This is a genomic window from Roseobacter sp. MED193 (assembly GCF_000152965.1).
In the GTDB taxonomy this organism is placed as follows: domain Bacteria; phylum Pseudomonadota; class Alphaproteobacteria; order Rhodobacterales; family Rhodobacteraceae; genus Pseudophaeobacter.
This window is the reverse complement of sequence record NZ_AANB01000012.1, coordinates 114,876-166,719: the sequence shown is the minus strand read 5'-3', so window position 1 is coordinate 166,719 and position 51,844 is coordinate 114,876. Positions and strand designations below refer to the sequence as shown.

The window sequence follows — 51,844 nt, the reverse complement described above, 5'->3', positions numbered from 1 at the left end:
TGGGGCCTTCTCAATCAACCGACAGGAGGTTCCCATGACAGAGGAGAGAGTAACCCCGCTGCGCCAGCGGATGATCGATGACATGCGCATCCGTGGGATGGGCGAGAAGGCGCAGAAGTCCCACATCCGGGCGATCAAGGACTTCGCGGCCTTTCTTGGGCGGCCACCCGACACGGCGACACCGGAAGATCTGCGCGCGTATCAGCTGCACATGACAGACAGCGGGGTGACCCCGTCGACGTTCAACGTGCGGATCGTGGCGCTGCGGTTCTTCTTCAGCATGACCTGCGGGCGGGAGGAGATGAAGCGCTACATGCAATTCCGCACCGAACCGCGCAAGCTGCCCGTGGTTTTCAGCGTCGAGGAGGTGTCCGACATCCTGATGGCAGCACCCGGACCGGGGCTGAAGTATCGGGCCGCGCTCAGCATCTCTTACGGCGCAGGACTTCGGGCGTCCGAGGTCTGCAACCTAAAGATCAGCGATATCGACAGCGACCGGATGCTGATCCATGTCGAGTTGGGCAAGGGCCAGAAGGACCGGAAGGTGATGCTGTCACCCGGCTTGCTGGAGTTGCTAAGGGCCTGGTGGCGCGAGGCACGTCCCGAAGGCTGGCTGTTTCCCGGCAAGCCGAAGATCAACCCGATTTCGCCGCGTCAGTTAAGCCGCGCTTTCACCTCAGCCAAGCATATGGCAGGGGTCAAGAAGCCGGCGACATTGCACACGTTGCGACACAGTTTTGCCACCCACCTTTTGGAGGCAAACACCGACGTGCGGGTTATTCAGGTGCTGCTCGGCCACGCCAAGCTGACGACCACTGCGCGATACACTCATGTGGCCACCAAGACGATCCGCGACACTGTCAGCCCCTACGAGATGCTGGCCAAATTGCAGGATCAGACGGTGAAGCGAAGTCTGGAGTGACCGGGCGCCGGGGTGCCCCGGACCGAACTGGAGATTGCTGATATCTTCCGCACCCATGGTCCTGCGTGGCGGCTGGCCAATGCGGGGCATGTCAGCCTCTCCCAGTTGAAGGTGATGTCGTCGATCGAGGCCTGCCGGACTGAGGCTCTTGGCGGGCATGTGGCTGGCTGTGCCAAATGCGGCCACCATCACATCGCTTATAACTCCTGCAAGAACCGACACTGCCCGAAGTGCCAGGGACCGGCCGCGCGCGACTGGATGGAGGCACGGGCCGAAGATCTGCTGCCCGTGGAATATTTCCACGTCGTCTTCACCCTGCCAGCTGAGATCGCGCAGATCGCCTATTGGAACAAGAAGGCGATCTATGGCTTGCTGTTCAAGGCGTCGGCCAAGACCGTCATGACCATCGCGGCCGACCGCAAGCGCATGGGCGTGCGAGTGGGCATGACCAGCGTGCTGCACACATGGGGATCGGCACTGACCCATCATCCGCATATCCATATGATCGTCCCCGGCGGCGGCCTGTCGCCGGACGGCACCAAATGGGTCGCCAGCAAGCCTGGGTTCTTCTTGCATGTGCGCGTGCTGTCGCGCCTGTTCCGCCGCCTCTTTCTGGACGGGCTCGTGGCGCTGCACCAAGCCGGAGACCTGGCTTTCTATGGGGACTTGGAGCGGCTGGCGCTGACGGACGCCTTCACCACCTGGCTCACCCCTTTCCGCAAATCCGAATGGGTGGTCTATTCCAAGCCGCCCTTTGGCGGCCCAGAGGCCGTGCTTGCCTACCTGAGCCGCTATACTCACCGCGTCGCCATCTCAAACCACCGCTTGGTCAGCGCTGATGCCGACACCGTCGCCTTCCGTTGGAAAGACTACCGCCTCAAAAATGGGGACCGCCAGAAGATCATGCGCTTAGCCACGCCTGAGTTCATCCGACGCTTTTTGATCCACGTCCTTCCTGACGGGTTCCACCGGATCCGCCACTACGGCCTGCTGGCCAGCAGCGCTCGCAAAGCTAATCTCACAAAAATCCGCAAACTGCTCTGCGTCCAACCACCAGATCAGGCAGATGTCCAAGACGCTGAGCCAGACGTCACCCCGCTCACGCTGCGTGAACCATGCCCATGCTGCGGGGGACCCATGCGCATCATCGAGATCTTTCGTCGCGGGCAGAAACCGATGTCACGCGCGCCACCACGGGAGCAGGCCGCATGACCGACCGCCTGTCACAGATCATCAACCCACGCTGGCTGCTCCGTGCAGAACCGGACCAAGCCACCTGCGCCGATCAGGTATCAGCAGGTTCCCAAACCACAAATCCACCCAGCCCGGCGGGCAGCGCTTGGCGACTGGGCTGGGAAGCCCGCATCTGCAGCCTCGTGCAAAAGGCCAAACGGCCCGCTGAAACAGCCGTCGTCTCGATCGTCAGCGAACTTTACCCATAGCATCACCAAGACCCTCGCGGCTTCGACCTTGGGAGGTTTTCCAACGCGGGTCGTCCGCCCGCCAAGACGCGAACCTCACGCCGCGACCCGCATCAGAAAACCTTCACCTGAGCGGACGTTCGGTCCAAACCCGTCCAATGGCTTCTTTATCTCATAACCTATCTAAGGCGTGAAAACCGGCAAGTCCGACGGGGCGCGCATGCGCCCCGCCCTTTGGCATAGCAGGAAAATGCCGTTATTGCCCCGAGAGGGCCGCGTAGACCGCGCTCTCGAAATCCATATACCCTGGAAAGGAGACCCCATCTGCGAACGGCAGGATCTGCGTTGCCCAGTAGCCGCCGATCCCATTCTTTCGATCTATCCAATAGTAGCTGTTCGCCAGCCCGGCCCAGCCGATGGCGCCGGCCGGGCGCCCGGTGGACGCGTCTTCGGTGTTGACCATGAAGGTGTAGGACCAGTCCTTGGGTATGCCCGGAAAGAACTCTGCATCATTCGAAAGCGAGGGAATGACGCCGGGCAGCATGGTGACTTTCTGCGGTGGGACAAGTGCGCCCTGCACGGCCCATTCGACGGTTTCGGGTTTCAGGACCCGCCCGTTCGGACCGGCACCGTCGTTCAACCACATGCGGATAAACTTCATGTATTCCGGCACAGTCGCGTAGAGCCCGTGGCCGCCCATGTGGACCTCAGGGTCATCAGGTAGTGCGAAGTCGTCCATCGGGGTCAGCCCGCCATCCTCGCCCCGCGCGTGGATGGTCGCGGTCCGCTCCTTCATGTCGGGCGTCCGGGTAAAGGCGATATCCTGCATGCCGAGCTGGTCGAAGATCCTCTCTTTCATAACCTCGCCCAGGCGTTTGCCGCGGATGCCTTCGACGACCTGTCCGACCCAGTCGATGTTCGTGCCGTATTCCCACTTCGTGCCCGGATCGAATAGCAGCGGGGTTTCGATGCAGGCGCGGCTGCCGGTGACGACAGAGGGCTGGCCCTGCTCTTCGGCGAGGCGCTTATAGGTCTCGTTAAAGAAATCATAGCCAAAACCGGCCGTGTGCAGCATCAGTTGGCGGGTCGTGACATCACTTTTGGGGGCGCGCAGTCTGGGGGTGCCGTCCGCGTCGAACCCGTCGATCACCTTCAACTCACCGATGGCCGGGGCGTAGTTTTTCGCAGGCGCATCGAGGTCCAACAAACCCTCCTCGACACATTGCAGGGCTGTGGTGCCAGCGATTGCCTTGGTGGTCGAGAAGATGGCGAAGACCGTGTCCTCCGTCATTGCGTCGCCGTCCAGCCGCCGCTCTCCGGCCGCGCCGGCGTAGATATCGCCATTGCGGTCCGTTGCCATCGCGACAACCCCGGGCACACGCGACGGACCGGTGCCCAGTCCGTTCAGAACGGCGTCACACCGGATTTTCAGATCGTTTGGGTTGATGTCCTTCATTGGTTCCTCCCTTGAAGATGTGAAGAGAAGAATGCGGAACACTGATCGGCCGCGCTGTTCGCAACCGGTATGTTCTGTCCGATTTCGGAAACGAAGTCAGTGCGGGCGGACGCGTCGTGCGACCCGACCACGCGTCTGCGACGGCGTTTCTCCGAACCTTTCTCGATACCGGCCGGCCAGAGCGCCGAAGTTCGAAAAGCCCCAGTCTGCGGCGATCACGGTGACGGTCACATTGGCTGGCAAAGTTTCAAGATCCCGGCGAAAGCCGTCAAGCCGCCGCGCCACGAGGAATGCCCGAGGCGAAATACCTCGAAACTTCTGAAATCCGCCGGACAGTGTCCTTGCAGAAACGCCGACACGCTTGGCCACATCGCCGATTGAAGGTGCTTCGCGCGCTTCGGCTTCCATGATCTCCTCGGCCGCGCGAACGTAACCGGGGGCTGCACAGCGGGCCCCGGTCTCAAGGCTCAACCCAGCGGCCGATGCCCACTGTCGCAGAAGTTCGACGCAAAGCATCTCTTCGATATGCCGCACCAAGACTGCGTCGGATGAGACTTCGCCCGCGCGCGTTAAGGCACGGGTGGCATAATCGAGAAGCGCGGGCCAGGCTGAGTTGGGGCCGCCGATCTTGACACGGCTCGTCCACAGGCGGTCATCCGGCACGAAACCGAACCACCTCTCGGCCGTATCAACCATCGCCTGATGCGGGATCGTGAGGTTCAGCTGCATATGGTCGGGATCACCCTCAAGCCAATATTCGGCTCGGGAGCAATCTACGACAAAGCTTTCCCCGGCAGCGGTTGCAATAGAGCCACCATCGGTTTGATGATCCAATGCCCCGCGCAGGGTGTTAAGAACAAGGATGTTTCCGGCATCAGGATCGAAACGGTCAAGGTGAATGCCGGTGCCGTAGGCAAACCGGGTCATGGTCACACAGCCCGCCTTCGCCGAAATCATGGTCGCATCCGGCAGGGACAAGCGATCCAAAGGCCGCACCCGATATCGCATATAGACCGACCGGCAGAAGTCCTCCACTTCGTCCCAATCAGCTGAATGGGTTTTCTGCCGGTGCCTGATCGGCGCCCCTAACGAATCCAGAACAAGTGCATGTTCCAGCAAAACCCCGCTCCTCCTCGTGATTCCATTGTCAATGTAACACGATATTGGCGAGGTAGACATCCGGCATTGGTCGTAAAGAAATGAACGTGTTGGTGGGGACGCGCCGACACGGTCGCGATCTGGCGTAGGTTCTGATCGAGCGCGTTGTCCCCCCGGCGTGTGAGGCTCTACAATGCCGACATTGGTTCAAGCCGCAGCGAATGACCGCTCCCCGCCCTTTTTCATCTCAAAGAACTTCGCATCCGCAGCGCAAACTAAGCGCCCGCGGCAAATGGCAGGAATGTCCCGCAACTTACCAGTTCGTGGTTCGCGCAGCGAATGCTACTGAAGAGCCCAGTTTGACGAATGATGCAACTTGCACCAATGACCGCTTTGCTCGACCTGCCGATCACCCGCCAACATCCCACAAGGAGTGCCAAGAAGACCGCGCCATTTTGCGGCTATCATTTCCACGACTTTCGAATGGTGCAAAGCGCAGAGGGATTTGCTATGGTTCAGACCTGTCTTAGGAAGGTGTTTAAGTGATGGGACGAACCCGACATGCCGACAAAATTATCGAGGTGACCCAGTCTTCTTCTGCCGCCGCCCGGTCGCAGGTCGCAGCAAGTTGGCACCGCTCTGCCCTGAAATACGGGTTAGACCCGGATGAAACCCGCGCTCCGGAGCGGGTCGAACAAGCCGACCTCGAAAATAGACGGGCCGCGCTTGAACGGTTCATGATTGTCGCCTCTCCACGGTTGGACACACTCTTTTCGCTTGTTGGACAGTCCGGTTGTGCCGTTTTGCTGACTGACGCAGAGGGCATTGTGCTAGACCAACGGATGTCGGACGGGGACACCTCTGCGTTCGAGGCATGGGGCCTGGCAGCCGGATCGAATTGGAGTGAAGCCCATCAAGGCACGAATGGTATCGGAACCTGCCTGACCGAAAACCGCCGCGTCATTGTCGACCGCGATGAACACTTTTTTGCACGCAACACCGGCATGAGTTGCATCGACGCGCCCATCTATGGCGCAGACGGATCCCTGGTGGCAGCGCTTGACGTTTCCTCAGCCCGGGCCGATCAAACCGAAGCGTTCAACCGCTTGATCAGCGCGCAGGTCGGGCAAACCGCCCGCGCTATCGAAGAAGCCTATTTTCGCGCGGCTTATACTTCCTCTCGTATTATCGTAGCTGACGGCGATGATTGTGAAGCTGCGGTCTTGCTGGCGGTGGATCGTGATGACCTTGTTGTAGGCGCAACCCGTGCTGCGCGAAGTATCTTCGGTTTACAACGAACCGGCACGATATCTGCACGGCCTGCTGCGGACATCCTCGGGCGTGAAGATGGCCCAACCGGATTTCAGAAAGCCGAACGCGCTGCTGTGGTGCGCGCCCTCGCACGGGCTGATGGCAACGTGTCACAAGCAGCGCGGCAACTTGGTGTCGGGCGTGCCACACTGTACCGTCGTATGAAACGGCTGGGCCTGAACGAAAGTTGACCGAAGCTGTCTCACTCCTGAGACACAACCCCGCAACATTCGATTTCGCCCTGATGACCCCTCCGGAAACTTGCCCCTAGATGCCTCCAGCCTTGGTGGAGGACCGAGGCATATTGGAGGAAAATTATGAAAGATCTTACGCACACAGAGGCGGGAACATACACGTCGCCGTTCAAAACCAAATACGGGAACTTCATTGGCGGCGCATTCGTAGAGCCTGTGAACGGGCGCTACTTTGAAAACGTCACGCCGATCACTAACGAGAAAATCAACGACATCCCGCGCTCCGACGCGGCTGATGTCGAACTGGCACTGGATGCCGCCCACGCCGCCAAGGAAGCATGGGGCAAGACATCTGCGACAGATCGCGCCAATCTGCTGATGAAAGTGGCCGACGCGATTGAAGACAACCTCGACCTACTGGCGCAGGCTGAAACATGGGACAACGGCAAGCCGATCCGCGAAACCGTAAACGCCGACATCCCGCTCGCTGCGGATCACTTCCGCTATTTTGCCAGCATCCTGCGCGGCCAGGAAGGTCACATGAGCGAGATCGACGCCGACACGGTCGCCTACCACTATCACGAACCCCTCGGCGTCGTTGGCCAGATCATTCCATGGAACTTCTCGATCCTGATGGCCGCATGGAAACTGGCACCGGCATTGGCAGCAGGCAACTGCATCGTCCTGAAACCCGCTGAACAAACGCCAGCCGCCATTCTGGTGCTTGCCGAAATCATCAACCCGATCCTGCCAGCCGGTGTGTTGAACATCGTCAACGGCTATGGCGCAGAGGTCGGCGCAGCACTGGCGACATCCAAACGCATAGCCAAGATCGCGTTCACAGGGTCCACCGCGACGGGCCGCACCATCATGAAAGCGGCGACAGAAAACCTGATTCCGGTCACACTGGAACTCGGCGGGAAATCCCCCAACGTGTTCTTTTCCGACATCATGGCAGAAGATGATGCGTTCTTTGACAAAGCCATCGAAGGCTTCGTTCTGTTCGCCTTCAACCAGGGCGAGGTCTGCACCTGTCCGTCCCGTGCGCTGGTTCAGGAAGACATCTACGAGCCCTTCATGGAACGCGTTATCGAACGGGTAAAGGCCATCAAACACGGTGACCCACGTGACCCCGAAACCATGGTCGGCGCGCAAGCCAGTGTCGCCCAGCAGGAAAAGATCCTGTCCTACTTCACCATCGGTCGCGAAGAAGGCGCCGAGGTTCTGATCGGCGGCGAAGCGGCCAAATTTGACGGTGAACTGGCGGGTGGCAACTACATCCAGCCAACCATCTTCAAGGGTGACAACTCCATGCGGGTGTTCCAGGAAGAAATCTTCGGGCCGGTCGTGTCCGTGACGACGTTCAAGGACGAAGCCGAAGCTTTGGCGATTGCCAATGACACCATGTACGGGCTTGGCGCCGGCGTCTGGTCGCGTGACATGAACACCTGCTACCGCATGGGGCGCGCGATCGAAGCGGGTCGCGTTTGGGTGAACAACTATCACGCTTACCCTGCACACGCTGCATTTGGTGGCTACAAGCAGTCCGGCATCGGTCGCGAAAACCACAAAATGATGTTGGATCATTACCAGCAGACCAAGAACATGCTTGTCAGCTATAATCCAAACAAGCTGGGCTTTTTCTAGGTTTTTTTCAGCCCCCGCCTTTGTGCGGGGGCTGTCTCTACGATTATTTTGATCGTGCTGTCTCGCGCCCGAAAACAGGGTTCCGATCTTCATTTTGGCCTTTGTGATCAGGATGCTCCGCTCCTCAGACGTGAGGGTTCTGTCTGGACTATCCGTGCAGCAGCGTTTCAATCAGTCGTCTCGAAGTCAGTTCGACCCTTCACTCGAAGTCGTGTTTCACAAGGCATCGATAAGAGAAACTCACCGATTTTGAATCCCGAATGGAAATTCGGAACTTTTAGGAGAAGCCATTGGCGCACCCGCAGCGAACGACAGCAAAGTCCGCGTCTTTCCGGTTCAGGCAGCGTGCAGCGAATGTCGGCGGTGCCAATCACCGCTTCTTCGGCCACTTGTATTCGCCAGTGAGCAGGATGTGTGCCCAACCGAGCGGTGAGGTGTGTGCCAACAGTTCCGGTGGAACAGGCAATCCGGCGTCCTGGCGCTCGGCGACCGCCTCACCCAGACGGGCCGTATTCCAATATATTACGATGGCGGCCAGCAAGTTGAGCGCAGCCATGCGATAGTGCTGGCCTTCGGCGGTCCGGTCTCTGATTTCACCCTGTCGCCCGATCCGCAAGGCGTTCTTCAGTGCATGATGGGCCTCGCCCTTGTTCAATCCGATCTGCACCCGGCGCTGCATGTCGGTGTTCAGCACCCAGTCCATCATAAACAGGGTGCGCTCGACGCGGCCAACCTCGCGCAAGGCGACGGCGAGATCGTTCTGACGCGGATATGACGCCAACTTTCGCAGGATCTGGCTTGGCGCGATGGTGCCAGCAGTCATGGTCGCAGCAATCCGCAATATGTCCGGCCAATTTGAAGCGATCAGCTCCTCCCGGATTTTACCGCCAACCATACCTTTCAAGTTGGGCGGGGTACCGCCGGGATCTAAGACGTAAAACCGTTTTGATGGCAGATCCCGAATGCGCGGGATGAACCGATGCCCGAGGATCGAGGTAACGGCAAAGACATGATCGGTGAAGCCGCCCGTGTCGGCATATTGCTCCTTGATCCGCTTGCCCACGTCATTGTTCAGCAATCCATCCAATATATAAGGTGCCTCACTGACCGTGGCGGGGATGGTCTGCGAGGCGAAAGGGGCGAATTGATCAGACACATGGGTATAAACTTTCAACCCCGGTTCATTCCCGTACTTCGCATTGATCAGATTCATAGCTTCGCCCTGACGGGTGGTTGGGAAAAACTGGCCGTCGCTTGAGGCCGTCAGACCCATACCCCAGAAACGGGCCATGGGAAGATTGCCTTGGCCGTCAACTACGCTGGCTAGCGCCCGGCCATATGCCTCGCTTTCAATGTGCCAGCGGGAAATGCGCATCAGCTCCCAGAATCCGTGAGAGTTGCTGGCCTCTGCCATCTTGCTCAGCCCGAGATTCAGACCTTCGGCTAAGAGCACATTCATCAGGCCGATCTTGTCTTTCGGCGGTGCCCCGGTGCGCAAATGGGTGAAAGCATCGGTGAACCCAGTCGCCTCATCTACCTCCAGCATGATGTCGGTGATCCGCGTCTCTGGAACACGCTTGTAAAGATCGAACAAGAGATCGGCTGCGTCAGACGGTGTTTTCGTCGGCAAGCGGCTCAGGCTGAGAACACCATCTTTGATGACACCGCCTGGAATCGCGCCGTTTTTCGCAGCCTTCGATAACTGCTGAAGCCCAATCTCCATTTGCGCGTGCCGATCTGCCAACCATGCTTCGGGATCAAGCGGGACCGCTAGACGGCCATTCTCTGCCGCCACCGTCGCCGGAACCAGGACCTGTTTGAGATCTCCATAGCGCCTGGATTTTTTCAGCCAGACATCGCCTGATCGAAAGGCATCCCGCAGATGAAAACAGGCGGCGACTTCCCAAAGGCGTTTATCCCCCGTTTCTTGGCTGTCCAAATGCCGATGCCATTTGGATGTTCGACGCAGGAAATCCCTCGGTTGGTCATGCTTCGCGCCGCTCTGGATCAATGCCGTCGCCTCTATGAGAGGCGACGCAACCTTGGCACCTTCCATGTTCAAAAGGCGCAACATTCGCGGAAAGTATCGCCGGAATCTGTTGTGACCCTGAACAACATGCGCAACCGGATCGGAAGACAATGTGTCCGACAATCGCGCTGCGATAGCAACCAGATCAGGCAGGCGGTCCCAGCCCAGGCTGCCTTCGACCGCTTTCTCCAAGGATGCGCCGTCCTCTTTGGCTTCTAGCAATGCTGCACCTAAATCCCGGAAAAATCGAACGGTCTGTTGAACTGCCGATCTGGCATTCTCCACGCGGGCCGCGCAAAGCCGCTGCCCTTCGCGCCAGGTTTTCCCAACTATCCGGTCATGGGTCTCAACTATCGCGTCTGAAATTGCGGCTCGCCATTCCAGAGCACAGACAGCCAGGATGGCCAAACGACGATCGCCAGGCAGATCGCGAAGGCCATCGGCGAAATACCTTTCACCCTGACGACGGAGGCGGGTGACACGATGGTCTGGTACGCCATCAATCAAATCCGGCGGTAACTCGATGTCCTGTAAAAATCCAAGTCGGTCCAGCAATCGGTTCGCACCCGCCGAATTGTTGCCCACTTCAAACTGGCGCAACCATACGAACCGCGTTAGCCGGTCATCAATGCGTTCAGACAATAATGCGTCAAGCTGGCCGCATAGATCATCAGACAAACGTTGTGCGATCCGAGTTTCGATCCGTCGTTCAGCAGCTACCAACGCGTCTGCGCATAGGCGTTCGACTGTCGTGATCGCTGGCAGGATCGTCTGCGCCCTCCGACATTCATCGACGAATCGGCGGGCGATGTCCTCGTTGGATATGGAAATTTCTGCTTCCTCATCAAGCCAGGCCTTAAGATCACGCGCGCCGCGACCTGAAAATGCCCGATAGCCATACAAGTTACGCAGTGCCTCCATATGTTCCTGTCGGGTTTGCCGCCGCGCGGCGTATGAAAGCAACGCCTCACCGGTGAGTCCCAACTGAGCTCCTATGAAGGCAAGCACATCGTGCGGGATCAGTTCGCCTGGTGTCAGCGCTCGGCCTGGATATCTCAGCGCGCACAGTTGCAGCGCAAAACCCAGTCTGTTTTCCGGACGTCGGCGCAGATTGATATGCTCTAAATCTTCGTCCGATAAAGTGTAGTGCCGCAAAAGTGAGGGTTCATCGGAGGCCAGATCAAATAACGCTGCGCGTTGTCGTTCGGTCAGAATGTTGCGGCGAGGCATGAAATATGTACCTATTGAACAAGTGTCTGTTTATGACGATAGTCACGTCAGCAAAATCAACGACTTGCAAGGCAAAAATCTGAAGGGGTTCAAATGGGACAGCGAGCGGCGATCTATGCGCGGGTTTCGACTTCTGATCAGTCTTGCGAACGTCAGTTGCGAGAACTGACAGAATTTGCGGAACGTGGCGGTTATGAAGTGATGGGTGTTTTTAAGGAAACTGCGTCAGGCACCAAGTCAAACCGCGCGGAGCGATCAAAAATCATGGAATTGGCTCAAGCTCGGAAAATCGACGCCGTGTTGGTCACCGAGCTTTCCCGGTGGGGGCGCTCCACTCAAGACTTGCTCGATACCCTCAACAAGCTCTCGGGCTGGAAAGTTTCGGTCGTCGCAATGTCCGGTATGACTTTCGAACTGGACACACCCCACGGGCGAATGATGGCGACTATGTTGGCAGGGATCGCGCAGTTTGAACGAGACCTGATTAGCGAGCGTGTAAAATCTGGTCTTGCCGCCGCCCGCGCGCGCGGGAAGAAACTTGGGCGCCAGCCGGGGCAGCGTCCAAAATCAGACAAACTTGCGCCGGACGTTCTTGCTGCCGTTGAGGAAGGTCGTAGCTATCGCTGGATCGCGCGCGACCTCGGCGTCAGCAAGAATACTGTGCTCAGCATCGTCAAACGGCATCGCGAAAACGCTTAGAGTGTCATTTCGCCCCGTGCCGCAAACGACCCCTAGATAGGTATGTGTGAATACCTTTTCGGTTGCACCAAAGAGATGTGGCAGCCATCAACGACCACTCACTCAGGAGTTTCCATACATGAATGTCTATTACATGCCGGGGCATCTGATCCGTCGCCTCAACCAGATGTCCACCCAGGTCTTCTCCCATCATGTGCAAGTGGCGGGATATGATCTGACGCCGGTCCAGTTCGCGGCGATGGACGCTGTGCGTGCGAATCCAGGACTGGACCAGGCCGGCATCGCCGCTCTGATCGCCTATGATCGCGCGACGATTGGCGGTGTGATCGACCGGCTAGAACAGAAGGGCCTTGTCACACGGTCCATCAGCAAGCGTGATCGGCGGGCCCGTGAGGTCGCGCTTTCCGACATGGGCCACAAAGTCTATCAAGACGTGCTGCCGACCATTGTCAGGGTGCAAGGAGAAATCCTGGAAGGCCTGACTGACGATGAACAAAAGCAGTTCCTGCGTCTGGCGGAAAAGGCCCTCCGATCGGCGTCAAATTCGTATTCAAAAACATAGAACCCCCTACGCGCTGCTTTCTTCGTAAAATAACATAAACTTCATTATGCGAAAAAGAACAAATAATGAACATAGCCCCTCTTACCCTCACCGTGAGCTGAATACTAAACAACCGCCCCCCAAAATGATGTCTTCTTCCCATGAGACTGTTTCAAGCCGTCGAGATAAGCCTCGTGCGTTTCAAATTGTGCGAAGTCATCAATTCGAACCGCCAGGTTCTTGCACTCTCGCAAGTGGCGCGCTGCATGGCGATAACGTTTGACCCGTGAATTCTGCAGCGCAAAATCGATCAGGCCGCGTTTCAAAAGTGTGGCGGCCAGTGGATGGCGGTCCTCAAGGGCGTCGGACGCCGGTCCCAAAAGCTCATAGTGATGCCCATCAATCTCGGAGGCACGGTTTGTGATAAGAACTGCAGCCTGCTCAATCTCGGGCCAAGTCATCAGAAAATGGAGAGCTGTCGTGAAACTTTCAAAACCTAGCGCGTGTTCCATGGCGCGGGTCTCGGCTTCAACATCTTCGAAATCTGGCAGCCCGCCAAGCCATGCGCGCAGATGGTCTTGATTAAGGCTGCGAGCATAACACGCCCACATAAAGTCCCGCGCCGCTTCGGGTTCCCCCATCGCTCGCATCACGCTGATCCGTATTGCTTCCCACTCATAGGGTATCCATCCGCGATCTTTTCCATCTGGCGCATTAATAGCGCCCCGTGCGTCCTCAACCCGCCCTGCTTCAAGAAGACGGCGAGCTATTTCAGCGGCAACCTGTGGTGCCTTTCGCGCCAGATCACTCTGTTGGTCAATGTAGGCGTCTACATCACCTTCGACATCCGCAATCTGCTCGAGCGCCATGCGCAGCGCGTAGTTGTTCGACAGATCAATTCCCGAAGTGGTGATCCCAGCTTTAAGGTGCTGCAATCCTTCTGAACCCAAGACTGAAGCAAGACCTGATATCAAAGTTGGATAATGCCCATAATCATCATCGGCCAAGGCCTCCAGCAACTGGTCTGCCAGGACAAGCGGGTCCGGCGCGGCAACCTCGGCCAGATCGATCAGGTCTTCACAGGCTTCGTAAAAAATCGACTGCACCTTGCCCGTACTGTCATCGCAACGTTCATAGACCCCATTCGCAAGAGCTACGAACCGCCAGATCAGATCAAACGCCCCTGTTGGATCGACCGGCCCAACTTGAGAAACGATGGCGCGTCTCTGCATGTCTAAGTCAGCCGCGAAGGCATTGCGGCCCTGCCAGTCAACAAACGAACGCGATCTCGCAATGGTGCTAAGCCGCTTGCGGATCTCCCGAGCGACATTCCCGGAGCCGGCTTCTTTTGCCAGCTCCAGCCTCAGTCGCCGCTTAGCGCCAGCATTACCTTTGGTGACCTCAAGAAGAAGGTCGGCCAACCGCTCAGCGCCGAGCGCTGCAAGGTTCTTTGCATTCAATGTTGTTTTCGAAGCCATACCGGAAATTTAGATCAACAAGCAGCTGGAATGCCAGCCCCCTCCCCAAGTTTAACACCATCGCAGATTTGGGAAGACCTGCCCTTCGCTGCATAGCGCATGAACTGACACAGTGCGGGACGAAGCAGCATTTCGCTGCGGCTGCACGAATGTCAGCTCTCAGAATTTTCTCACGACATGGAAGCCCTATCGTATCCGTCCGGTACGACCGCTCTGACGGAGGTGGACCGCTGCCGATAATGTCCATGATCGATAATGGACATCTTGAGGCACACTATGGCGGGCAAGAAAGGCCAGAAGAAACGGTTCTGGTCTGACGAGGAAAAGCGGTCGATCTGCAATCAGACCCAGGTTCCCGGCGTTTCGGTCGCGCAGGTGGCGCGGCGGTATTCGATGAATTCAAACCTGATCTTCACCTGGCTGCGGGACCCGCGCTATGCGCCTGGACCGAAGGAGGAGAGCTGCGGACCGGACGGTGGCGACGTTTTCCTGCCGGTGGAGGTTTCTGGCCCAACCCTTGAGGACCGGACGGATGCGGCGCGTGTGGAGACGGTCGGCTTGTACAATGGGACCGTTCTGGCCAATCGCATCGACATCACGCTCTCGGACGGTCGGCGTATCGTCGTCGAAGGACCGACGGCGTTGTCAGCCGTGGTCAGGCTGGTTCAGGGACTGATAACTTGATCCCGGTGCCCAGCAACACGCGGGTCTGGCTGGCTGCCGGGGTCACGGACATGCGGCGCGGCTTCAACACGCTCGCCGCGCAGACGGAAAAGGTGCTGGCGGAGGATCCGTATTCGGGCCACCTGTTCGTGTTCCGCGGGCGCCGGGGAGACCTGTTGAAAATCATCTGGTGGGACGTGCAGGGCGCCTGTCTGTTCTCGAAACGCCTGGAACGCGGGCGCTTCGTCTGGCCTGCCGCCAAGGAGGGCAAAATCAGCCTCAGCCCGTCGCAATTGTCGATGCTCCTGGAGGGGATTGACTGGCGCATGCCGCAGAAGACGTGGCGACCTCTCACAACCGGTAATTTGCCAGAGAATCCAGCGCCATAAGCTTCACTTGCGCGCGGCGAAACGGTACTCTTCCGGTAATGCTGGAGATGCCTCAAACCCTGCCTTCCGATCCCGACGAGCTCAGTGCCCTCACGGCACAGCTACGCGATCTGGACAGGGCCCAGGCGTTGAAGATCGAGAAGCTCGAACATCAACTGGCCGGTCATCGCAAAGCGCGGTTCGGCTCCAAGTCGGAAAGCCTGGACCAACTGGCATTCGACCTTCACGAGGACGCCGATATCGCCGCGGCCGCTGCGACCCAGCAGGAGGAAGACGGTCAGGACGGTGAAGGCAAGCGCAGGCATAGCCGTGCCCCACTGCCCGACCATCTGGAACGGCAGTCCGAGGTGCTGTCCCCGGGCGAGACATGCGCCGACTGCGGCGGGACCTTGCGGGCTCTTGGCGAGGATGTGACACAAGAACTGGAATACATTCCGGGGCGGTTCGTGGTCCGCGAAATTGTGCGTCCGCGCATGGCCTGCAACTGCTGCGAAGCCTTTGCGCAAGTTCCACTGCCGAGCCGGCCGATCGAGCGCGGGCGTGCAGGTCCAGGGCTGCTGGCGCATGTGTTGGTCGGCAAGTACTGCGATCACCTTCCATTATACCGGCAGTCCGAGATTTACGCCCGCGAGAAGGTCGATCTGCACCGGTCGACGCTGACCGATTGGGTCGGGCGGTCGACGGCGCTCCTGGCACCCCTGGCCGATTACATTGGCAAGCAGGTAAGGGCGGGACCCGCTCTCTTCGCCGACGATACCCCGGTCAAGATGCAGATCGGGGGCAAGACCGGCAAAGCCCAGACCGCGCGGATGTGGAGCTATGTCCGCGATGAACGGCCCTGGTGCGGACAGGCTCCGCCCTGTGCCTGGTACCAGTTCAGCGTGGATCGCAAAGGCAAACATCCCGCCGCACATCTCGCGGCGTACAAGGGCACCGTACATGCCGACGGGTTCACCGGCTTCAACGGGTTGTTTGGCGAGGGTCTGGCCAGCGAGCAAGCCTGCATGGTGCATGTGCGGCGCAAGTTTGTGGATGTCTTTGAACGAAACGGCTCCACTATCGCGAAGGAAACCATCGAACGGATCTCCAGGCTCTATGCCGTCGAAAAAGATGCACGGTACAAGCCGCCCGAAGAACGTGTCGCCCTGCGACAGACCAAGGCCAAGCCCATCTTCGACGACCTGGAGACCTGGCTAAAGAGCCAACTGCCGAAAATCTCGGGGAAAACCAAACTGGCCGAGGCCATCCGGTATGCACTCAGCCGCATGCCCAAGGCACGGGCCTATCTGGAAAACGGCCAGTTGGAATTGGACAACAACATCTGCGAGCGGTCAATCAGGCCGCTGACTCTCGGGCGGAAGAATTATCTGTTCATGGGGTCCGAAGGCGGCGGCAAGGCCGCGGCGATTGCCTACACTCTCATCGAGACAGCCCGCATGAACCGCGTCGATCCGGAAGCTTGGCTGACTTGGGTGCTAACCCACATCGCCGATCACAAGATCAACCGCATCGACGAACTTGCGCCCTGGAATTGGCAGCCAAGTTGATTGTCAACGGCGGTCACGCCGGACGGATACGCCTCACCCTCCATCTCTGACACTAACAATGGCAGTCACAACTCCCGCATGTAAGTCGCCAGTGGCGGAACAGGCGGGGAGTAGATACGCGCATCTTGACGGTCGCCGTGATGCTTTTTTGTCCCGCATCCGGATCGCGCAGCCGCGCGTCTGCAGCCACTTCAATCGGTTCGTGACGTTAGACGGGAACACGATGAAGCGGATGACTGCTTACGCGAAATCCGACTTCACAAGGCATGATCTTGCAGCCGAAGAATGTCCCGCGCCGTCTGGCTCAGCCCGCGCGCGCGGGCCGGGGTTTCGGCGTAGCCATTGGCATGGGCGAGGTCGTTGCGGAGCTCTTCGATCCGGTCGTATTGGCCGCGCAGTTGCCGTTCCGTGCCCGGTAGGAGGTTTTCGCGCAAGAGGATGGTGAACTTGTCGCTGAGCTGGGTCGTCTCGAGGGCGTCGACGAAGGCGTCGGTTCGGCGCAGGTAGGCCATCCGGTCCCGGAGCTTGGCCTGTCGGTTGCTGCTCAGATGGTGCATCCAGCCGTCGCCGCCGTTCCAGTGCAGCTCAATCGCCTGTGCCCAGGCCATCTCGAGCCCGGTGATCAGCCCGAACAGTGCCATCCGCACGGGTAGTTTCTGCAAGTCGGAGACACAGACCAGCCCGGAGATCCGGTCCCTGTTGCGGACCAGCAGGGTTGGTGCACGGTCGGCACCGAGGATGAAGTCAAGGATACTGGCCTGCACGTCGATGAACATCTCGTCGCTCAGAGGGGCGACACCAAGGTCGATTGTATGGTCCGGCGCTGCACGGTTGAACCACTGTGCGGCGTGATACAACCCCACGATCTCCCCGGCATCGTCCGCGACCGGCACATAGCTGAAATCGTCGATGTTGCGTTTGGCCACGTCGGCGGCGGTGTCGCCCATCGCGCAGGTCTGGATCTGCGAGCGCGGCACCATGATGAGGCGGACCGGCAGGCTCTGCTGCACGTGTTCCACCACCCGCGCGGTCGGGTATTCCGGCTCGTCCCACACCAGGCTCACGCAGGCGCCTCCCCATCGGTCGAAGGGCCGCGCGCATAGCTTCGGGGCTCCACGATCGGGCGGAGGCGCTCGGCCTCACCTTCCGAGCCACGATAGTAGGGATTGGGCGCGGCGAGCCCGTCAAAAGCTGGATCGTCGAGGTAGTTGGCCCGCCGGGTGATCACCGGGTCATCGCCGCTAAGCACGAGAAGCTGCTCGTTGCGGTCCATGTCGCGCAACTCCCAGAGGTCGTCGAACCCGGTGATGTTCATCGCGTCCTTGCGCATGTGCGTGTTCCACAGCCCGAACATCTGGAGCGCATGGGTGTTGTTGAGGATCGTCCGCCATTCCGACGGGTAATGCGCGGTGATTTGGGAGAGGTCCTGCCAGAAGCTCCAGACTTTGACGCCGTAGCCGCGCATCAGCGTCACCGCAGAGAGAAACTCGTCCATCCGCCCGAGCTGCGCCGCCTCATCCATCAAAAAGAGCGTGGGTGTCTCGGGAAGCCGACGACGTTGGCTCAGGGTCGAGATCAGCGTCGTCATCCAGAGCCTGAGCAGCCGCCCCTGCGAGGCTAGCTTTTCCGGCGGCAGCACCATGTAGATGGTCATGGGCTCGCCTTCGAGCACGTCCGACAGGTGGAAGGTGGATTTCTGGGTAACCTCCAACGCCTTGCCCTGCAGGAACTCGACCGCGGCGAGCGCGGTGCTGACGACGCTTGCCCGCACCTTGGGCTCGGCTGGAAAGGCGCCGCTGGCTGCGGATTGCACGAAAGGGTGTTTCGAGCGGGCCATGTCCTTGACGGTGAGGCCGAGATCCTTGTCGGACTGGCTGAGCGTATAGACGAGCTCGGCGAAGTTGGTGAGCGCCTTGGGGGATTCCGCCATTATGTAGGCAAGCAGCGCACCTACCATGCGGCGGGCCGAGTTTTCCCAGAACGGATCGCGCAGTTGCGGAATATCCGGCACCAACGCGCGCGCGATCTGACGGGCGGTGTCGCCGAGGAATTCTCTGGCCTTTTCTTCGTCAGCCGGCAGCCCCTTGCCCGTGCGTTGCGCCGTGTTGGCCGGGATGAGCCCCGCCCGCATGAGGTCGAGCGGGTCGAGCCGATCGGTTTCGCCGGTGCCGCAAACGTCGAACGGATCGAGCAGAACGACCCGTTGTCCCATCGCCCGACGTGCGGCCGCGGTCACGTGGTAGTTCTCGCCCTTCGGGTCGATTACCACGGCCTGCCCGGGGTAGCGCAGGAGGGTGGGGATCACGGCGCTGACGCCCTTGCCGGCACCGGTGGGCGCGATGGTCATCAGGTGGCCTTCGCCGGACTGAAGGATTGGATCCCAGTCCTCCGGATAGGTCGGCCGCGGCCGCGGGCCGTAGCTGAAGCCGTAGGGCAGCGGCTCTGGATGAACGTCTTCCAAAGACCAGCCAAGTAGGATACCATTCCCCGTCAACGAAGCCGGCAATCTGGGAGCGGCGACAATGGATTTTCGCAAAGAACCTCCTGTATCAACACAGTCTTGGGTCTCGGCCTTGTGAGTGTTCCGCGCCGCAGCCCAGCACCAGGTCAGGACAGATAAACAGCATAATGGTAGAAACCCTTTTGTTTCGTGTCCAGAGGTTCCGGGTTTCGCGTTCTGGTGACGAAATCGGATTCCAGTTCAGCAGAGGTTGCTCGACTCTGCAAAACGTCCCGTCGGCCAATTGCTTCCAGTTCATTGGGCGAAACCAATTGACAGGGCTGCGCCGGGTCTTTTTACTTGTGGCGGGAAGTGTGCGCGAAATCGAAACGAACCATTGATAAGTATGAAGTCAGATTCCGTTACTCAAAGAGAATTGTCAGACCGCTTGGACAGAGCCTTTTCCGAAGCCTCTGGCAAGGCACCAACAGGCCCATATGTCTTCGTGCTTCAATCTCCGGCGTTATCGGGCAAATCGGAAGCCGTCGCACGATATCTTCAACGTCGGATCCAGCATGGGCCGGAAGGCCGAGAAACGGCTGGACATCATTGGGTAGCCCTAAGAACTCACCATGAAACGCAACGCGAGCTAAATCTATCCAAGGCGCGGGCGCGGCCAACGAAGTACGTTCCGGATTTTTTTTGGTTTTGCACCGGCGCCAGAAGGCATCGCAGTTTCAGCCGCGACGAGAACGCTCGGATAGACAGCCCGCTTTGGGATCTGGCCGAGCAGGTCGCTGACAAGGAGGTCCGGAAGAAACTGAGCCCAGGGGCTCGGGCAGTCGACTTCTTGGAAAACATACAGGATCGTTTCAGCTTGAAAGGACTGATGATTAACGCTGGCAACGCCATCCTCGGAACGAGCATGGAAGCCTTTGCTCCCGGAATGGCGGAGGCTCAGCCCTTTATCCAGAGGAGCATCGATACAGTTGCGGAACAGATGAGCCAGGTGTGGGCGGAGACAAACGGTGAAGATATTCGCCGGACACTTCGGTCAATTGATAGAGCCCTTGGCGACGCGTTCTTTGATAATCTCCGGGATTTTTCTCAGTCCATTTCCGGGAAACCCACATTCCTCGTTTTGGATGATTTCGATGAGATGTCGGAGATGGCGCAAGCCATCATACTAAAAAACATGTCGACCGATGGGTTTGAGCGCCTGATCGTAATCCTCACTTTGCAAGAGGGCACTGCACAGGCGAATTCGCTTGCCGAGGAACTGGGCCGAGGAGATCTGGCGAGAAACACAGTGCTCTTGACCCTCTCGGCGCCGACAGGGGTGGAACTGCTTTCGCAGCTCCAGGAGGACTTTGGTGCGGCAGTATCGCGCGAGCTAGTCGATCATCTGTCCAACAGGTCGGGTGGATCCAATCCGGTTATCATCCGGGAGATCATTCAGGCGCTGCTTGGTTGGTACGGCGGCAGACCCTATCTCGTGATCGACGGGCAGGCGGACGAGCGAACGCTCACATTTACGTCCAACGTCACATTGGAAGACATCAACTCCGAGTTCTTTTCGGTCGGGAGCAAGAGCAGTGACGAACTCAGCGACATCCTGGGGAATATCTGGGGAGACGCTATCAGGCGGCTCGACGACCTAGACCAGTTCATCCTGGCCGCGATCGCATTTGGGGGCAATGAGGTTTCGGAGGATTTCATCGTTGCCGCGTTGCAGCAGGATACCGGTTTCACGTCTACGGCCGTAACTGAGGTGGCCCATTGGCGGGAGCGCGTAAGGGATCTCGCCGCGCGCCTCTCGTTCTTGGTGAGCGACGCTGAGAACATCTTCCGGTTTGACGGGGCATATACGCGCTTTGCGATCCTAAAGGTAACCGAGAGGATCTGGGCCCCCCGCCGCGCGGTACTTCTGGCCGCCGCCGTCGTCGATGCCTTTCGCCTGGGCCACGCTTTGCAGCAGTCTGCGGCGTTCGGCTCAACTTGCGCCGAACTCGTGTTGTCGGTGGCAGATGGAAACCAGCCATTGTGTCGGATGCGGGTGTCCGGTAGCTCCCTCCACGCGTTCGGCGAGAGCTCGCTCGAGCGTGTCGAGTCGCTGCGGTCGGGGCTTGCAAGCATCGTCATTAGTTCTTTGCCTGACGACCGGCAAACTGAGGCCGACATCTCGGAGCGAGCAGACAAAATCCTCAGCGCTGCGGCCGAGCATTTCTACGTCCAAAGCTTGAGCGGTCGCGATCGGAGCGCCCAGGACCGCCTGAGGTTCCTGGCCTCTGCCCTCAGGGCCAGCGGATATCCCGATTTCCCCCATGCCCGAGCGCGCGCCTCCGTGCTGCAGCTGCGACTGGCACTGAACAGGCGGCCGCTGACATCTGGCGGATTGCAGAATGTGATCAAGCTGTCCGAGATTGAACGGAAGGCTGCGCGCGAGCACCTTGACGAGATGAAGCCGGAAGAGAATTGGCGTCTGGCACTTCTGGCCATCGAGATGGACATCCTTCATGCGGAAGCGGTACTGGGCGCAATAAAGTCTGGGCAGGCAAAAAGCGGCACCTCAAACCGAGACCGGGAGGAGGCAAGGCAACAGGTATTCAGGAGCCTTCGAGAGGCAGTTGAGCGTCTCAGCCGCGATCCCGGTACCGAGGCCGATCGGAACGGGGAGAAGAACAGACTCCTTGACAGGCTCCTGTCCGGAGAGATTGACAAGATGGCCTACCTGGACCTGCTGAGTGAGGTTGAGAAAAGCGAGTCGACAACCAACTTCGCCTGGCCGAAGGGCGCGAAGGCCGAGGTCGACTTCCAACTGGTGCGTGCCCGCGAGCGGCTCGTGTTCCTGCTCGAATTCCACGCCTCGCCCGACGACGACAGATCCCAACTCGAGGAAACCCGCGCGGAGTTGTCCCGGTCTCTTGAGGATTACGTAAAAATGGGGCCTCAACCGCATCTTCAGGCCCGATTTGCCTGGGCGACGCGAAAGCTTGGCTTGATTCTGCGCGACCAAGCTTGTGACACTCAGGGCGACCTGGGCACAGCTTCTCCCGAGACCATCAACATTAGCGAACGCGCGGTCCAATTCCTGTCAATCTCCTACGATCAAAGCAAAGCGCCCAATGTAGCCATGGAGCTTCTTCGTGCGATCGAGTTTCATGTAGGGCTAGTCGGTGACACCCGATCTCTAACGCGGCTCCGAGACCGGCTACTGGACCTTGGCCGCGAGCTTGTGACTGCGCCACTGGCGAGCCGAACGATTGTAGGGGTCGCCGAAATTGAGAGCCGGATTTGCGCCAGACTGGGGGACGGGGCGGATGTCAGCCCACCGTCTCTTTGGGCGGGTTATGTTGCGGGGGACACTGAGGCGCTCTTCGTCGAAACAGCGTTCACAGATTTCGCCAGAATCCCGAGTCGCAACGATCGCTACTGGGTGCTGTCCCGGCTCTTTTCCGAGCCCGAACTGGCAGAAACGAACGTTCTGGAACGACTCCTGGCCTCCGGGCGCGATATCGGCGGTCTGAGTATTGCAGCAATCGTAGATACGCTCGACGTTTTTGAGCAGCAGCGTTTTGAAGCGGTGCCAGATAAGACGCCGCTTACGGACCAGGCCTCGTCGGAGCTGTTGCGCGCCCTCGACCAGATAGGTCCCAAGATTCAGACCGTTGCCCCGCCCACGCGGGTCGCCCTCGATATGCTCCGCTTTCGCGTACTTGCTCAAAAGGCAATAGTGGCGATTTCGCACTCGAACGACAGCGCTAGCGTTTTCGAGGCGAACAAGTCGGTCGAAACCCTTGCCCGATCCATAGGCGATCTCGCCCAGGCCCTGCGCGACGAAAAGTCCGCAAAGAAGCTGATTGGCTACGCCAAGCAGATTGGCGACGCGTTTCTCGCCCGGGCGGCATCTATGGAGGACCGCGCCTTCCACTTTGCCCTGCGGGATGCGGCCCTGGCCTGGTATCAGTTAGCCACGACCACACTCCAGACTTGTCCAGATCTGAAAATCTCGGTTTCCATCCTCCGCAGCCATGCGGGCTTTCACCGGGATCACGGCAACTTTTCCGAAGCAAGGCTGCTGAACAACGCCTGCGCACGGCTGGAGCGATACCGGAAATGGGGAAACGACCTCGGTGGAACGGTGTACGCTGCCACGGACGCCATATTGACAGCTTCGGCAGAGAGCCAAGAGCGCGGCGCGAGACTGTTGCTACTTGCGGTCCTAAAGGCGGAAATCGTCGATCCGCAGATCATCGCCCGGATGCCCGCTTTTGAGGCCGAGCGCCGACAGCTGCGGACTCGACTTGCGGCGGTGCTTTGGCAGTCCCTGCGCAGTCGACAACCGAAACAGGTTTCTGCCTCCATGTCCCTTGCCCCACCAATCGATGCCGTCCGGAAATTCGCCGAGCCATCGAGCGCGCCCGACACCGGTGAGCGGCCCGGGCGAGCGAATTCACTGGTTGGAGACATCCTCTCCTTCTGGGCCGCCGAACCTCCACCCGCGCCCACGCCCGGCACGCTCGTGGTGGCCAGGATATCCGCCGTGCTGCCTAATGGCATCGAACTCCTCGACCTGCGCGGGCAACGGTTCCGGATCGACGATAACCTTCTCCCTTCCTCTTACTACCAGTTCTTAAAATACGCAGTCGGACGAGATGGAAGCGATCTCGCCGCGTCGTTGCGCAAAAAAAAGCTCGCCGCCATGCTTCCGATAATCGTGCTCGCGGGAGACGGCGAGGCGGGACTTGGTGACGGGGTCCTGCCCGCCACGGCGCGCGGCCTTGCCTATCTCGGCGACCTCATCGGTTGCCTGCTACCCGGGCTATCACGCGGCCTCGTGGTCGGCGGCTCGAACAGCGTGGTCGCGCTTCGGCTCGCCCAGCCCGATTTCGAGCCCTTCCGGGTTGGCGGATGGACGCTCCACAAGCAGATCGCCGCCGAACTTCTTTGTGTCAAACGGCTGATCCTCGCGCCTGCACCATACGTCCCGCAGGCGCCGAATTCGATGTATGACCGCCATGCGCTGCTGCAACAGGAATTGGCCGACTTCGCCCGCGCCACGTGGTCTGCCTTGTCTCTGGTTTCGCTCCGTCAGGATCTTTCCGAAGCCACTTTCGAAATCGCTATCGACGCCCCCGTTTCGCCGCAGACCGAACGTACGACGCGGTCTCTGTTAAGGAAGGCATTTCCAGATGTTCACCTCATTCGTTTCCTCGGAGGCGCACTGGAGGAAGAAGCCTTCAGTGACATTACCGGAGACACGGCGACAGATACCGGCCAAGCCACCGGAGAAACCACCTCGCCAAACGCACAATCTGGTGCGGTGTTATGACAAGACCCGAGCAGAAAAAACTGATCGCCGCAGTCCAATCGCTTCAAGCATGGCAAGCACATATTCAAGACCGCGGGAGCTTGCGACTACAGGTTTCGTTGTCCTGTCTCCTGCGATCGCGATACCGCCCGTTCAGCATCTCGGTGCGCGAATTTCAAAAACAGGTTTCCAATGGGGTCCTACTCAGACGCGACGACACGGCACCGGACGAGGCCGTTGATACCTCGGCCCAGCCAACACGTGCGCATTTCCGCCTTGTGACAAACCAACATGCCTTTTCGGTCACCAGCGCCCTTGATCCGATTGATGGCATGGGCATGCTGCATGCGCGCGACTATCTGTGGACGCGAAAACCCATCACTTTCGGAATGGCAGTCTCTGCTGCGCCTATCAAAGTCGCTCCGATTATCACCTTGCATTTGCTTCCTTGGACCCGACTGCCCACAGATTGGCAGGACTGGGTCCGTAGCCTTGAGACTGAGGGGCTGCTTGTGCCGTTCAACCCCAAGACCAAAGAATTGGACACCGGGTCTAGGCATGTCTGGCACAGCGGACCATTTGTTTTCGAGGTCCAGCTGCTCGCCGCCGAGGGAGAGGAACCCGCAAATGCCGTCGTGAACTGGGTCGGGCGGCGCAAAAACGGTAAGAACCTGCCTTCTCGTGGCAGCAAAGCGGTGCTGCATCTCGACGCTGACAGTCTGCGCCTGGAAACCTCCCTTCCTCTTGTGCTTCCACCGACACTCCTGGGCTCAAACGTCTTTCCACGCACCCGGTCACCGCGTCACTTCAAGTCCTTGGGTCTCGACAAAGCGCGTGACTTGCGAAGACCAGAAGAGACCGAGATCGAAGACTTGTCGCCACTTCCGGAAGACACCCGTTTCAGCAACGACGACATCGCGCCCTTGATGCAGAACGGGGTGGTCGCCCTTGATTTCGCAACCGGGCGCAACCGCTTTAGCCTGTTCGCAAGGCCCACCGTCAGCCCCTTGACCGGACGCCCATATCTCGCAGTTGTCGGGGCAAAACGCACCCCAAAGAAAACAGGGACGGGCCATAGAAATGCCGAAACCGCAACGTTGCGCAACGATTGCCTCAGACCGGTCAGCGCGTTCGCGCTCGAACTGAAGAAACCGGCGCTAGAACGGCTTTGGAAGGGCGCGGCCCCACCCCCGACCCCGCAGGCCGTATTCTCCGACCTCGATCATGGCTTCAATCTTCTGAATTTCGCCAGCGAGCCTGTCGATGGTGGCGGCATCAAGCTCAATTCCACCCAATTCTACCTGATCGTGCGTCCAGAACAAGGGCAACCGCGTGAGCCGATACCCGGTGTTCGGGTCCACATCGCGACCCATATTCAACCGAACGACTGGCCGCTGCGCGTGTGCTTTCAGGCCGACCTTATCCCCGTCAACCGCATCGAACCGCTTTTTCCCGACGAGTTGCTGATCGAGCGATCTAATGACAGCACACGACGGACCCTGGACGCCCATTACCATTTCAGCAGCCATTTTGCCCAGTTGCTGAATATCCGGGACGCGGGAACCTTCCACTATTCGCCGCGTCCCTCCTGGCGCGCCCCTGTCAATGTCCTAGGGGTGCAGGACCGGACGCGGCGGGTGTTTCCTAACGTTCCCGAACGCATCGCCCAGGTTCTGGGGTCCGTGCGTCCACGTGTCTTGCTGCGATTGAATGCGCCGCCCGGACGCGGGCTGTTTCTCGACGGCAGCGCCGTGGGGCTGGTGGACGATCAGGGAAACGTGTCGCCCTTTCGCATCGAGGTCATCAGCGGACAGCACGTGCTTCTGCGGGCCGTGCGGCGCCCTGTCGGCCCAGACAAAGAGCCCCCGATTGACCAATACGAATGCCCGTTTTCGCCCGGGGACAAGGCATGGATATTCCGGCGCCATGCCGTCGATCGCGCTGATCTGGAACAACAGATCCGGGACCTTCGCGCAGGAAAATACTTCGTCGCTTCACAGGAAGTCTTCGCACGCGTCGTATCGCAACCCGACGCCCTGTCAGGCGCATTCGAGCCCAATGCCCCGGTCGAACAGCTCATGGCGCGCAACACGCGGAAAAGGGCCTGCGCGAACCCACTCAATGCGCGTCAGAAGGAGGCGGTCTCGAAAGCCGCGCGCACGCCTCACGCTTTCTTCATCAAGGGGCCACCCGGCACCGGCAAGACTGAGGTCATCCGCGAACTCGTCGAGATCCTCGCGGCCCGGGGCGAGCGGATCCTGCTGACATCGGCACAAAACAAGCCACTGGCCGATGCAACCGAACGCTGCATGAACTCCTACGGCGTGGTTCCGACGCGGATCACGGGCCGACGGCCGGACTTGAACCCGTCCGAGGCAAGCTGCCTCTGGGCTTCGCTTGTGGAAAGGCTGACTGCGGCCTTCGACAAAGACGATGGTTTCGGCGACAGGCTAGACGCTGAAGAACACCGGTTACACGCGCTCTGGCAAAGCCGGATTGCGCTCGGCGGTCTGGACGCCGCCGCACGCGACGCGAGGATTGAGGACCTCGTCCGACAGCTTCTTTCCAGCGTCAATTTGTATGTCATCAATATCGACGCACTGGCTGGGCGGATTGGCTCGCTGCGTGCCAGACTGGAACGAGCGACCGCTGGCCCCAGGCCGGACGACGAGCCGGACGGCGGGCCGATCCACGCCGGCATCACGTCGGTCGCCGCAACGCAATCGGCCAGGAACTCCCCGACGATCACGCCCGACTTCGAGGCCGAGTTCGATACGCTGATCATCGACGAGGCCAGCCGGGTGAACGACAGCGCCTTCGTCACCGCCGCCCTGCGCTGCCGGCGCTGGATTCTCGTCGGAGATGAACGTCAGCTCCCACCGTTTCTCGCCGACACCGACGCCTCGTTCTTTCATGCACTATGCGCGCTCTATCTAGTCGAGGGCCGGATGATTGGTGCCCTAGCGCAAAAAGGCATACAGAAGCATCAGGTTCCGACGCTGGACGCCTATCTCACAGATACGGCCACATCCGACACCGAATTGAGGGACGCGGTCGAGCGGGTCGGCAACCTCTGGCTCATGAAGGACGACCGGCGTCCGATTCAGTCGGATCAGGTGCAGGACATCGCCGCGGCGCTGCTGTGGCAGGGCGCATTTGCTGGCAGGACAGCCACCGCGAATCCTGAAGAAGAGGACGCCCAGCCAAGACAGAGCACCATCGGCAAGAAGTTCGACAAGATCATCCAGGGCCAGGCAAGGCATCACGCGCAACCTCGCCGACCTTCCTTGCAAGCCCCGCAGACCGAGTGGCAGGCCTATCAAGACATGCTTGCCTCCTATTTTGACGCGGTCATTGACGGGGTGCAGAACAATTTTGACAAGTTTTTCGTCCGAAGCTTCTTCGAGCGTGGCTACGCGACAGGAAACACTACCGAAGACGACAATGGGCAGGCGGAGGGATTTCGCGCGACGCTCGTCGAACAGTTCCGGATGGTGCCGGAAATCGCGAACCTCGTAAGTGAACGGGTCTACGATGGCGAATACGTCACCCCGGAAACGCCACCAGTATGCCCCCTGCATCTGCCGAGTTTCCCTCATCAGGTGCATTTCGTGGATCTGTCTCTACTCGGCCGAATAAGCCCTGCCACGCAAATCGGCACCAGTTGGGCCAACCCGGACGAAGCCGAACATGTCATCGAGATCATCCGGAAGATCAGTGCGGAACTCCCCGGGGGAACCACGGTGTCGGTCATGGTCCTGTCGCTGTTCGCGGCACAAACCGAGTTCATTCGCGCCCGCGCGACGGAGGTGTTCGGCTCGAGCGGTGCCGCGCCCGCCCTGAAAGGCATATCGCGGCTGGACTTCGGCAACGTCGACGCCGTTCAGGGCGGCGAGGCGGATATCGTGGTTATGAGCTTCGTCCGGGTCGCCACGGGCGGAATGCCCGAACCGGGCATGGCACTGTTCCTTCAGGACATGCGGCGTCTCAACGTGGCGATCACGCGGGCAAGACGAAAGATCATCTTCGTCGGTCATGGAACGACGATCGAGAACCTGAGCGGCACCGCGAAGGCGGCGGATTTCCTGGCATGGATGGCCTCGGCGGAAAGCGGCACCGTCCGCGACATGCCGTTGCGCCTGCCCTACGAGCAACTGGTCGCCGGGCGGCGCGCGTTGCGCCGTTTCGCCGGCTCAGATCGCACATTGGCGCAGGACGCTGAGGCGGATGGAATACCAGACGAAGAGGCGGCGGATGAGTGATGATTTCAGTGTAAGGTGGGTCCGCGTGACGGGCCGCGAAGGCACTATGATGCCTCGGCTGACGTTCTCCGGGCTCCTGGTGCCATACCTGCATTTCACCGACATGACCTTGGTCTGGTCCGATCCTTCGCAAATCGGTTTTCAGAATCTTTTCCTACGGGATGCCGTGATCCAAGGTGCATTCTCGACCATTTCCGCCACGCGCCTCGAAAAGATCACAGGGGTTCCGGCCCAGTTCTGGCGCCCCTCGCTCCTTGCACTCGAAAGCGCGGGCCTGCTCGCCGTGGTGGACGATGAACCGCAGGACGCCACAGCCGGCGGCGTCACGTATCGCCTTGTCGATGGAGCAAAGGCCGATCCTGCCGCTCTTGACGAATGGGACCATATCTCGACCCGGATTCGGGTCATACGGGATGTGCTGGTGTTTCCCGAAACCGGCGAGCTGATGGTCTCGACTGGCAACCCGAACCATCCGGTCGACCGATTCATGGCATTCTTCCTACAAACGGATCCCAAGAAGACCTTCGACTGGTTCAGTTCGGTTCTGCCCCGTGTCGATTCCGCTGAATCATTGAAGAGCTACCTCACCGCGCTTGGCGCGGCATCGCCCCCCGTCGGGGTTCCAGAGCAAGTCACCAATCTAGATTTTCGAATCACTGGGGGCCGCCCGCGGGTCGCTCCGGTCCGGGCAGTTTCCGGCATTTTTGACACCACGCGCACCGACCTGCAGCCGTTCCTCACGCGGGTCCTGCAGGAGAACGAAAAGGGGCTCTGGTTCCTGCCGCCCGGAGCGATGACAATCCCGGAAGGGGCCCAGAGTATCGAGAACTTGCACGGCCTCCCGGCCATGTTGAGACGCAGACTCGATCAGTGCCAGTCCGACGAGGTCATCTCGGCGGCGCGGCGCCGTGCTCCAAAAGCTTTCCCGCAGTTGAGTGCGCTCGCGCTCACCGATCCATACTGTTGGACCATAGACGGCACAACCACTTCGCCCTACGTACTGGAGGTCCACTTCTCCGAGGTGCGAATCCGAATTGGCATCCCAAATTCAACGGCGGAAGCAATCGACGCGGTCCCTGCCAGTGCAGAGGCAGTTCAATAATCCGTCTCCACATACACCCCCGAACAATCGTAGCCGACCGCCGCGGCCGTCCCACCGTTGTTCATGGAATTGCGCGGGCTGAGGAGCTGGGTGGCGACGGGGATATCGGTGTCGAGCGTGAACTCGACCACCGCGCCGCTGACCTCCTCGACCATCCGGACCCCGATCTCGCTGCTGTTCGGAGCGGCGAGGAGCGTGAGGGTCAGGACGCTTGTCGTGCTCGCGACCGGGAAACTCGCGCCCAGATCGGTGAGCGTGGGCGCGCCAGAAGCATCGTTCTGGACCAGTTGCCAGTTCGTGTGGGTGCCGCGCTGGAAGCCGATGCCGATGCAGTTCACCACGGCCGAGAGCGTCAGGGTCGTGGTCAGCGCTGCCGTCGATCCGTAGAGGCCGAAGAAGCCCATGCCGGTCGCCTGCAGCGTCACCAGCGAGAGCCGGTTCACATAGGTGAAGCCGCCGAGCCCTTCGGCGTTGCCGCGCCAGCAGCCCCAACCCGCCGAGCGTTCTTCGGCCGCCGCATCGGCGCTGGCGGCGCTGGCCACGCGCCAGCGGCGCATCGAGGTCGAGAGTTTGGTGGTGGCGAGCGTCGGCGTGGCGACCGTGCCGACGGCGGTGCGCGGCATGCCGTTGGTGTTGACGGTCGTGCCGGAGGACGGCGCCCAGGTCGCGATGCGGTTCACCCCGAAATGCGGCTGCAGCGGGAAGAACCGGCCCGAGGGGCGCTGGATGTCGAGCCATCCCCGCCCGGCGCGATAGCTGGCACAGAGCGCCAACTCACCGAATGGCCACAGCGCAGAAACTGTGTCAAATTCGGGCTAGGCAATATTGGGTGAACACGTACTGCACACGACACCCTTCAACCTCTTGAAATCCTGCCGCAATCGCCGCCATCCATCACCGGACAGACGCAAAAACCATCCTCGAATGACCGCTCCGCAACTATTGTCGGACCTTGGTGCAAAGCGCAGCATCCGGAAAAATGGGCTCTTGTTCCTGTTTCGCTGCATTGTGCACGAAGGTCCGGTTTCAGTTTTGGGTGAGTTAATTACGCCCTTGCTGACTACCGCGCGAGGCTAGGCCAGCCTGTTTGCCCTAAAGGTCGAATGCAGATGGCCCTTGAACCACTTGCTCCGTCCACAGAAGACAACTACGCTTCAAAACAGCCGGAGGATTGGTCCACTGGCTTTTGGTTTCAAGTCCAGTTTCAACAACAAATGGAGGATTATCGCTATGGATAATCGGTTCGCTTACATGCGCAAATACCTTGGGTTTTCCCAAAAGGATGCATCCAACATTTTTTCCACTCGGCTCGATACGATCAAGAAATGGGACAGCGGCAAACTGCTAGTGCCGGGTCCGGTTTTGGAAGAACTTTATGATTATATACGGTTCTCAAATGATATGGTTGTCGAGTTTTGCGACGAGCGCCAAGCGGAAGATGAAGACGAGGGGATCGACGAAATCTACCTGCGCACCTTCACAGTTGAAGGTCTTGCCGAGCAAGGCTTGCCGCCCTCCCTTGGTTGGCAAGATCAAGTCATTGGTGCAATTATCGGTCGCCTTGCTTCCATCCATGTCTACGGCGCGGATACGCTGCCAGAGCATCATGACCCCGACTATCATTGGTATGAGTATTGGGGCTTTGAGCCAGTAAAGAAGCCAACAGAATTTTTCACCATCCAGGACGAAGCATTGTTCGCGAATGAACTTGCAAAAGCTGTTGAAGGTAACTTTTGGCAAGTGGATTTTGACCCAGACGAAAACTACTATTTGATTGGATTCCGAACAAAGTCAGTGTCCAAAGTTACACGCCATATTTGGATCAGAGCTGTTCGCGCTGGTCGAGGTTCGGAACTTGTAGAACGTTTCGCTGGTGAACCACTACGATATTGCGATTCATTTGGCGAAGGTGCCCCATACATCGAAGGACCAAACAAGGCCAAAATCCCTGTCGGTTTTGCGTCCGGCCATGACGATGACACCGTTGATCCGCATACATTAGCGGAGACACTTTTTGCGGCCCTCGCAACATCCTACCCAACCGAAGGCGCTATGCGTGAGGCATGCCGCGACCGATACGCGGCATTGGTCGGTGCTGACGAGGGCTACACAGCCGATTTTATGAACGATTGGGACGTGAAAGACACTCGCTTTGTTTCTCACAACTTTATCGCTGCCCTGTTTTTTGAAACCCAAAAACAGACCGGCTTGACGTTGCACCCCGAAGCTATGGTTGAACTATGCTCGATACTCGCCAAGTCGGAACCGTCGATACGCAGCATGGATCACGAAGTTGTTGTGATCGACATGGGCGAAATGGTGTTCACCATCACGCTTGATCTACGCGACGTTCTTTCCCAATCGGGTGATGGCAGAGACTTTCACACCGAAGCAAGCAAAGCCCTTGATGTTATCCAAGCGTCAATCGGAAACGATGGTCTGACCCGCATAGAGCCGTTCAGCACCATCGAAATCGAATTTACTTCGGACGACGCAGAAGGATAGGACACCTACCTTTATCTTCCCCGAAATAATCCTCGGGGGAGCGCCACTGGCGCGGGGGCCGATAGCCCCCTTCGTAGCTTGTCTTAGGGATCGGTGTTGGTACAATAAAGCATTATTGACCGATTGAGAGTGGATTGAATCTTGCCGTTGAACCCGCCAGAAACACCCAATGTATTAACAGAGGTCGCATTGAAACAGCGCCTTGAGACGGGTTCGAAACTCATCATTACATGCAACGTATCGCCAACGCGCAAAGCATCATCATGGTTTGGAGTTTGGACGATGCACGCAGAACATTCCGATGGGACTACGCAAATGTTGGTCACGGCGCGCTCCAGGATGGCAGGTGAAATTTCCATTCGTGAGTTCAAAACCGTGACGGGAATCGTGTCTTTTCTGACCGACTGCGGTTTCACCAAAATTTCCTTCCCCGTGATTGAGGGCGACACCGTGAGACTACCGCTGGATACTTAAACCCAGGCAGACATAGCGCCATTTTGCTGCGGCTACCCCACTGACCGCGAGGGGGGCATCGTGGCATCACCGATCAACATCGAGGGCGGAAAGTTCCTATTGCATCGTAGATACAGTAGAGCACTTTTTCTCCTAGATAATAAGCTGCACCATTCCAGCAACGCTTGCAGCGACCACTCCGTCCTGAATGATCTTTTGTTTCGCTTCTGTTGAAAGAGCGTCACCCTTCAACATGGACTTAGCATTGGTCGCAAGTGCCACCATCGCAGCGACGCCCATACTGTGAACAATGTCCACGTCTGCCTCGTGCCCGAGCTTCTGCAACGCCGAGGACGTATCAGCTGTAAGGTCAGCATTGCTGAATTCAGACGAAGACCAATCTGGCGACGATCCAGCTACCTCACTGGTCACAAGCACGTCGATGTTTTCGTATTTTTCGTTGTGTTCACGTACATAAGACGCGTAATTCGTCGCCTTGAGTTGAACCTCGGAAACGTCGCCGGTCTCGACATTAATAATCCGGACATCTGCGCCGGCATGGTTCGTGTCGCCGAAAAGCTCGACGATGTACTCGTCGCCATCCAGGTTCTCTTGCCGCTGAAACGCGAGTTCGTGGTAGATTCCCTTTACGTTGTTTTTGAGCCCGGAAATTTGCTCAACGGATAGAGATTGCACGTATTCAGACAGCTCAAGTTCACTGGCATCAGCAAGACTGTTATTCGATCGACGTAGCGCTTGAAGGACCAACTCCTCATCTTCCGTAAACGAAGGCGAGGTGTCAGACATCAATTTCAATATCGTGGCGGATACGACACCTGTAACAACAGGGGCAGCAGCTGTGGATTTTCTTCTGATCGACGGGTTTTGAACGTGAGCCATTGGTAAGGCATCGAGTAACTCGACCAGATCTACTTTACGATCTTCAAGCCGCATCAACGGAAGATCCGGCCAGTCGCTGACTTTGGCGATGCAGACATCCAACTGTTCGAGGAGGTCATGTTTTAAGTTCTGCTGCAAGGTTTCAGCAGTGAGAGGGTCCAAAACGGCATTTTGATTGGCCCGTTCACGAAAAGCCGTTGCCAACATCAAACACGTTTCGACAAAGCGCATTTCTTGCGGGTCCAAGGACTTTTTCTTGCGTCTTACACCGGTCCATTTCCCGACAAGCTTGCGAGACCCGAAATATGCGGCCGCCCCTCCAGCGGCCGCTACGCCCAAGACAATCCACCCGCCAGTTACAACGCTTCCACCAATCCACGCCAACGCGGCACTGTTGAAAGCCGCGCCTGAAAGTGAAGATATGGCCGTTCCCGTACTGGCCGTGCCAAGAATGGATGCGATGGAAAATAGACTTGCTGTCGTACCTGCCGCAGCCAACTTCCCAGAAAGTGCTGTAACGATCCTTGCCGACGTGCCGCGCTTCTCAATTAATAGCGCATCGACGAGGTCTTCCAAAGAGATCGCTCCTTTTTCAAAGAAGTTCTCCGGCGTATATTTGGTATGCCTCAGTTCAAATTCCGCGAACTTAACAGCCGCGTGATCTTTGACCGCTTTACCCCCTTTTGCGGCGAGTTTGCCTGTCTGCCGCCCGACAGGCTTGGCAATTGCCCAACCAGCTTTCCCAGCGACCTTAGCCAAAAACAGCGCCGAACGACCGGTCGCGCTTGCCGCCCGCGCTGATAGCGGAGGCCTTTTCTGGTTTCCATTATCCAATTTTACGCGCTCCAAGTGGTCTTTTAAATCGGGTACGGGATAGCCTATCGCTTATGGTTAGCCCGGTGAAACCGCATCGCGACGCCCGACACTTTCGCAGGGGTACGCAAAAGCCCCCCTATAATGATAAAAAGCAGCAAGGTGCGCTTGTCACCTGCCTACTCCGCCGCGCGACCTAGAACTTCTTCGGCCCATTGGTTCAGGCTTTTGCCAGATAGCTCTGCCGCGAGTGCCGCCTTGCGGTGCACCTCGGGATCGACCCGGAACATCACTTGACCAGAGAACGCCTTTTGCGGTTCCTTACCGACCTTTGCGCAGGTCTCAACGTAGTCTTCAACTGCCTCCTGAAAGGCATCCCGCAACGCTTCAACCGTGTCAGCATGAAATCCGACACCATCGCTGATACCGGCAAGGCGGCCAGTGAAAATGCCATCTTCATCATCATACTCGATGCGGGCTGAGTAGCCTTTGTAGGTCATGGTATTGGTCATGGCGTTACTCCGATCCGTTCCAAGAATGCGCGGGCGGCGCGCACCTGATAGCGTTTGGCTTCCTTGGCGGGATGCGGACGATGAAACGTCTCGACCTCGCCGTCCTTTTCGAACCGCACTCGTGAACCGCGTCCTTCGATGACCTGCGCACCAGCTGCGACAAGTAATCTCTCAACAGCGGACCATTCGACTGTTCCCGACACTGGGTCGGCAAAGACAACGGCCAGAGTCTTGCGGTGTTTGCTATTCATGGGTCTATATAGGTCATGCTTGCATATATTGCAAGCAAGTTGCTCACTAGGGTGTGTGCCGGTTTCTCATGATGCGCCGCACCAAACGTCAAAACAACAGAATCTGTAGTATACTCCGTCGCACTATCAGCCAAAATCAAGCCATTGATCTCGCATGGATTTACGAGATCGCGTTGGTGCAAATTTAAGAAAACTAAGGCGGCTTCAATCCCTTAGCCAAGAAGCCCTGTCACTTAAGGCAGGACTTGAACGAGGCTATGTTGGCCGACTGGAACGTTCACAATATTATACCTCAATGGCGACCGTGCAAAAGCTTGCTTTTGCTCTCGAAGTTGACCCCATCGAGTTAATCGAGCCAGTTCTGATAACCCGCGGTAAAAAGTCAGGAACCGCCGATCATGAAACCTCAGATGATCAAAAGGTGTCTGGAGGCTCACAGCTGCTTGCTGTGCCGTTTCAAGAGGGATTTGAGAAGCGGCAAGACGATCTTACCCTCGTATTGATCGACTATAGATGGAACGACGGATCAACTGTTCGCCGCTGGCTTGTCGATCCGAAGAAGGTCAAACAATCGGCCATTGTCGTGAAACCTTGCATACTGCTTTGACAAAGGCAGATACCTGCTCAGTAGGAAAACCAGTCTGAATGACCCATATTGCCTCCGTAGTCGCCATATTCGACCATGATATCGCGCGAGTAGAAGTTTCCAAAACCACGCCCAACGGGCAACAAAATAGTTTGCCCGCTTTCGGAGACAAATGAGCTCGGCCAACGCGTGTGCGAGCCGTAGACACGTGCGATATATCGGCAGGTTCGGTTTTCACGGTCACAAGACCGAATACTCCAGTCCCACTGCCTTGGATCGTCACGCGGCGTGTAAGAGCGGCCTGTGAACCAGATCACATGTGTGCGGTTGAGCCATTCGTATTCTGGAAGGTCCGTATCAACCTCGCCCTCACCGCCGGGGCCACCCAATTCAATCGGTACTGCGGCGAAGGTGCAAATCCCGAACGGAGGCCTACTCGGCCACGGCGTGATGCGGCGGATCATTGTGCGATAGGCCCGCGCGCAGACCGCGCTCGGAGGAAATCCACCCGCCATACAGAGCATAATCGCGCAATCTATATCGTAGGCCTGCGCCTTTTTAGGTGCGCCAAATGTCATCAAAACACCAAAGATTGCTGACAAAATAAGCCGTTTCATCGGAGACTCCTTTGTTTGGTTTCGTCCTATGGTTTAGCATTTTGTTAAATTCTGCAATATATCATATTGACTCAATGTGTCTTTCCGCTTGTACTAGGTCGGACTAGAAGGGCTCTCAGGGGGAGAGTCCAAATGCCGATAGCGCGCAATCAAATCTTGATCACACTCGATGGGGTCAAAGACCTTCAAAAGAGGGAAGTTGCGTTCCGCTGCCGGTATGAACTCGTGGGGTTCACGGACGATGGCAAGCCGCGCTACCAGTGCATCTACCTGCGTGAGGGCGAACCCGAAGCCATTCTTGTGTCCACGCGGATCACGCCTCTCGGGCCAGAAGCGCGATACTTCAATATCTGGCCGGGGCTTTTCAAACACCATCTCGAGTTTGGCGACGGGCGCGATTTGCGCTTTGGTGCTGACTACAACATTACCCTCGAGGGCAACGGCTGACGTTCTAGCCTTTCGCGCTGACGGAACGGCTACGGCGTCTGGGTGGACGTTTCACAGAACACGCCCGAGCTGGGCCACGTCCGACGATGCTGTGGAAGCGCAACCTGTTGCCGTTGCACCAATTGCGCCTGCGGCGGGAGCCTCTGCCCAAGTTCTCTCACTCATTCGTCAGACGGCCAGCCGGCACCAAAACAACAGGGCCATCGCGCAAGCAGGCCTTTCGACGCGAGACTGGCACGTTCTGTTTCAAGCGATGATTGAAGCGGAGAGCAGTTACAATCCGACTGCCATCAGCCCCAAGGGTGCCTATGGCTTAGGGCAATTGATGCCTGCTACGGCACGCGAGCTTGGTGTGGATCCCCGCGATATCTCTCAGAACCTCGACGGCGCAGCACGCTACCTGCTAACCCAACTGGCAGAATTCCGAAGCGTCGAACTTGCCTTAGCCGCCTATAACGCTGGGCCCCATCGCGTTGAGCAATACTCAGGCGTACCGCCGTTTTCTGAAACACGCGCCTACATTGCACGCATCCACGACATTCGTGAACGGCTGTCCGGTGGAACGTCGCAGCCAGCACCAATCCGCGTCGCCAATACAGCACCCACACGCGCTCCCGTCATTATTGAACTGAACTGATCAAGGACATTTTCATGCCAAGACACCACTCACGATACTTGCCACTCATGGTCGCAACCTTAGCGCTCCTTGCCTCCCCTGCCTTCGCGCAAGACTTGTCGCCCATTCAAACGATGCTGGAAACGGTCGAAGCCGCACTCACGGGACCAATTGGCATTGCCGTGGCCACACTGGCGGTCATTGGCACGGGGTTCATGTGCATGATGGGGCGGCTGAACTGGGGATGGTTCGCTTCCGTGATAATCGGGATCGTTTTGATTTTCTCGGCGGGCACAATCGTAGATGGGTTCACCTAAGAGCAGGCAGAGCAGGATGACTTTCCTGCAATCACGAGACCTTCGGGGGTCTCGAACGCGTTCTGCTTCGCAAACGCTGCCTCTCAGCCCCCTACGGTTCCATAATTTTAACTGAGCAGGAAAATCATTTGATGGCAGAACGTTCCCCACTTTTCCTCGGCCTTGCACGGCCACCCAAGTATCTGGGTCTCCCTGTCGGATATCTGGTGGTCTTGGCCATGGGGGTCGTTCTGCCGTTTATCTGGACGAAATCTCTGATCTTTTTCCTGATCGGGATCATTGCCTATCCAGTCCTTTGGTTCGTTGCGGACAAAGAGCCTCATTTCTTTGAAGTGCTGCGCATCTCCTTTGGCACCGTGCGCCCGACCAAAAACCGCGCACATCATGGGGGTGACAGCTTTGGCGCTTGATGGTGGAACTTTGAGCGGCATCGGCCCTGCGGTGCGTGAAGCTGGGGGAACAGGATTTGCCCGTGAAAGCTACCTTGCGGAGCACCTGCCCTATTTTGCTTTGGCAACGGACGATGTGATGGTGCTGCGCGAAGGCGATCTTCTGGCAACCCTACGCCTTGATGGTCTGAACCCGATGACTACCGAGGACGATCGCCTTGATGCGCTCAAGCGCGCGGTTGCCGCAATCGTGGCCCAAACCGGGAATACGTTCGGTTTTTACATCCACCGCGTCTCTGTTCCACAAAACTTAGACCTTAAGCCCGTCGAGGGTGATACCTTCGCGTCCCAAGTCGATGCCCGTTGGGCAGCTCACATCAAAGGCCTGCGACCTTCCAAGCGGCAGATGTATCTCAGCGTCATTCGCCGCCCCAATCTCGCAGCCCGCATCCCATTTTTGCGCGCACTCGCCCGCAAAGCTTGGGTCAAAGACCGCGCAGCGCGTGTTCAAGAGCTCAACGAGGTTATGGGCTTCTTTGCGGTGGCCCTCTCTTCGGCAAACCCTGTTCGCTTAACAAAGACGGGCGGTGAATGGCTCGGGTATCTGAACACGCTCAACGCAGGCAGCTTTTCACCCATCGCATTTGGTCAAAGCCCCCTGCCCCTGTCTCATACCATCAGTGATTGCCGCGCGACGTTCGATGGAGATGTGGCGACGATTACATGTGCCACAACAGGTGCCGTCAAATATGGCGCGCTCTTTAGCATCAAATCCTATCCCGCACTGACAGACGTGACGCTTCTCGATGCGTTAGATCTGCCTCTCGATATCGTACTGACCAATTCATTCAGTCCAATCCCGAACAACATCATGGCCGAGCGCATCCAGCGCATCATCAGACAGATGCATGCGTCAGATGATGCCGCCGTGTCATTGCGCGACCAATTGGCCTTGGCTGCAGACGATCAAGAGGCGGGACGCATCGCCTTTGGCGACCATCACCTTTCCATCGCCGTCTATGCGCCTGACCGCGACACACTTGAACGCGCCGCCGCACAGATCAAACGGGTCGGCCAAGAAATCATGGCTGTGATCGTGCGCGAAAACATGGCGCTGAAAGCCACCTATTTTGCACAGAGCCCGGGCAACTTTGGCTATCGCGCCCGAAAGACACCAATCTCATCGACCAATTTTTCTGATTTTGCAGCCCTTCACGGCAGTGTTGAAGGGCGTAGCAATGACGAGAGCCCGTGGGGTCAGAGCATTGCGGTTCTGCCAACAGTGGGTACATCAGGCTACCGTTTCAACTTCCACGAAGCGGGTTCTGCAAGCAAAGAACCTACTGTGGGCCACACACTGGTTTTAGGGCGCACGGGAACTGGCAAAACATTGACGACTGCCTTCCTCACCGCGCAAGCGCAACGGATCGGCGCACGCCTGTTCTTCTTTGACAAAGATCGCGGCTTGGAAATGGCAGTCCGAGCTTTGGGTGGCCGTTACAATGAAATCCGCGCAGGCGTGCCCACAGGCCTCAACCCGCTCGCCTCTGAAATCGATGAACGCGGACGCGCTTGGTTATCCGATTGGTTGGCCACCTTGCTGACGCGCAGCGGTGCCTTATCCGGAGAACAATCGCGCCACATCCAGGGTGCGGTAACACAGAATGCAGATGCTGGCGCAGCCTTACAGCGCTTTGCCAGCTTTGAAACCTTGTTCCAGTCCTTGGATGATGATGGCGAGCTGCAGTCCCGCGTCGCAGAATGGGCCCCCGGCGGTCGGTTTGGCTGGGTATTTGATGAACCCGACCGTGGGCAGCGCCTCGATCTCTCTGGCGACATCGTCGGGTTTGATATGACTGAGATCCTCGACATGACAACGGAGCGCATGGCTGTGCTTTCATACATTTTCCGCCAGATTGAACGCGTAGTTGAAGACCGTCGACCCACCATCATCGTCTTGGACGAGGCGTGGAAACTACTGGATGATCCTTATTTCGGCGCACGGTTGGAAAACTGGCTCGTGACCCTGCGCAAGATGAACTGCGTCGTGATCATGATGACGCAGTACCCCAGCCAGTTGCGCGACAGCCGCGTTGGCAAAACCATTGTTGAAACCGTCCCGACGCAGATCCTGTTTCCCAACGACCGCGCCACGGTGGCCGATTACGATTTTCTGCGCGTGAACTCCAAGGAAGCTGCTTTGCTCGTCCAACCCACCATTGGTCAACGTATCGCGCTGGTGCGCTCGGCAGGCGACAGCGTTTTTGTCGATGCTGATCTCTGTGCTCTTGGCGACTTGCTACCAATTTTGGGCGGCGGTGCCACGGGTGAGGCTCGCGTGCCAGCCGACTGGCGATCAAACCCCGATTTTTGGAGACCCCAATGAGACATTTCCAAATCCTCCTCTTGCTATCAGCATCGGTGTCGCTATCGGCCTGCGAGCAATACACCGAGAGAACGTCGCCCTGCTTTGATCGAAGTGGTGAGCCAGTTGTCTCACGCGCGACAATCTCGTTTGCGGCTACGGCACCCGTTTCAGGCGCGAATGGCAAAGACTGCACATTCGAAGCCCTGCCGCGCCCAGAATGATCCGCCCTGCAATCATAAGTGCCGGGCTTTGCCTCTGTATGCATGCAACCTCGGGCTTCGCCCAAGGTGTCCCAACGCAAGACAATGCTGCGATCGGGCAAACCATCGCGCGGGTGACCGCATTGGTTCAGGACTTAGGAACCCAAGGTGACAAAGAGGCCGAGCGTTCTTCCATCGCCGACGTGCAAGCAGATCAGCTGCGCACGCTTGAAGCCATTTCCGCGGCCATGACCGGTCCGGGCTTTGATATCAGCGCCCTTGAGGGCAACGCTGATTTTGGTGTCGCCTCGGTCTATCCCAACATCGATACAAGCCCGATGAACAGCCGTCTCTTTGGCGAGGGGCGCGAAACCGTCGAAATGATGATTGTGCGCGTTGCAGGCGAATATGCTGGCGCACCAGGCGTCGCACGGGCTGGTCTTTCCGCCACGCAATGGCGCTGCTTGTTTCAGGCACTGATCAAACAGGAAAGCCGGTTTAACATCACCGCCGAAAGTCATGTTGGTGCTTATGGTTTAACCCAACTTATGCCCGGCACGGCGTCAGACTTGGGCGTAAATCCATATGATCCAATGGATAATCTGCGTGGTGGTGCGCGCTACATCACGACCCAGTTGAACCGCTTTGGCAATATCCCGCATGCGCTCGCGGCCTATAACGCTGGCCCCGGACGCGTGATTGAGTATGGCGGCGTGCCACCGTTTACCGAGACCCAAGGCTACGTGCGCAATATCTCCAAGTTCTACAACGAATACCTCGCGGTTGTCGGCGGGGCAGACGCGCTTGGCACATTGTCATCCTCAGATTTCGCCCTCGCTGAATACGCCAACATCTCGGATGCAGGCGTCTATTATGCGGCAAGCAGCCACGCCACGACGATGCAGGTCATCAACCGCCTGCGCGCGATCATTCTGCAAATCGACGCCCAACCAAATGCGAAAGCCGCGTGGGAACTCAACACCTACGCCAAAGCTGAAATCGCCCGCATCCTAAATCTGCGCGTCAGGCTGATGGCAGCCAATCAACAACGCGAAGCGACCCATGCCCAACATCTGGTCGCGGACCGCCTATCCGAGCGTGAATTCATGCAAATGGGAGTGCCAAATTGAAACAACTTCTTCTTTCCGTCGCGGTGATAACCACCCTCGGTGTATCGTCACCCGCAAAGGCACAAGGTGTTCCAACCTTCGATGGATCGCAACTTGGTCAGCTGGTTGCCCAACTTGAACACATGGCTGAAGATCTCAACGTGCAGCTGCAACAGTTGGCGACGATGCGGTTGGAGCTGGAGACGCAGCTGTCTCAACTGCTGAACTTGGAAGCCCAACTCACATCTCTGATCGAAGGCAGCGGATTGAGCGGCCTCTTCGCATCGATCGAAGAATTCCGGGCCTTGCGGGGTAAGCTCGTCGCACCTTTAAACACGGCACGGGCTTTGGCGGACGGCGATTTCCTGAGCGGCTTCAATCCCGGCGCTGAACTGGAAGCCTCGGTCGAACGGGTTCTATCCGGCAGCGGGTTCACATCAGAGACATTGAGCACCCTTTCTTCCTCGCCGGAACCCGCCGACAATCGCATCGCGACCTCAGCAGGCGCTAGCGCGATGTTGTCAGTCGCGGCTCAAGAAAGCCATGCAGAAGCTGGGCAAAGTCTGGAGCGGCTTGAAACAATGGTTGGCTTGATCGACGATCAGGACGGCTTGAAAGCGGCTGTTGATCTTAACACACGGGTCACGGCGGAACTCGGGATCATCCTCACACAAATCTGGCGTTTGGAAGCGGCGCAAGGTGTCAGCGCTGGACAGCTTGGCGTTGTTGATGCGGCTACACTGGCTGACGAGCGCCGGTTCAGATCAATGGCGGTGGATCCATGATGATGCGCGTCTCACCTGCGTTCAGATTGATCATAACAGCTCTGCTTCTCACGCAGCCTATACCCGCCTTTGCAGAAACACCGGGCACAACATCAGGCGGGCCTAAGCCTTTCAATTCAATGGCCGTCGCACCAGATGCCGAGGAATTCTGCCGCGTTCCACGCCCTCCTGCTGGTCTCGCGGAGACCGCTTATCTGCGTAACGGCTATCGTGCGATATTGCGTATTCTCGTTGCCGAACGGCAGTTGGAAACTGAGACCTGTGATTGTCCCTTGAGCGATTTCACATGGGACATGGCTCTCGCAGAACTGCCGCGCTTTCAGACGACTGACAACCCGCGCCTGCCGTTCAAGGTCCTCGACCTCTATGCCATGGCCGATGCGCTCGAGGCCGAGCACGCAGAGGGTTGTTCATAATAGATGGGCATTATTCGCGATATCCTCGACCAGGTCGATGCAGCTGTCGACAGCGTCGCGCAAGAAGGGTTCATCTCATCTGCAGCCGCCGTTGGCGATGTCATCACTGCAGGTGCCATCCTGCTCCTTATCTTGCTCGGCATCAATGTCGTGATGCAGCTCAGACCCATGACCTTTGGCAGCGCGTTTGCGTTTGGGATCAAGATTTCGCTGGTCGCTATCTTTGCGCAGAGTTGGGATAATTTCAGCGTCATCTACGGCATTGCGACACAAGTGCCGGACTCCGTCGGCGCATCCATTCTCGCCCTCACGGGATCTGGCGACGAGGCTGGCGTCTATGAGAGCCTCGACAACATGGTGGCTCGCATCACAGCCTACGGCGACACCATCGGTGATCAAGCAGGCTGGGTCTTTGGAGCCGTGCTTGGCGCGATCTTCTTTGTGCTCTCCGCACTCTTCGCAGCCGTTACCGCTGGGATCATCGCCTTCGCCAAAATCGTCTTTGCGCTGATGATCGTAATTGCCCCTTTCATGATCATCACATCGCTGTTCAAGCCAACCCAATCCCTTTTTGAGGCCTGGAGCCGTGCGACCATCGGCTACGCCTTGATGCCCGTCGCCGCTGCGGGTGCTGCTGGCATCATCGTTGCGATCGCAGAAGCCATCGGCGATGCGTCCGCCGATCCAGTCGATGTCGAAACGGTGAGCCTCATCTTGCCATTCTTGGTCATTCTACTGCTCAGCGCCGGAATTATGGCATCCGTCCCTTACATTGCTTCCAACCTAACCGGCGTGATGGGTATTGCGTCCAACGCTGTCGGCCTGACCGGTCTGGCGCGCCGTGGTATCGTCAACACAAGCGACTATGGCACAGGCAGTGCCACGCGCTTCGCAACGGGCAAATCACCACAAGAACTCCAGCAAGCGGTGAACAGCGGCGTTGTCAAAACGGGCGAAGCGATCCGTCGAACACCGGCAACAGCGCTCAACACCGTCAAATCTTTCCGCGCCCCATAACGAAAGACCAACACCAAAAATGAAGAGTCAAACTAGCCAAGACCAAAGCGACGCCTTTGCGGTGGATTTTATCTACGGCCCACGCAGGCGCGAACGATTTGCCTATTTTGTGGCGGCAGCTGGCGTTCTGGTCGGGCTGGCAGGAATAGTCGCTGGTGCAAGCTTGTTCCCGCTCAAATCGATTGAAACCTTTGTCGTCGTTGTCGACAAAGAAACCGGCCAAATGGACCGCGTCGCTGCCGTTCAAGCTCTGTCCTTATCTGAGAGCGATGCCATCATCCAAGCCAATCTTGTGGCCTATGTGGATGATCGAGAGACCTACGATCTGACGGACGGCGAACAACGGATCAATTCTGTCCTCGAACGATCAGACGGGGATGCCGCACGCACCTTGCGCGATCTTTGGACCTCGTCCAACGAAGACTACCCGATTGCCGTTTATGGCCGCGATGCCGTGATCGAAGTGGTGATCAAATCTGTGAACCAGATCGAGCCCGGCGTGGCGCAAGTGCGTTTTACCCGCACTCTGCGCCGCGCGCGCGACACCCGCTCGGTGACCCGCAGCTACGTGGCCACTGTTGGCTACGCCTTTGAACCTGAAACCCGCCAACGCCTGCAGGACGTATGGGCCAACCCCATGGGCTTCGTGGTCACCTCTTACCGCGTCGACGCCGAGACTTTGGAGAACTGATCCCTTGAACACCGCTGCCTGTTTGATTTGTGCTGCCGCTTTGCTATCGGCGTCCCCTGCAATGTCCGAGACCGTTCCGCGAAGCGGGCCGCTCGACAATCGTGTGCGCACCGCAACTTACGTTGAGAACCAAGTCTTCGTGATTGAAACCGACTTGCGTCATTCAACGACTATCCACTTTGGGCAGGGCGAACGGTTTGACGTCGTCATCGTTGGCGACACCGAGAGTTTCCAAGTCGATCCGATCCCCGAGCTTGGCAATGTCCTGACCATCAAGCCCCATGTCCAAGGGGCCTCAACCAACATGACGGTGATCACTAACCGCCGAACATATTCTTTCCATTTGCGTGAAGGGGCCATTCCGGGTCGCTCGGGCATGTTTTTCGAAGTGCGGTTTCGGTATCCAGAGGATGAGCGTCGCGCGGCAGCAGCCAGTACCCAACCCAAAGGCTTTGAGGCCCCTCGCAACTACAGCTACCGCGTCGCGGGCGAGGGCGATTTCCGCCCAACCCATATCTACGACGACGGGCGCTATACGTATTTCACCTTTCCTGAAAACGGCCGCCAACCCGCAGTTTTTAAGGCCGACGAGCAAGGCCGCGAGCGCACAGTAAACTGGACCCAGCAAGGCAACACGGTGCGGGTGCTCGGGGTGAACGAATTCTGGACTCTTCGCATTGGCGATGAGGCCATCTGCGCCTTGCGCGATGACAGCGCAATTTATGTGAGCAACTGAACATGGCAGACGAGAACACACCCGACCTGCGGGACCGCCTCAGCACGTTCAGTCAAAAGAACAAGACCAAACGCCGTGGCGGCAACATTGGGGTCGGGGCATTGGCGATCGCCCTTGCGCTTGGCGGAGGTGGTGCTGCCTATTTGCTGGCGACCAATCTGCAGGAAGGAACAACAGGCTTAGAAACATCCGACGTCGAGACGTTCCAAGACCAACGCACCGGAAATGGTGGCAGATTAGAATTCCCACCGGATGAAGCGGAACAGCAGGTTAATGATGCACTGATCGCGGTTGAAGAGGCACTCGATGTTCCGTCCCCTGTCCCAGCTGCAGAACCCAGTGCCGCAGTGCTCGAAGAAATCGCAAAACTAAGGGAAGCTCTTGCCGCCAGCCAATCGGCCCGCAACGCCGAAATCCAAGAAGCTGTCTCAGATCTGCGAGAAGCATTCCAAGTCCAGACAGACGCGCTTGAAGCCTCCATTGCTGCCAAAGATACCGAGATAGAAAACGCGCAGCGGCAGAGCGAAGCACGTTTGGCAGGACTACAAGCGATGTTGGATGCAGAACGTGCGCAGCGCGAAGGGCTCGAGGCAGAGATGGCACGCGATGGATTGATTGCAGATCAGCGGTTGCTCGAAGAACGCCAACGCCAGGAAGAAGAGCAGCGTCAGCGCGAAGTGGAGCAGGCCGCCCAAGAACTGCTAAACGCGCAGATCGTCTCTCCCTCGGTCGTTTATGCGGATGGCCCGCGGTCCACATCCGCTGGCGGAACAAATCCCACTGCTGCATTGGCAGGAGCGGATGGACCAACCCTGTCTGAAAACGAGCAGTACTTGCGACAAGGCGCACGGCCGTTGGACGTGCAAGAAGCGTCCCAAATGGCCTTCCCAGAGCGAACGCTTTCACAAGGCTCTGTCATTCAAGCTGCCTTGCAAACAGCAATCAACAGCGACCTGCCCGGCTCTGTTGTGGCGGTTGTGTCTGAACCGGTGCCTGCGTTTTCTGGCGATCAGATCCTGATCCCGCGCGGCTCCCGCCTTTTTGGCCAATACCGTTCCGGAATTGAGTTGAACCAAAAACGCATCCTGATCCTTTGGACACGCGTTCTGACCCCCGATGGGACGTCGATAGAAATCGCCTCCGTTGGCGGCGACCAGCTTGGACGCTCTGGGTTAACTGGGATCGTCGACACAAAGTTCGCTGAACGCTTTGGTGGCGCGGCTCTGATCTCGCTCATTGGCGCAGCACCTGCTGTCGCCGCAAACAGTACCGACAATGAAATAGCCAGCGAAGTACTTGAGGGGGTTTCTGGTGACCTCGAAGATGCCGTGGGATCTGTGATCGCTGAGCAAGTCTCGATCTCACCCACTATCTATATTGATCAAGGTGCATCCGTGACCGTCCTCGTCGACCGCGATGTGGTGATCTATTGAGCCAATCGCCCCTGCCTGCGTCATACTTGGAGCGATATCTTGAACCGTTTCGGGAGCTGCTACTGCGCGACGACATCGTCGAGATTGCAATCAATCCTGATGGCAAAGTCTGGATCGAAGCCGCAGGTGACGCGGCAATGCGTCATGAAGGTCAAATCGTAGACCGCGCCACGGCATTCAATTTGGCACAGACAATCGTCGGTGATGCCAATGCCCGCGTGTCAGAGAAAAACCCACTGGTATCCGGAAAAGTTGAATACGGAGGCCGCCCGCTGCGCGTTCAGGTCGCGGTTCCACCTGCCATTGAACAGGGCGCTTCGATCACAATCCGTTTGTTCGCAACTGCGGGCGTCACGGGGTACACACCATCCTATCTTTTTGGCAAAGCTGTTTCGCTCGACCAGTTGAGAGCTGAAAAGATGAAGGGCATTGCCAACCAAGCTGAAGAGAACCTTGAAGCAGCGTTGGAGGCCCTAGTACATCAAAGGCTCAATGTCTTGATCAGTGGTGGCACGTCGACAGGCAAGACCACCTTTGCCCGACATCTCCTTACTCATGTCGATGATGGCGAACGGCTAATCACGATTGAAGATGCGTTTGAACTGTTCCCTAGCCAACCCAACACCGTAGCCCTGCTGGCAAGTCGCGGCACTGGCACACAGAGAAGTTCGAACGCGCTTTTGCAAGCTTCTTTGCGGATGCGCCCTGACCGAATTATCGTTGGGGAACTGCGCGGGGACGAAGCCTTGACCTATCTTGAAGCGATCAACACCGGACACGGCGGGTCAGTCTCAACCATCCATGCGGAAACAGCTGAGCTCGCAATAGATCGTTTAGCAATAATGGTCTTGCAAGCGGGCACGCCGTTGAACTTCGCTGAGGTGCGGCAGTACATTCAGAAGTCGATCGATGTCATCGTCCAATTGGTGCGGGTAGATGGCAGACGCGGAATCGCTGAGTTTTATTTGCCCAACTAGACTCAATAATGCGCGACGATTGCGGCCATTCGCTGCGCGGTGCACAAACTGGTAAGATGCGGGACGAAGCCGACCTATGCAGGTGCGGCTATTGCATACGCAGCATTTGCTCGCATACGCAGCACTCTGATCGCTGCTATACAAAGGATGTCGCGAGACCAGCCATTTGCTGGCGTCACATTGACCAAAATCGAGGCGGTAATTGCGCCGCAGGGCGTCCCTACGTAAAGGGCGCTGACAGAGTCAGCTATTGCCCGCTCAGCCGTTGCGCGCCGAAAACTCAATTCGGTGTACGCGTTCGCGACAACCGGGTTACTTCACCGCAATGGGTTTCTCCAAACCGGACAATGAAGGGCGCGTTGCGGCACCCCTTGCGTCAAGTTTGGCAGGATATGTTTTTTTAGTTGACCAAAGTGCAAAAGTCTCGTTATGTATTTTTAGCACCTAAAAGAACACTAAAGGGAATCGACCGATGAACAAGCAGGCCTCCAATTCGTGGGAACAGAGAGATATGACGAATGTCTTTCACGGCTTTACCGACCTCGGCACACTGAACTCAAATGGCCCGGTGGTTCTGTCGCACGGTGAAGGTATTTATGTGTTCGACGTTCACGGCAAAAGTTACATGGATGCGAATTCCGGCCTGTGGAACAATGTTGCCGGGTTCAATCATCAGGGGCTTATCGACACGATCTGCGAGCAAGCCCGCCGGTTCCCCGGATATCATGCGTTTTTCGGACGTATCGCAGATACGACCGTTGCGTTGTCGGAAAAGCTGATTGATGTCTCACCCTTTGACGCGGGCAAGGTGTATTACACCAACTCAGGATCCGAGGCGAATGACACCATGGTCAAGATGCTGTGGATGCTGCACCGTCGCAATGGTCAGCCTCAGCGGCGCAAGATCATCACACGGCTGAATGCCTATCACGGGGTGACGGTGGCGTCCGCGTCGATGACAGGCAAATCATACAATGCCGAGTTCGGATTGCCGCTGCCGGGTTTTTTGCACGCGGATTGCCCGCATTACTGGCGATATGGGTTGGGGGGCGAAAGCGAACTGGAGTTTTCGCAACGGCTGGCGCGCAACCTGGAAGAGCTGATCATCAAGGAAGGGCCCGACACCATCGCTGGCATGTTTGCCGAACCAGTGATGGGTGCGGGCGGCGTCATTCCACCATCAGAAGGGTATTTCGAGGCGATCCGCCCGATTTTGCGCAAATACAGCATCCCTTTCGTCGCCGATGAGGTGATCTGTGGCTTTGGTCGCACGGGGGCGATGTGGGGCAGCGTCAAATACAACATGGAGCCTGATGCAATCATCGCGTCGAAATGCATCACCGCCGGGTATTTCCCGATGGGCGCGATCATACTGGGCAAGGAATTCAGCGACGAGTTGCTGCGCGTGTCCGAGAATGCCGAAGAGTTTCCGCACGGGTTTACTGCAGGAGGCAACCCCTTGGGCAGCGCGGTCGCCCTCAAGGCGCTGGATGTTCTGGAAAACGAGGGATTGTTGGAAAACGTCAACCTCGTCAGCCCCCGGTTCCTTGAGCGTCTGCACAAACTTGGCGCGCACAAATACGCCGGCGAGGCGCGTGGCGTTGGTCTGATGGGGGCCGTCGAACTTGTCGCCAACAAGGACACCAAGGAAGCACTTCCCGGTGAGATGCAGGTCTCAGAGCGGATTGCAAACAAGGCACTCGAAAAAGGTCTGATCTGCCGACCTCTTGGCGCCTCAATCGTTCTTGGACCGCCCTTCATCATCACAGAAGACCAAATCGACGAAATGTTCGATATCCTTGAAGAGACGATGGCAGAGGTCTTCGCCGATGTCGGTCTTTGATCAGCACCCCTGGGACATTGGGTTTCAGGAAGGCTCGGTGCCCCGGCGACCTTTGCTGGGAGCAAAGGAACCTACCCCGGCGAAAGTGCTTAACGGGTCTGGCAAAGGTCCGTTTGTTTTCGGTTGTGAGCACGCAGGGAACCGCATTCCAAAGTCGCTTGGCACTCTTGGGCTGACCAAGGCAGAGCGATCCCGGCACATTGCCTGGGATATTGGGGCAGCGCATCTGACCGAAAAACTGTCCGAAAAACTGGACAGTCCGGCGGTTTTACAACGCTATTCCCGGCTGGTGTTCGACTGCAATCGAACCGCCAGTCATCCCGGTGCATTTGTTGTCGAGGCCGACGGATCAAATGTGTCCGGCAACGAAAACCTCGGCAAGGAAGAAAAGTTAGAACGCGAAGAGGCGATCTATCGCCCCTTTCACAATACTCTGAGTGAAATCACGGACCGGCGTCGTTGGATGGGTGAGCGCATTGCCTATGTGGCCGTGCACAGTTTCAACGATCAAGTTCACGGCGAAACCCGCCCATGGCATGTGGGGTTTCTCTATAATCAGCGGTCCGGAATGTCCCGCTTTATGATCGACTGGTTCCAGAGCAACACGGAATACGAGGTTGGCGACAACCAACCCTACTCCCCTCTCGATGCGGTAGACCACACGCTACGGAATCAGGCCGAAACTCGCGGTCTGCCTTACACAATGGTCGAAATCCGAAACGATCTTTTGCGGTCAGAAAGGCAGATCGCTGTTTGGGCCGCCTTGTTGACGCAGGCGCTCCGGGCATTTGCCAAAGACCACAATCTCTAATTCAGGAACCGGAACATGATGGGTAAACAACTCCACCTGAAGACTGTCGAAGAGGTTCGGCAATATGTATCCGAGAAGGATCCCAAGCACATCAAAGTCGGTTTTTTCGATGTCGATGGCGTATTTCGCGGCAAGTTCATGGCGCAAGGAAAATTCCTGTCGGCCCTTCAGGATGGTTATGGGTTTTGCGACGCGGTTCTCGGGTGGGATGTCGCGGATACGCTTTATGACAACTCAAAATTCACTGGCTGGCATACCGGGTTTCCCGACGCGACTCTGCGGATCATTCCCGAAAGCGGCGTGATCCTGCCTTTTGACAATGAAACGTTGTTCTTCTCATCAGAGTTTTCCGGTCGCGCAGAATCGATCTGCCCGCGCGGCGTATTGCGCCGGGTTCTTCAACGCGCACACGACATGGGCTTCATTGCCAAAGCAGCGATGGAATTTGAGTTCTTCATGTTCCAGGAAACCCCGGACAGCCTTGAAGAAAAGGGATTTCGGGACCTGAAAAACCTGAGTCCGGGAAACATGAGCTATTCAGCTCTCAGATCGATCGTTCAGGAAGACTTGTACCAGGATATTTTGGACACTTTCGGCTCGATCGGGATCGAATTGGAAGGGCTGCATGCCGAAACTGGCCCCGGGGTGGTTGAAACCGCACTTGCGGTCGATGGCGCGCTGGCGATGGCCGACAAGGCATCGATATTCAAGGCCTTCATGAAGATCCTCGCGCAGAAGCGCGGGCTGATGGCGACATTCATGGCCAAATGGAACCAGAACCTGTCCGGGCAAAGTGGCCACACCCATATGTCTTTGTGGTCGCTTGATGGGGCACCACGGTTTTACGACGCCAATGGCGATCACCGAATGAGCCAGACGATGCGCCATTTCCTTGGCGGGCAGCTTGCGTATCTGCGCGAGTTTGCAGCAATGATCGCGCCGAACATCAACAGTTATGCCCGTTTGACACCCGGCCATTGGGCACCGACATCAGCAACCTGGGGCGTAGACAACCGGACAGTGGGTATTCGCGTCATCCCAGAGTCTGAAAAATCGCATCGGCTGGAATACCGGATTCCGGGGTCGGACGTGAACCCGTACCTGTCCATGGCTGCGGCCATAGGCTCGGGGCTGTTGGGCATTGAACAGGGCATTGAGCCCGGCGATGCCGCGACCGGCAACGCCTATGACCTTGATGTTCCAACCACGCGTCAATTGCCGACCAATCTGGAAAGTGCCGGGATATTGTTCGGAGCGTCCCAAGCGGCCAACGCGATGTTTGGCAAGGCCTTTGTCGAGCATTTTTCCGCCT

43 protein-coding genes (1 of these 43 running past the window's edge) are annotated in these 51,844 nt (G+C 57.8%); 32 read left to right on the top strand and 11 right to left on the bottom strand.

All coding sequences use genetic code 11. From position 1 onward, the window contains the following. Positions 1-34: 34 nt before the first annotated feature. The 3 genes from MED193_RS01900 to MED193_RS01890 are packed head-to-tail and all read left to right on the top strand — an operon-like array spanning position 35 to position 2,364. Positions 35-922 carry a site-specific integrase gene (locus tag MED193_RS01900; RefSeq protein WP_039965707.1) on the top strand — a complete coding sequence of 296 codons (888 nt, stop codon included), beginning with the start codon at positions 35-37 and terminating at the stop codon, positions 920-922. A gap of 12 nt (positions 923-934) precedes the next feature. Beyond that, positions 935-2,134 carry an IS91 family transposase gene (locus tag MED193_RS01895; protein WP_009807934.1) on the top strand — a complete coding sequence of 400 codons (1,200 nt, stop codon included), beginning with the start codon at positions 935-937 and terminating at the stop codon, positions 2,132-2,134. Continuing rightward, positions 2,131-2,364: a hypothetical protein gene (locus tag MED193_RS01890; protein WP_009807933.1), complete on the top strand. Its 234-nt coding sequence runs from the start codon at positions 2,131-2,133 to the stop codon at positions 2,362-2,364. Before MED193_RS01895 ends, MED193_RS01890 begins: the two co-directional genes overlap by 4 nt. A 235-nt stretch (positions 2,365-2,599) precedes the next feature. Here MED193_RS01890 and MED193_RS01885 read toward each other — a convergent pair whose 3' ends face one another. Together MED193_RS01885 and MED193_RS01880 are read right to left on the bottom strand one after the other, a co-directional pair. Continuing rightward, a complete protein-coding gene (locus MED193_RS01885) occupies positions 2,600-3,799 on the bottom strand; it encodes a serine hydrolase (RefSeq protein ID WP_009807932.1) in 1,200 nt (399 codons plus the stop codon). Between the two features lie 96 nt (positions 3,800-3,895). Next, entirely contained in the window at positions 3,896-4,918 is a 1,023-nt protein-coding gene (locus MED193_RS01880; RefSeq protein WP_009807931.1) for an AraC family transcriptional regulator, read from the bottom strand. Between the two features lie 524 nt (positions 4,919-5,442). Between MED193_RS01880 and MED193_RS01870 the strand changes: the two genes are divergently transcribed. Continuing rightward, positions 5,443-6,399 carry a helix-turn-helix domain-containing protein gene (locus MED193_RS01870; protein ID WP_009807929.1) on the top strand — a complete coding sequence of 319 codons (957 nt, stop codon included), beginning with the start codon at positions 5,443-5,445 and terminating at the stop codon, positions 6,397-6,399. Between the two features lie 126 nt (positions 6,400-6,525). Further along, positions 6,526-8,049, top strand: a complete 1,524-nt coding sequence (locus tag MED193_RS01865) for an aldehyde dehydrogenase family protein (protein WP_009807928.1) — start codon at positions 6,526-6,528, stop codon at positions 8,047-8,049. A 370-nt stretch (positions 8,050-8,419) separates the two neighbouring features. On the opposite strand, the gene MED193_RS01860 is transcribed toward MED193_RS01865, so the two are convergent. Further along, the gene (locus MED193_RS01860) at positions 8,420-11,308 is read right to left on the bottom strand and encodes a Tn3 family transposase (RefSeq protein WP_009807927.1); all 2,889 of its coding nucleotides are present in this window, start codon (positions 11,306-11,308) and stop codon (positions 8,420-8,422) included. A 93-nt stretch (positions 11,309-11,401) separates the two neighbouring features. Between MED193_RS01860 and MED193_RS01855 the strand changes: the two genes are divergently transcribed. Then, positions 11,402-12,007 carry a recombinase family protein gene (locus tag MED193_RS01855; protein WP_009807926.1) on the top strand — a complete coding sequence of 202 codons (606 nt, stop codon included), beginning with the start codon at positions 11,402-11,404 and terminating at the stop codon, positions 12,005-12,007. A gap of 118 nt (positions 12,008-12,125) precedes the next feature. Further along, the gene (locus tag MED193_RS01850) at positions 12,126-12,569 is read left to right on the top strand and encodes a MarR family winged helix-turn-helix transcriptional regulator (protein WP_009807925.1); all 444 of its coding nucleotides are present in this window, start codon (positions 12,126-12,128) and stop codon (positions 12,567-12,569) included. Between the two features lie 104 nt (positions 12,570-12,673). Here the strand turns inward: MED193_RS01850 and MED193_RS01845 are convergent, their stop codons facing one another. Next, positions 12,674-14,026, bottom strand: a complete 1,353-nt coding sequence (locus MED193_RS01845) for a DUF6880 family protein (RefSeq protein WP_009807924.1) — start codon at positions 14,024-14,026, stop codon at positions 12,674-12,676. 276 nt (positions 14,027-14,302) lie between these two features. Between MED193_RS01845 and MED193_RS01840 the strand changes: the two genes are divergently transcribed. From MED193_RS01840 to MED193_RS01830, 3 genes are read left to right on the top strand one after another with little or no spacing between them, the layout of a single operon-like run. Then, on the top strand, positions 14,303-14,710 hold the full coding sequence (locus tag MED193_RS01840) for a transposase (protein WP_009807923.1): 408 nt from the start codon (positions 14,303-14,305) through the stop codon (positions 14,708-14,710). Beyond that, entirely contained in the window at positions 14,707-15,078 is a 372-nt protein-coding gene (gene tnpB / locus MED193_RS01835) for an IS66 family insertion sequence element accessory protein TnpB (RefSeq protein ID WP_009807921.1), read from the top strand. The genes MED193_RS01840 and tnpB overlap by 4 nt, the downstream gene beginning before the upstream one ends. Positions 15,079-15,125: 47 nt before the next feature. Further along, positions 15,126-16,625 carry an IS66 family transposase gene (locus MED193_RS01830; protein ID WP_157041254.1) on the top strand — a complete coding sequence of 500 codons (1,500 nt, stop codon included), beginning with the start codon at positions 15,126-15,128 and terminating at the stop codon, positions 16,623-16,625. Between the two features lie 257 nt (positions 16,626-16,882). On the opposite strand, the gene MED193_RS01825 is transcribed toward MED193_RS01830, so the two are convergent. Both MED193_RS01825 and MED193_RS01820 read right to left on the bottom strand, forming a co-directional pair. Beyond that, the gene (locus MED193_RS01825; protein WP_009807919.1) at positions 16,883-17,689 is read right to left on the bottom strand and encodes a hypothetical protein; all 807 of its coding nucleotides are present in this window, start codon (positions 17,687-17,689) and stop codon (positions 16,883-16,885) included. Then, positions 17,686-19,086, bottom strand: a complete 1,401-nt coding sequence (locus MED193_RS01820) for a type IV secretory system conjugative DNA transfer family protein (protein ID WP_009807918.1) — start codon at positions 19,084-19,086, stop codon at positions 17,686-17,688. Before MED193_RS01820 ends, MED193_RS01825 begins: the two co-directional genes overlap by 4 nt. Positions 19,087-19,471: 385 nt before the next feature. Between MED193_RS01820 and MED193_RS01815 the strand changes: the two genes are divergently transcribed. Genes MED193_RS01815 through MED193_RS01805 form a run of 3 tightly spaced genes read left to right on the top strand, consistent with a single transcriptional unit; the run spans position 19,472 to position 29,740 of the window. Next, positions 19,472-24,397 (top strand): hypothetical protein, encoded by a 4,926-nt coding sequence (locus MED193_RS01815; protein WP_009807917.1) that lies wholly within the window; start codon positions 19,472-19,474, stop codon positions 24,395-24,397. After that, on the top strand, positions 24,394-28,638 hold the full coding sequence (locus MED193_RS01810; RefSeq protein WP_009807916.1) for an AAA domain-containing protein: 4,245 nt from the start codon (positions 24,394-24,396) through the stop codon (positions 28,636-28,638). Before MED193_RS01815 ends, MED193_RS01810 begins: the two co-directional genes overlap by 4 nt. Continuing rightward, positions 28,631-29,740, top strand: a complete 1,110-nt coding sequence (locus tag MED193_RS01805) for a hypothetical protein (protein WP_009807915.1) — start codon at positions 28,631-28,633, stop codon at positions 29,738-29,740. Before MED193_RS01810 ends, MED193_RS01805 begins: the two co-directional genes overlap by 8 nt. Here the strand turns inward: MED193_RS01805 and MED193_RS01800 are convergent. Further along, positions 29,734-30,297 (bottom strand): hypothetical protein, encoded by a 564-nt coding sequence (locus MED193_RS01800; protein ID WP_254655416.1) that lies wholly within the window; start codon positions 30,295-30,297, stop codon positions 29,734-29,736. The two genes, MED193_RS01805 and MED193_RS01800, sit on opposite strands and share 7 nt — an antisense overlap. A gap of 673 nt (positions 30,298-30,970) precedes the next feature. Here MED193_RS01800 and MED193_RS01795 point away from each other — a divergent pair. Next, a complete protein-coding gene (locus MED193_RS01795; protein WP_009807912.1) occupies positions 30,971-32,245 on the top strand; it encodes a hypothetical protein in 1,275 nt (424 codons plus the stop codon). 282 nt (positions 32,246-32,527) lie between these two features. After that, positions 32,528-32,719 (top strand): hypothetical protein, encoded by a 192-nt coding sequence (locus MED193_RS22830; protein WP_139292099.1) that lies wholly within the window; start codon positions 32,528-32,530, stop codon positions 32,717-32,719. Positions 32,720-32,851: 132 nt separating this feature from the next. Here the strand turns inward: MED193_RS22830 and MED193_RS01790 are convergent, their stop codons facing one another. From MED193_RS01790 to MED193_RS01780, 3 genes are all read right to left on the bottom strand, one after another. Next, the gene (locus MED193_RS01790) at positions 32,852-34,432 is read right to left on the bottom strand and encodes a hypothetical protein (RefSeq protein ID WP_133344414.1); all 1,581 of its coding nucleotides are present in this window, start codon (positions 34,430-34,432) and stop codon (positions 32,852-32,854) included. 158 nt (positions 34,433-34,590) lie between these two features. Further along, positions 34,591-34,923 (bottom strand): type II toxin-antitoxin system HicB family antitoxin, encoded by a 333-nt coding sequence (locus tag MED193_RS01785; RefSeq protein WP_009807909.1) that lies wholly within the window; start codon positions 34,921-34,923, stop codon positions 34,591-34,593. Continuing rightward, positions 34,920-35,174, bottom strand: a complete 255-nt coding sequence (locus tag MED193_RS01780; RefSeq protein WP_007121033.1) for a type II toxin-antitoxin system HicA family toxin — start codon at positions 35,172-35,174, stop codon at positions 34,920-34,922. Before MED193_RS01780 ends, MED193_RS01785 begins: the two co-directional genes overlap by 4 nt. Positions 35,175-35,328: 154 nt before the next feature. On the opposite strand from MED193_RS01780, the gene MED193_RS01775 reads away from it, so the two are divergent. Next, positions 35,329-35,781, top strand: coding sequence for a helix-turn-helix domain-containing protein (locus tag MED193_RS01775; protein WP_083790418.1), 453 nt, complete (start codon positions 35,329-35,331; stop codon positions 35,779-35,781). A gap of 17 nt (positions 35,782-35,798) precedes the next feature. On the opposite strand, the gene MED193_RS01770 is transcribed toward MED193_RS01775, so the two are convergent. Beyond that, a complete protein-coding gene (locus MED193_RS01770; RefSeq protein WP_007121035.1) occupies positions 35,799-36,377 on the bottom strand; it encodes a hypothetical protein in 579 nt (192 codons plus the stop codon). 132 nt (positions 36,378-36,509) lie between these two features. Between MED193_RS01770 and MED193_RS01765 the strand changes: the two genes are divergently transcribed. From MED193_RS01765 to MED193_RS01690, 16 genes are all read left to right on the top strand, one after another. Beyond that, entirely contained in the window at positions 36,510-36,824 is a 315-nt protein-coding gene (locus MED193_RS01765; RefSeq protein WP_007121036.1) for a hypothetical protein, read from the top strand. Further along, entirely contained in the window at positions 36,787-37,461 is a 675-nt protein-coding gene (locus MED193_RS23315; RefSeq protein WP_279291309.1) for a lytic transglycosylase domain-containing protein, read from the top strand. The genes MED193_RS01765 and MED193_RS23315 overlap by 38 nt, the downstream gene beginning before the upstream one ends. Before the next feature lie 14 nt (positions 37,462-37,475). After that, positions 37,476-37,757, top strand: coding sequence for a TrbC/VirB2 family protein (locus MED193_RS01755; protein ID WP_039965702.1), 282 nt, complete (start codon positions 37,476-37,478; stop codon positions 37,755-37,757). A 131-nt stretch (positions 37,758-37,888) separates the two neighbouring features. After that, positions 37,889-38,167, top strand: coding sequence for a type IV secretion system protein VirB3 (locus MED193_RS01750; RefSeq protein WP_007121039.1), 279 nt, complete (start codon positions 37,889-37,891; stop codon positions 38,165-38,167). Beyond that, complete coding sequence (locus tag MED193_RS01745) at positions 38,142-40,532, top strand: type IV secretion system protein B4 (protein ID WP_009807907.1); 2,391 nt, start codon at positions 38,142-38,144, stop codon at positions 40,530-40,532. The genes MED193_RS01750 and MED193_RS01745 overlap by 26 nt, the downstream gene beginning before the upstream one ends. A gap of 199 nt (positions 40,533-40,731) precedes the next feature. Further along, complete coding sequence (locus MED193_RS01740) at positions 40,732-41,844, top strand: lytic transglycosylase domain-containing protein (protein WP_039965699.1); 1,113 nt, start codon at positions 40,732-40,734, stop codon at positions 41,842-41,844. Beyond that, entirely contained in the window at positions 41,841-42,608 is a 768-nt protein-coding gene (locus MED193_RS01735; protein ID WP_039965697.1) for a type IV secretion system protein, read from the top strand. Before MED193_RS01740 ends, MED193_RS01735 begins: the two co-directional genes overlap by 4 nt. Next, positions 42,605-43,024 carry a hypothetical protein gene (locus tag MED193_RS01730; protein ID WP_245812279.1) on the top strand — a complete coding sequence of 140 codons (420 nt, stop codon included), beginning with the start codon at positions 42,605-42,607 and terminating at the stop codon, positions 43,022-43,024. The genes MED193_RS01735 and MED193_RS01730 overlap by 4 nt, the downstream gene beginning before the upstream one ends. A 3-nt stretch (positions 43,025-43,027) precedes the next feature. Further along, entirely contained in the window at positions 43,028-44,041 is a 1,014-nt protein-coding gene (locus MED193_RS01725) for a type IV secretion system protein (protein WP_009807903.1), read from the top strand. Between the two features lie 19 nt (positions 44,042-44,060). Continuing rightward, positions 44,061-44,732, top strand: a complete 672-nt coding sequence (locus MED193_RS01720) for a virB8 family protein (RefSeq protein ID WP_009807902.1) — start codon at positions 44,061-44,063, stop codon at positions 44,730-44,732. A 61-nt stretch (positions 44,733-44,793) separates the two neighbouring features. Beyond that, on the top strand, positions 44,794-45,468 hold the full coding sequence (locus tag MED193_RS01715) for a TrbG/VirB9 family P-type conjugative transfer protein (protein WP_050757561.1): 675 nt from the start codon (positions 44,794-44,796) through the stop codon (positions 45,466-45,468). Between the two features lie 2 nt (positions 45,469-45,470). Beyond that, positions 45,471-46,901: a TrbI/VirB10 family protein gene (locus tag MED193_RS01710; protein ID WP_009807900.1), complete on the top strand. Its 1,431-nt coding sequence runs from the start codon at positions 45,471-45,473 to the stop codon at positions 46,899-46,901. Positions 46,902-46,927: 26 nt separating this feature from the next. Continuing rightward, positions 46,928-47,878 carry a CpaF family protein gene (locus tag MED193_RS01705; protein ID WP_009807899.1) on the top strand — a complete coding sequence of 317 codons (951 nt, stop codon included), beginning with the start codon at positions 46,928-46,930 and terminating at the stop codon, positions 47,876-47,878. A gap of 472 nt (positions 47,879-48,350) precedes the next feature. Then, positions 48,351-49,721, top strand: a complete 1,371-nt coding sequence (locus MED193_RS01700; protein WP_009807898.1) for an aminotransferase — start codon at positions 48,351-48,353, stop codon at positions 49,719-49,721. Next, entirely contained in the window at positions 49,708-50,532 is an 825-nt protein-coding gene (locus MED193_RS01695; RefSeq protein WP_009807897.1) for an N-formylglutamate amidohydrolase, read from the top strand. The genes MED193_RS01700 and MED193_RS01695 overlap by 14 nt, the downstream gene beginning before the upstream one ends. A gap of 18 nt (positions 50,533-50,550) precedes the next feature. Then, a protein-coding gene (locus tag MED193_RS01690) for a glutamine synthetase family protein (RefSeq protein ID WP_009807895.1) crosses the window boundary here: on the top strand, positions 50,551-51,844 show its 5' portion. Its footprint extends 77 nt past the window's final position; only the first 1,294 of its 1,371 coding nucleotides appear in the window; the start codon lies at positions 50,551-50,553; the stop codon falls past the right edge of the window.

Bases quoted from the DNA above. Each gene is read 5' to 3' on its own strand.
- MED193_RS01775 (WP_083790418.1), top strand. From the start codon at position 35,329: ATGGATTTACGAGATCGCGTTGGTGCAAATTTAAGAAAACTAAGGCGG.
- MED193_RS01885 (WP_009807932.1), bottom strand. From the start codon at position 3,799: ATGAAGGACATCAACCCAAACGATCTGAAAATCCGGTGTGACGCCGTT.
- MED193_RS01870 (WP_009807929.1), top strand. From the start codon at position 5,443: ATGGGACGAACCCGACATGCCGACAAAATTATCGAGGTGACCCAGTCT.
- MED193_RS01865 (WP_009807928.1), top strand. From the start codon at position 6,526: ATGAAAGATCTTACGCACACAGAGGCGGGAACATACACGTCGCCGTTC.
- MED193_RS01730 (WP_245812279.1), top strand. From the start codon at position 42,605: ATGATGATGCGCGTCTCACCTGCGTTCAGATTGATCATAACAGCTCTG.
- MED193_RS01845 (WP_009807924.1), bottom strand. From the start codon at position 14,026: ATGGCTTCGAAAACAACATTGAATGCAAAGAACCTTGCAGCGCTCGGC.
- MED193_RS01750 (WP_007121039.1), top strand. From the start codon at position 37,889: ATGGCAGAACGTTCCCCACTTTTCCTCGGCCTTGCACGGCCACCCAAG.
- MED193_RS01710 (WP_009807900.1), top strand. From the start codon at position 45,471: ATGGCAGACGAGAACACACCCGACCTGCGGGACCGCCTCAGCACGTTC.
- MED193_RS01900 (WP_039965707.1), top strand. From the start codon at position 35: ATGACAGAGGAGAGAGTAACCCCGCTGCGCCAGCGGATGATCGATGAC.
- MED193_RS01890 (WP_009807933.1), top strand. From the start codon at position 2,131: ATGACCGACCGCCTGTCACAGATCATCAACCCACGCTGGCTGCTCCGT.
- MED193_RS01745 (WP_009807907.1), top strand. From the start codon at position 38,142: ATGGGGGTGACAGCTTTGGCGCTTGATGGTGGAACTTTGAGCGGCATC.
- MED193_RS01695 (WP_009807897.1), top strand. From the start codon at position 49,708: ATGTCGGTCTTTGATCAGCACCCCTGGGACATTGGGTTTCAGGAAGGC.
- MED193_RS01805 (WP_009807915.1), top strand. From the start codon at position 28,631: ATGAGTGATGATTTCAGTGTAAGGTGGGTCCGCGTGACGGGCCGCGAA.
- MED193_RS01765 (WP_007121036.1), top strand. From the start codon at position 36,510: ATGCCGATAGCGCGCAATCAAATCTTGATCACACTCGATGGGGTCAAA.
- MED193_RS01700 (WP_009807898.1), top strand. From the start codon at position 48,351: ATGAACAAGCAGGCCTCCAATTCGTGGGAACAGAGAGATATGACGAAT.
- MED193_RS01830 (WP_157041254.1), top strand. From the start codon at position 15,126: ATGCCTCAAACCCTGCCTTCCGATCCCGACGAGCTCAGTGCCCTCACG.
- MED193_RS01770 (WP_007121035.1), bottom strand. From the start codon at position 36,377: ATGAAACGGCTTATTTTGTCAGCAATCTTTGGTGTTTTGATGACATTT.
- MED193_RS01725 (WP_009807903.1), top strand. From the start codon at position 43,028: ATGGGCATTATTCGCGATATCCTCGACCAGGTCGATGCAGCTGTCGAC.
- MED193_RS01810 (WP_009807916.1), top strand. From the start codon at position 24,394: ATGACAAGACCCGAGCAGAAAAAACTGATCGCCGCAGTCCAATCGCTT.
- MED193_RS01815 (WP_009807917.1), top strand. From the start codon at position 19,472: ATGAAGTCAGATTCCGTTACTCAAAGAGAATTGTCAGACCGCTTGGAC.
- MED193_RS01840 (WP_009807923.1), top strand. From the start codon at position 14,303: ATGGCGGGCAAGAAAGGCCAGAAGAAACGGTTCTGGTCTGACGAGGAA.
- MED193_RS01795 (WP_009807912.1), top strand. From the start codon at position 30,971: ATGGATAATCGGTTCGCTTACATGCGCAAATACCTTGGGTTTTCCCAA.
- MED193_RS01785 (WP_009807909.1), bottom strand. From the start codon at position 34,923: ATGACCAATACCATGACCTACAAAGGCTACTCAGCCCGCATCGAGTAT.
- MED193_RS22830 (WP_139292099.1), top strand. From the start codon at position 32,528: ATGCACGCAGAACATTCCGATGGGACTACGCAAATGTTGGTCACGGCG.
- MED193_RS01715 (WP_050757561.1), top strand. From the start codon at position 44,794: ATGTCCGAGACCGTTCCGCGAAGCGGGCCGCTCGACAATCGTGTGCGC.
- MED193_RS01855 (WP_009807926.1), top strand. From the start codon at position 11,402: ATGGGACAGCGAGCGGCGATCTATGCGCGGGTTTCGACTTCTGATCAG.
- MED193_RS01850 (WP_009807925.1), top strand. From the start codon at position 12,126: ATGAATGTCTATTACATGCCGGGGCATCTGATCCGTCGCCTCAACCAG.
- MED193_RS01780 (WP_007121033.1), bottom strand. From the start codon at position 35,174: ATGAATAGCAAACACCGCAAGACTCTGGCCGTTGTCTTTGCCGACCCA.
- MED193_RS01800 (WP_254655416.1), bottom strand. From the start codon at position 30,297: ATGCGCCGCTGGCGCGTGGCCAGCGCCGCCAGCGCCGATGCGGCGGCC.
- MED193_RS01720 (WP_009807902.1), top strand. From the start codon at position 44,061: ATGAAGAGTCAAACTAGCCAAGACCAAAGCGACGCCTTTGCGGTGGAT.
- MED193_RS01755 (WP_039965702.1), top strand. From the start codon at position 37,476: ATGCCAAGACACCACTCACGATACTTGCCACTCATGGTCGCAACCTTA.
- MED193_RS01860 (WP_009807927.1), bottom strand. From the start codon at position 11,308: ATGCCTCGCCGCAACATTCTGACCGAACGACAACGCGCAGCGTTATTT.
- MED193_RS01740 (WP_039965699.1), top strand. From the start codon at position 40,732: ATGATCCGCCCTGCAATCATAAGTGCCGGGCTTTGCCTCTGTATGCAT.